45 protein-coding genes, 2 pseudogenes and 1 riboswitch (1 of these 48 running past the window's edge) are annotated in these 57,671 nt (G+C 71.0%); of the genes and pseudogenes, 8 read left to right on the top strand and 39 right to left on the bottom strand.

Annotation, left to right across the window (positions count from 1 at the left end):
• From ADX84_RS09490 to ADX84_RS09460, 7 genes and pseudogenes are all read right to left on the bottom strand, one after another.
• On the bottom strand, positions 1-957 hold the 5' portion of the coding sequence (locus ADX84_RS09490; protein WP_234003894.1) for a protein kinase. 1,461 nt of this gene lie to the left of the window's left edge; 957 of the gene's 2,418 nt are visible here — the first part of the coding sequence; it begins with the start codon at positions 955-957; its stop codon lies beyond the left edge, outside the window.
• 439 nt (positions 958-1,396) lie between these two features.
• Positions 1,397-2,197 carry an enoyl-CoA hydratase-related protein gene (locus ADX84_RS09485; protein ID WP_199776535.1) on the bottom strand — a complete coding sequence of 267 codons (801 nt, stop codon included), beginning with the start codon at positions 2,195-2,197 and terminating at the stop codon, positions 1,397-1,399.
• Positions 2,198-2,244: 47 nt separating this feature from the next.
• Entirely contained in the window at positions 2,245-3,009 is a 765-nt protein-coding gene (locus ADX84_RS09480; RefSeq protein ID WP_049570794.1) for an energy-coupling factor transporter transmembrane protein EcfT, read from the bottom strand.
• A gap of 23 nt (positions 3,010-3,032) precedes the next feature.
• On the bottom strand, positions 3,033-4,577 hold the full coding sequence (locus ADX84_RS09475; protein ID WP_049570757.1) for an ABC transporter ATP-binding protein: 1,545 nt from the start codon (positions 4,575-4,577) through the stop codon (positions 3,033-3,035).
• A gap of 3 nt (positions 4,578-4,580) precedes the next feature.
• Positions 4,581-5,222, bottom strand: a complete 642-nt coding sequence (locus ADX84_RS09470; protein WP_049570754.1) for an ECF transporter S component — start codon at positions 5,220-5,222, stop codon at positions 4,581-4,583.
• An 83-nt stretch (positions 5,223-5,305) separates the two neighbouring features.
• Positions 5,306-5,413, bottom strand: a riboswitch (TPP riboswitch).
• A 193-nt stretch (positions 5,414-5,606) separates the two neighbouring features.
• Positions 5,607-6,443: pseudogene (locus ADX84_RS09465) on the bottom strand (glycoside hydrolase family 19 protein).
• A gap of 263 nt (positions 6,444-6,706) precedes the next feature.
• Complete coding sequence (locus ADX84_RS09460; protein ID WP_049570751.1) at positions 6,707-8,890, bottom strand: transglycosylase domain-containing protein; 2,184 nt, start codon at positions 8,888-8,890, stop codon at positions 6,707-6,709.
• Between the two features lie 742 nt (positions 8,891-9,632).
• On the opposite strand from ADX84_RS09460, the gene ADX84_RS09455 reads away from it, so the two are divergent.
• The 5 genes from ADX84_RS09455 (at position 9,633) to ADX84_RS09435 (ending at position 19,293) form a co-directional block, all read left to right on the top strand.
• Entirely contained in the window at positions 9,633-11,600 is a 1,968-nt protein-coding gene (locus tag ADX84_RS09455) for an alpha-1,4-glucan--maltose-1-phosphate maltosyltransferase (protein WP_049570748.1), read from the top strand.
• 104 nt (positions 11,601-11,704) lie between these two features.
• Positions 11,705-13,618, top strand: coding sequence for a maltose alpha-D-glucosyltransferase (gene treS, locus ADX84_RS09450; RefSeq protein ID WP_049570745.1), 1,914 nt, complete (start codon positions 11,705-11,707; stop codon positions 13,616-13,618).
• A 1-nt stretch (position 13,619) separates the two neighbouring features.
• On the top strand, positions 13,620-14,999 hold the full coding sequence (locus tag ADX84_RS09445; protein WP_049570742.1) for a phosphotransferase: 1,380 nt from the start codon (positions 13,620-13,622) through the stop codon (positions 14,997-14,999).
• 178 nt (positions 15,000-15,177) lie between these two features.
• On the top strand, positions 15,178-17,598 hold the full coding sequence (gene glgB, locus ADX84_RS09440; RefSeq protein WP_234003893.1) for a 1,4-alpha-glucan branching protein GlgB: 2,421 nt from the start codon (positions 15,178-15,180) through the stop codon (positions 17,596-17,598).
• Positions 17,599-17,859: 261 nt separating this feature from the next.
• Positions 17,860-19,293, top strand: coding sequence for an APC family permease (locus tag ADX84_RS09435; RefSeq protein WP_049570739.1), 1,434 nt, complete (start codon positions 17,860-17,862; stop codon positions 19,291-19,293).
• A gap of 332 nt (positions 19,294-19,625) precedes the next feature.
• Here ADX84_RS09435 and ADX84_RS09430 read toward each other — a convergent pair whose 3' ends face one another.
• The 6 genes from ADX84_RS09430 to rpsB form a co-directional block, all read right to left on the bottom strand.
• A complete protein-coding gene (locus tag ADX84_RS09430; RefSeq protein WP_049570734.1) occupies positions 19,626-20,807 on the bottom strand; it encodes a pyridoxal phosphate-dependent aminotransferase in 1,182 nt (393 codons plus the stop codon).
• Positions 20,808-20,923: 116 nt separating this feature from the next.
• Positions 20,924-21,877, bottom strand: a complete 954-nt coding sequence (locus ADX84_RS09425) for a phosphatidate cytidylyltransferase (protein ID WP_049570731.1) — start codon at positions 21,875-21,877, stop codon at positions 20,924-20,926.
• 3 nt (positions 21,878-21,880) lie between these two features.
• Complete coding sequence (frr, locus tag ADX84_RS09420) at positions 21,881-22,438, bottom strand: ribosome recycling factor (protein ID WP_049570728.1); 558 nt, start codon at positions 22,436-22,438, stop codon at positions 21,881-21,883.
• A 65-nt stretch (positions 22,439-22,503) separates the two neighbouring features.
• A complete protein-coding gene (gene pyrH, locus ADX84_RS09415) occupies positions 22,504-23,247 on the bottom strand; it encodes a UMP kinase (RefSeq protein WP_040694415.1) in 744 nt (247 codons plus the stop codon).
• Between the two features lie 224 nt (positions 23,248-23,471).
• A complete protein-coding gene (tsf, locus tag ADX84_RS09410) occupies positions 23,472-24,308 on the bottom strand; it encodes a translation elongation factor Ts (protein WP_049570726.1) in 837 nt (278 codons plus the stop codon).
• Between the two features lie 133 nt (positions 24,309-24,441).
• A complete protein-coding gene (gene rpsB / locus ADX84_RS09405; protein ID WP_049570723.1) occupies positions 24,442-25,404 on the bottom strand; it encodes a 30S ribosomal protein S2 in 963 nt (320 codons plus the stop codon).
• Between the two features lie 351 nt (positions 25,405-25,755).
• Between rpsB and ADX84_RS25365 the strand changes: the two are divergent.
• A pseudogene (locus ADX84_RS25365) lies at positions 25,756-26,199 on the top strand (peptidoglycan DD-metalloendopeptidase family protein); the annotation flags it as partial.
• A gap of 457 nt (positions 26,200-26,656) precedes the next feature.
• Here ADX84_RS25365 and ADX84_RS09400 read toward each other — a convergent pair.
• The 3 genes from ADX84_RS09400 to ADX84_RS09390 form a co-directional block, all read right to left on the bottom strand.
• The gene (locus ADX84_RS09400; RefSeq protein ID WP_049570719.1) at positions 26,657-27,553 is read right to left on the bottom strand and encodes a tyrosine recombinase XerC; all 897 of its coding nucleotides are present in this window, start codon (positions 27,551-27,553) and stop codon (positions 26,657-26,659) included.
• The gene (locus tag ADX84_RS09395) at positions 27,550-27,909 is read right to left on the bottom strand and encodes a RidA family protein (protein WP_049570716.1); all 360 of its coding nucleotides are present in this window, start codon (positions 27,907-27,909) and stop codon (positions 27,550-27,552) included. Before ADX84_RS09395 ends, ADX84_RS09400 begins: the two co-directional genes overlap by 4 nt.
• A gap of 204 nt (positions 27,910-28,113) precedes the next feature.
• Complete coding sequence (locus ADX84_RS09390) at positions 28,114-28,836, bottom strand: AfsR/SARP family transcriptional regulator (RefSeq protein WP_049570788.1); 723 nt, start codon at positions 28,834-28,836, stop codon at positions 28,114-28,116.
• A gap of 368 nt (positions 28,837-29,204) precedes the next feature.
• Here ADX84_RS09390 and ADX84_RS09385 point away from each other — a divergent pair, with 368 nt between their 5' ends.
• A complete protein-coding gene (locus ADX84_RS09385) occupies positions 29,205-30,470 on the top strand; it encodes an aspartate aminotransferase family protein (protein ID WP_234003892.1) in 1,266 nt (421 codons plus the stop codon).
• Positions 30,467-31,666, top strand: a complete 1,200-nt coding sequence (locus ADX84_RS09380; protein ID WP_049570709.1) for an iron-containing alcohol dehydrogenase — start codon at positions 30,467-30,469, stop codon at positions 31,664-31,666. Before ADX84_RS09385 ends, ADX84_RS09380 begins: the two co-directional genes overlap by 4 nt.
• Before the next feature lie 160 nt (positions 31,667-31,826).
• Here the strand turns inward: ADX84_RS09380 and ADX84_RS09375 are convergent, their stop codons facing one another.
• The 23 genes from ADX84_RS09375 to ftsY all read right to left on the bottom strand — a co-directional run.
• Entirely contained in the window at positions 31,827-33,185 is a 1,359-nt protein-coding gene (locus tag ADX84_RS09375) for a SagB/ThcOx family dehydrogenase (RefSeq protein WP_049570706.1), read from the bottom strand.
• Positions 33,182-34,282 (bottom strand): thiopeptide maturation pyridine synthase, encoded by a 1,101-nt coding sequence (locus ADX84_RS09370; protein WP_049570703.1) that lies wholly within the window; start codon positions 34,280-34,282, stop codon positions 33,182-33,184. Before ADX84_RS09370 ends, ADX84_RS09375 begins: the two co-directional genes overlap by 4 nt.
• Positions 34,279-35,202 carry a thiopeptide-type bacteriocin biosynthesis protein gene (locus tag ADX84_RS09365; RefSeq protein ID WP_049570699.1) on the bottom strand — a complete coding sequence of 308 codons (924 nt, stop codon included), beginning with the start codon at positions 35,200-35,202 and terminating at the stop codon, positions 34,279-34,281. The genes ADX84_RS09370 and ADX84_RS09365 overlap by 4 nt, the downstream gene beginning before the upstream one ends.
• On the bottom strand, positions 35,199-37,706 hold the full coding sequence (locus ADX84_RS09360; RefSeq protein ID WP_049570696.1) for a lantibiotic dehydratase: 2,508 nt from the start codon (positions 37,704-37,706) through the stop codon (positions 35,199-35,201). The genes ADX84_RS09365 and ADX84_RS09360 overlap by 4 nt, the downstream gene beginning before the upstream one ends.
• Entirely contained in the window at positions 37,703-39,325 is a 1,623-nt protein-coding gene (locus tag ADX84_RS09355) for a SagB family peptide dehydrogenase (RefSeq protein ID WP_234003891.1), read from the bottom strand. Before ADX84_RS09355 ends, ADX84_RS09360 begins: the two co-directional genes overlap by 4 nt.
• Positions 39,326-39,357: 32 nt before the next feature.
• Positions 39,358-41,235 carry a TOMM precursor leader peptide-binding protein gene (locus ADX84_RS09350; protein WP_049570689.1) on the bottom strand — a complete coding sequence of 626 codons (1,878 nt, stop codon included), beginning with the start codon at positions 41,233-41,235 and terminating at the stop codon, positions 39,358-39,360.
• A complete protein-coding gene (locus ADX84_RS09345) occupies positions 41,232-43,040 on the bottom strand; it encodes an NAD(P)-dependent oxidoreductase (protein ID WP_049570685.1) in 1,809 nt (602 codons plus the stop codon). Before ADX84_RS09345 ends, ADX84_RS09350 begins: the two co-directional genes overlap by 4 nt.
• Positions 43,041-43,121: 81 nt before the next feature.
• Entirely contained in the window at positions 43,122-43,340 is a 219-nt protein-coding gene (locus ADX84_RS09340) for a hypothetical protein (protein WP_017545978.1), read from the bottom strand.
• 184 nt (positions 43,341-43,524) lie between these two features.
• Positions 43,525-43,740, bottom strand: a complete 216-nt coding sequence (locus ADX84_RS27075) for a hypothetical protein (protein WP_017545977.1) — start codon at positions 43,738-43,740, stop codon at positions 43,525-43,527.
• A gap of 219 nt (positions 43,741-43,959) precedes the next feature.
• The gene (gene dprA, locus ADX84_RS09330; RefSeq protein ID WP_049570677.1) at positions 43,960-45,099 is read right to left on the bottom strand and encodes a DNA-processing protein DprA; all 1,140 of its coding nucleotides are present in this window, start codon (positions 45,097-45,099) and stop codon (positions 43,960-43,962) included.
• The gene (locus tag ADX84_RS09325) at positions 45,093-46,613 is read right to left on the bottom strand and encodes a YifB family Mg chelatase-like AAA ATPase (RefSeq protein ID WP_049570673.1); all 1,521 of its coding nucleotides are present in this window, start codon (positions 46,611-46,613) and stop codon (positions 45,093-45,095) included. The genes dprA and ADX84_RS09325 overlap by 7 nt, the downstream gene beginning before the upstream one ends.
• On the bottom strand, positions 46,613-46,984 hold the full coding sequence (locus ADX84_RS09320) for a YraN family protein (RefSeq protein ID WP_049570670.1): 372 nt from the start codon (positions 46,982-46,984) through the stop codon (positions 46,613-46,615). The genes ADX84_RS09325 and ADX84_RS09320 overlap by 1 nt, the downstream gene beginning before the upstream one ends.
• A gap of 114 nt (positions 46,985-47,098) precedes the next feature.
• Complete coding sequence (locus tag ADX84_RS09315) at positions 47,099-47,431, bottom strand: DUF2469 domain-containing protein (RefSeq protein WP_049570667.1); 333 nt, start codon at positions 47,429-47,431, stop codon at positions 47,099-47,101.
• Positions 47,432-47,701: 270 nt separating this feature from the next.
• On the bottom strand, positions 47,702-48,577 hold the full coding sequence (lepB, locus tag ADX84_RS09310; RefSeq protein ID WP_049570664.1) for a signal peptidase I: 876 nt from the start codon (positions 48,575-48,577) through the stop codon (positions 47,702-47,704).
• 62 nt (positions 48,578-48,639) lie between these two features.
• Positions 48,640-48,999, bottom strand: a complete 360-nt coding sequence (gene rplS, locus ADX84_RS09305; RefSeq protein WP_049570662.1) for a 50S ribosomal protein L19 — start codon at positions 48,997-48,999, stop codon at positions 48,640-48,642.
• A gap of 225 nt (positions 49,000-49,224) precedes the next feature.
• Positions 49,225-49,989: a tRNA (guanosine(37)-N1)-methyltransferase TrmD gene (gene trmD / locus ADX84_RS09300; RefSeq protein WP_049570660.1), complete on the bottom strand. Its 765-nt coding sequence runs from the start codon at positions 49,987-49,989 to the stop codon at positions 49,225-49,227.
• An 11-nt stretch (positions 49,990-50,000) separates the two neighbouring features.
• Positions 50,001-50,522, bottom strand: coding sequence for a ribosome maturation factor RimM (gene rimM, locus ADX84_RS09295; protein ID WP_049570655.1), 522 nt, complete (start codon positions 50,520-50,522; stop codon positions 50,001-50,003).
• Positions 50,523-50,711: 189 nt separating this feature from the next.
• The gene (locus ADX84_RS09290; protein ID WP_026129499.1) at positions 50,712-50,954 is read right to left on the bottom strand and encodes an RNA-binding protein; all 243 of its coding nucleotides are present in this window, start codon (positions 50,952-50,954) and stop codon (positions 50,712-50,714) included.
• A 2-nt stretch (positions 50,955-50,956) separates the two neighbouring features.
• Complete coding sequence (gene rpsP / locus ADX84_RS09285) at positions 50,957-51,412, bottom strand: 30S ribosomal protein S16 (RefSeq protein ID WP_049570653.1); 456 nt, start codon at positions 51,410-51,412, stop codon at positions 50,957-50,959.
• Between the two features lie 267 nt (positions 51,413-51,679).
• Positions 51,680-53,281: a signal recognition particle protein gene (gene ffh, locus ADX84_RS09280; RefSeq protein WP_049570648.1), complete on the bottom strand. Its 1,602-nt coding sequence runs from the start codon at positions 53,279-53,281 to the stop codon at positions 51,680-51,682.
• Between the two features lie 206 nt (positions 53,282-53,487).
• Positions 53,488-54,708, bottom strand: coding sequence for a hypothetical protein (locus tag ADX84_RS09275; RefSeq protein WP_049570645.1), 1,221 nt, complete (start codon positions 54,706-54,708; stop codon positions 53,488-53,490).
• Positions 54,709-55,120: 412 nt separating this feature from the next.
• A complete protein-coding gene (locus tag ADX84_RS09270) occupies positions 55,121-56,464 on the bottom strand; it encodes an ammonium transporter (protein WP_049570642.1) in 1,344 nt (447 codons plus the stop codon).
• Positions 56,465-56,727: 263 nt separating this feature from the next.
• Positions 56,728-57,671: signal recognition particle-docking protein FtsY (gene ftsY, locus ADX84_RS09265; protein ID WP_049570638.1), on the bottom strand; the 944-nt coding region annotated here is incomplete at its 5' end.

Here is a 57,671-nt window from a genome sequence, read left to right as displayed (position 1 = left end):
ACCGCCGAAGCCCGAACCGCCTCCGTGGCCGCCCGAGGCGGCCGGGTTCTGCGTCGGGGTGGGGGCGTGCATGGTGTGGCTGCCGGTCTGCCCGGTGGGCGGCATGCCTCCGCCCGGCTCGGTCCAGGGCAGGTCGAGGTTGAGGCGACCCGTCTCGACCATCAGCTCGGCGGCGGTGGGGCGGGCCGACATGTCGCGCGAGACCGCGCGGTTGACGAGCGGGCGCAGCGCCTCGTGCATCCCGTCCATGTCGATCTCGCCGTTGAGGATGCGGAAGAAGATGACCTCGAACGAACCGGCACCGTAGGGCGGGCGGCCGGTCGAGGCGAAGGCGACGGTGCCGCCCCAGGCGTGCACGTCGGTGGCGGGCCCCAGGTCCGTACCCTCGATGACCTCGGGTGACAGGTAGCTGGGCGTACCGACGAACGTGCCGGTCTGGGTCAGCTTGGCGCCGTCCACGGCGTGCGCGATGCCGAAGTCGATGACGATCGGCTCGCCGTTGGAGATGATCACGTTGCCGGGCTTGAGGTCACGGTGGATCACGTCCACCGCGTGGATGTCCTTGATCGCCCGGGCCATGCCGGTGATGAAACGGGTCAGAGCGCGGCCGCGCAAGGGGCCGTGGTCGGTGACGGTGGCGTCCAGGGTGGGCCCGGGGATGTACTCGGTGACCACCCAGGGCAGCTCGGCCTGCGTGTCCGCGTCGATGACCTCGGCCACGTTGGGGCTCTGCACGCGGCGCATCGTCTCGACCTCGCGGGCGAGCCGGGCGCGTGCGATGTGGTCACCGGCGACCTCGGGCTTGAGGACCTTCACCGCGACGAACTGGTCGGTCCGGGGATCCTCGGCCTGGTACACCACACCCATTCCGCCAGCGCCGATGCGGCGGCGGATGACGTAGTGGCCGATGCGCTCCGGCAGCTCTTCACCCGTGGGGAAACCTGCCGACATTGCCATCGAGAACTCATCCCCTCAAAAGACCACATACCACCACGTCCAGCTTATCGGCCGGGGGGATGGGTCAACATTGGCTTGTGTGGCCCCTCCGAGGGGCCTGCGGTCTCATCGGTCCCGCCGGAGGGTGTGGGCGCCACACGCGCCACCGGGGACTCCGAGCGAACCGTCCGTCCTCGGACGACCATTGACGAGTATGACGGAAAAACCACGCGAGCGGTTCCCCGTCCCCCGTCCCGGCTGGCCGGTTCCGGACGTCTTCCCTGGGTCCCGTGTCGCCACTCGACGCGAACAAGGAGTCGGAGCGGCGGCGGAGTCCTACAGAACCTCGCACAGGTCCGAGGCGGGACACCGAGGTGGACGTCCCGACACTACCCGCCTCGGACCACGCGAACGCCCCAGCGACCGCCACGGCGGCCGGGGCCCGGTCACGACCGGGGGTTCAGCGGCCGACGAAGGTGGCCTTGCCCGGCCCCTGCTCGACGAAGCTCTTCATCCCGGCCTTCTGGTCCTCGGTGGAGAACAGGCCGGAGAAGTGCAGGCGCTCGATCTCCAGGCCGGTGTCCAGGTCGGTCTCCAGTCCCCGGTCGATCGACTCCTTGGCGGCGGCCAGGGCCACGGCGGGCCCGTCCACGTATTTGGCAACCAGGGCCACGGCGGCCGAGTAGACCTCCTCGTCGGGAACGACCTCGTCCACGAGACCGATCTCCCTGGCCTCGTCGGCTCGCACGTGGCGGCCGCTGAACACCAGGTCCTTCGCCCGGGACGGGCCGATCAGGCGCGGCAGGCGCTGGGTGCCGCCCGCGCCCGGGATGACGCCCAGCTGGATCTCGGGCTGGCCGAGCCTGGCCTTGGTGCCCGCGACCCGGAAGTCGGCGCACAGCGCCAGCTCACAGCCGCCGCCCAGCGCGTAGCCGCTGATCGCCGCGACCACGGGCTTGGGGATGCGGGCCACCGCCGTCAGGGCGTTCTGGAGGGCCCGCGAGTACTCCAGCATGCGGGCGTGGGTGAGGTCGGCCATCTCCTTGATGTCGGCCCCGGCCACGAACGCCCGCTCACCGCCGTAGAGCACCACCGCGCGCACGGAGGGGTCGGCGGACACGGCGGCGGCCGCCTCCGCGATCTCCCGGGTGACCGTGCCGTTCAGCGCGTTCAGCGCCTTGGGACGGTCGATCCGGATGACGGCCACTCCGGGGTTCTCCGGGTCGGCCTCGACGCGCACGAACTCGCTCACGTTCTCCACCTGCTTCGCTTCGACGTCAGTGTCCGCTGCTTACCTAACCACCCGGTTCAGCGGAAGAGCAGCACCAGGGTCCCCAGGCGGGCCGACAGGGTGTAGGCGGCGACCAGCAGCAGGGCGGTGCCCACCAGGAGGAGGGTGTCGGCCGCCCGCCAGTGGCTGTACCGCGCGTGCGTGCGGGATCCCGTGCCGAAGGCGCGCGCGTCCATCGCGGTGGCCAGCAGCGTCCCGGTCCGGATGGATCGCACCAGTAGCGCGAAGAGCCGCCCGAAGAACAACGAGACGACCCGCAGCGGGTTGCGCCCGGCTTCCAGGCCCCGTGCCCGGCGGGCCAGTGTGATGGTCCGCCACTGGTCGGCGAGCAGCGGGATGAGCCGCAGCGCCGCGAGCACACCCATGGCGGGGCGTTCCGGCACCCGGAGGCGCTGCACGAGGCCGTCGGACATCTCCGTGGGGTCGCTGCTGATCGCGGCGAGCAGGCCAGGCAGGGCGATGGCCAGCAGGCGCACCGCAGCGCCCACGGCTCCCTCCAGGCCGTGCTCGCCGTACAGGTAGTTGACCGCGCCGCTGCTGAGCCCCATGAGCAGGAACGGTCCGCCCAGGATCAGCAGTGTGCGCCGGTCCACTCCGCTGAACGGCACCGTGAGCAGCACCGCGAGCAGCACGACTCCGCCGGTGACGGCGTCCACCGCCGGGATCAGTCCGATCCCGATCGCCAGTGCGGCCAGGAGCTTGGCGGCCGGGTTCAGGCTGGTGAGCCAGTAGCGCGCGCCGCCGCCCTCGGGCACGTCCAGGGTGAGGGTGTCCCCTCCCATGGAGCGATGCGAGACCTGGGAACTCACACGTCCCCCTCTCGTGCCGTGGCAGCCGTCTCGACGGGCGCCGCGCGCCCGTCGGCCACCCGCACCTCCACGTCCGTCAGACGGCGCAGGAGGAGCTCGTCGTGGGTGGCCATGACCACGGCCCGCCCGTCGGCGCGCAGGACGCCGAGCAGCTCCACCAGCTCCGTCCAGGTCCGGGTGTCCTGGCCGAAGGTGGGTTCGTCCAGCACCAGCAGGTCCGGGGCGTGTGAGGGACCGGAGCTGAGCGCGGTCGCCACCGAGAGGCGCCGCTTCTCGCCGCCGGAGAGCGTGTAGGGGTGCACCTCGGCCAACCTGGTGAGCCGCAGCCGCTCCATCAGTTCGCCCACCCAGGCGTCGGTCTCGGCCTCTCCCATCCCGGCCCGCAGCGGCGCGAAGCGGAGTTCGTCGCGGACCGTGGCGGTGACGAACTGGTCCTCGGCGTGCTGGAACACCGTGCCCACGTGGCGGGCCAGACGGCGTGCAGGCCAGCGAACCAGCGGACGCCGGTCCGACTCGGCCAGCGGACCGCGCGGCAGCACCTGTCCCCGGTGTGGGCGGGACAGCCCGGCCAGCATGGTCAGGAGCGTGGACTTGCCAGCCCCGTTGGGCCCGGTCAGCGCGGTCGCGGTCCCCGCGCGCACGGTGACGTTCACATTGTCGAGCACCGTGCGCCGGGGCGCGGCGCGCACGCCCACCTGGAAGGGGGTGCGGGCGGTAACGTCCACGGTCTCCACCAGCGGTCCGCCGCCAGGTCCGGGCGTGAGTTCGGGGGCGGGCTCGTTGCCGGGGATCCACACGCCCTGCTCGGCCAGGGAACGACCGTGTTCGGCGAACACCCGTGCCGGGGTGCCGTCCGCGATCACTCCCCCGCCGGGTGCGACCACCACCACCCGGTCCACGAGGTCCACGACGTCGGCCACCCGGTGTTCGACCAGCACGAGGGTGGCCCGGGTCTCGCCGAGCAGGCGGGAGAGCAGGTCGCGGACCAGCGAGGCACCGGCCGGGTCGAGGTTGGCGGTGGGTTCGTCCAGGAGCAGCAGGCGCGGCCGCATGGCCAGCGCTCCGGCGATCACCAGGCGCTGCTTCTCGCCGCCGGAGAGCGCGCCCGTGGAGTGCCGGAGGCCGTAGGGGAAGCCGACCTCCGCCAGGGAGCGCTCGACCCTCGGCCAGATGAGCCCGGGGTCCACCCCCAGGTTCTCCAGCCCGAAGGCGACGTCGTCCCCGGCGCGGGCCATCACGAGCTGGGTCTCGGGGTCCTGGCTCACCAGCCCCACGCCGCCCCGGCCACGGTCGGCGGGGACACCGTCCACCAGCAACGACCCCTCCTGCTCGCCGCTGATGGCGCCGTCCTCACCGGTGAGCCCGGCCAGGGAGTGCAGCAGGGTGGACTTGCCCGCGCCCGAGGCGCCGAGCAGCAGGAGCCGCTCCCCCGGTTCGACGGTCAGGTCCACCCCGCGCAGGGCGTGGTCGTCGCGGCCCGCGTGCTTCCATCCCCAGCCGGAGAGTTCGACGCGCGCACCGCCTGTGTCGGGTCGGGTCACGGGTCAGCCCCTGGCCGAGGGGAAGGGGGCCAGCGCACCGGCCCGGGCCAGCGCCGTGGTGAGCAGTCGGGCGCCCACACCCGCGATGACCGCCGCGCTGAGGACCACGATCACCCCGTAGGTGAGCTGGTACTCGATCGGCCAGGTGACGTTGTAGGCGATGTTGTCCCGGATGGCCGGGGAGAGCCCGGCGACGGCGGCGGCGAGCACGGCCACGCCCATGTTCCAGCGCCGGTAGGCGAAGGCGAGGAAGACCAGTTCGGGCAGCAGCCCCTGGAGGGCGCCGTCGAGGACGACCATGATCCCCCACTGGGTGCCCAGCACGGCCGAGACGGAGGCGGCCGCGATCGAGGTGAGCAGGGCCGCGCCGGGCTTGCGGATGATGAGGCCGCCGAGCACACCGGAGATCAGCCACATGCCGTAGACGACGGCCTGCCCGGGCGGGAAGGCGACGAACAGCGGTGTGGTGACCGACCAGACGATGTTCCACAGCCAGAAGACGACGCCGACCGCGACGCCGATCACGGCGGCCACGACGATGTCGACGGTGCGCCAGCTCCGGAACTTCGCCAGGACCTCCTGGACGGTGCCCGTGGGCCGGGCGGCGGTTCCGGGACCGGTCTCACGGTCGCTTTCGGTACTCATGGTGGTTGATGTCCCTTCGTCGGGGTGACGAGGGCCCATGTGGCCAAGAGCGCCAGCCGGGCGCGCGCACGCGCACGCCGCGATGGCGGTTTCCTATGACTTCCTTCGCTGGCATGACCCAGATCAGGTGTGTAAGGGTCTGCGGCCTGGTGCCGCACTCTCAGCGCTCACGCGCTCCCCTGTCGGATTGCCTCCATTATGGTGCAAACGTGACGAGTGGTGAAAACCTTCCCACCTGTGGGACGCGAACGCACCGGCCCCGGAGGGGTCTCGGAGGGGCTCGGACCGGTCTCGGGAACGCCGGAGCGGGGGCGCGCCCGACGGTGGTCGCCGGTCGCACCCCCGCTCGGGGTGCCGTCACGGGTGCCTGGACGCACCCGGGGGTCAGCAGCTCAGGTTCGACCCCGTCGTGGTGCCGAGGATCTGGGTGAAGTGCGTGAACGTGTTGATGCGGCTCTGCACCTGTCCCGGGTTGCCGCCGTTGCACTCGATCGAGCCGTTGATGGAGCGGATCGACTCACCGAAGCCGTGACCGCCGACGATGGCGGTGTGCCCCGACATCGTTCCGGCGCCGGGCTGGGTGTTCCAGAACCAGAGTCCGGTCCGCCAGGCGATCGCGGCGTCCTACTCGACCAGGTAGGGGTTGTTCAGCAGGTCGATGCCGAGGGCGTCACCGGCGGCCTTGTAGTTGTAGTTCCAGCTCAGCTGGATCGGGCCCTTGCCGTAGTAGGCGGACTGTCCGGCCGGGCAGCCGAAGGGCTGGCCCCAGTCGCAGTAGTGCGGGTAGTTCGCCTCGTTGGTCTCCTTGATGTGCACCAGTCCGCCGGTCTCGTGGCTGACGTTGGCGAGGAACGCGGCCGCCTCCCGTCGCTGCACCTCGACACTGCCCGTGTTGGTGAAGCCCGGGTACGAGCTCAGGGCGGCGGTGAGGCCGGCGTAGGTGTAGAAGGAGTTCCGGTTCGGGAACATCTGGTTGAACTGGGCCTCGCTGACCACGAAGTCACTGGGGCCCGGCTGCTCCCCGCCTCCGTCGGTGCCGCACGCGCCCTGGTCGGACCAGACGTCCGAGGTGCCGGGACGTTCGTTCTGCGTCCACCACTTGGCGGTGTAGTTGCGGCCTTCGAAGGAGACCTGGCCGCCGCCGGTGTAGACGGCGGAGGAGCTCCAGGCGGTCGCGCAGGTGGCGGCCTGCGCGACCGTGGCGGGGAGGGTAACGAGCACAGCCGCGATCGCGCCCAGCGCGGCGAGCTGACTCAGGAGACGTCGGATCACGTGATCACACTCCTAGGGTGCGGCGCTGCGTCCGACCGCGCGCCGCAGGGGGTGACGTCACCTAAGCAAGGCTGGTCTAGACCTGTCAAGATCCCCAACCACGGATTGTGAGAACACGATGACGGCGAGGCCCGCCACACGGGTCCGCGCCCCGGTCGCGTGATCGCCGTTCCCGCACGACCACCGGACCGGGGCGCGGCCCCCCGAACGCCCTAGGCCTCCTCGTCGCCGTCGTCGCCGCCCCCGTCGTCGTCGCCGTCGTCGCCCCTCTGCTCCGCCGGTTCGGTCTTCGGGTCGCCGAAGCCTCCGGGCGACCCCGCGAAACTGTCCGAGGGCAGGTGATCGGTGGCGCCGCGCATGCTCTCCTGCCAGATCGGACCGGGCAGGGTGCCGCCGTAGACGATCCCGTAGTAGCGGCCGCCGATCGTCACGCTCTGGAGCGGGTTCTGCTCGCCGCCGCGCACGTCGCCCACGACCACGGCGGAGGCGAGGTTCGGGGTGTACCCGGCGAACCAGGCGTAGGCGGCCCCGTCCGTGGTACCGGTCTTGCCCGCGGCCGGCCGACCGATGTCCAGTCCCTTGGCGGTGCCCCCGTCGAAGGTCTGCTGGAGCAGGTGGTTCACCCCGTCGGCGGCGTCCTGCTTGACCGTCCGCTCGCACTCGGAGGTGGTCTTGAGCTGCTCGCCGGTGCCCTCCTCGGTCACCGAGCGCACCGGGCGGGGCTCGCAGTACTCACCGCGTGCGGCGAAGGTCGCGTAGGAGGCGGCCACGTTCAGCGGGGACACCTCCTGGTCGCCCAGGGTGAAGGAGCTCCACACCCCGAGGTCTGCGCCGTCCGCGCGGTGCACTCCGGCCTTCTCCGCCATCTCCGAGGTCTCGCACAGGCCCACGCGCTTCTGGAGCTGGGCGAAGTAGGTGTTCACCGACCCCTTGGTCGCGCTGATCATGTTGTGGCTGCCGTCGTCGCTCTCACCGGCGTTGCGCACGTTCCACGCGGACATCCTGGTGCCGTCGCAGCCGGACATCCCGCTGACGGACATGCTCTTGGGTGAGGAGAAGCTGGTCCCGTAGCCCAGGCCCTTCTCCAGCGCCGCGGCCAGCGTGTACGTCTTGAAGGTGGACCCGGCCTGGTAACCGGAGGAGCCGCCGTCGGCCTGGTCCACGGCGAGGTTGAGGGAGGTCGTGCCCACCGCCTCGTCGTCGAACCCGTACTTCAGGTTCTGGGCCAGGGCGCGCACCCGGCCGGAGCCGGGTTCGATCATCGCCTGGGCCGCGAACTTGGTGGAGTCCTCGTGCGGGACGCGCTTTTCGATGGCCTTCTCCGCGGCGTCCTGCGCGGCCGCGTCGAGTGTGGTCCGCACGGTCAGCCCGCCCTGGACGATGCGCTGTTCGCGCTCCTCGGCGGTGCCGCCGATCAGGTCCGAGTTCCGCAGCCAGCGCATGGTGTAGTCGCAGAAGAACGGGTAGTCGCTCTCCGCGCAACTGCCTCCGCGCGGCGTGGAGTCGATGCCCAGCCCCCGCTCCTTGTGGGCCTCGGCCTCCTTGGCGTCGAGCACGTCGGTGGCCACCATGCGGTCCAGTACGACGTTGCGGCGTTCGAGCGCGCCCTCGGGGTTGTTCAGCGGGTCGTAGAACGAGGGGGCGCGCACCAGACCGGCCAGCATGGCCGCCTGGCCGGCGTCGAGGTCGGCGGCGGGGATGGAGAAGTACCGCTGCGCGGCGATCTCGACACCGTGCGCGCCTCCGCCGAAGTAGGACAGGTTCAGGTACCCCTCCAGGATCTCGTCCTTGGTGAGGCGGTCCTCGACGTCGATCGCGTAGCGCAGTTCGGTGAGCTTGCGGCCCAGGTTCTGCGCGCTGGCGCCCTCGACGTCCTCCTCCGTGTCCGCGGTCTCGATGAGGAGGTTCTTCACGTACTGCTGAGTGATGGTCGAACCGCCCTGCGTGTCGCCCTGGGCGGTGCGCGCGGCGGCACGGATCACGCCGCGCAGGTCCAGGCCCTTGTGTTCGTAGAAACGGTCGTCCTCGATGGCCATGAGGGCCGTGCCCACCCACGGGCTGATGTCGTCGAGGCCCACCACGCGGCGTTCGCGTTCGGAGACCTCGGCGAAGGGCGTCCCGTCGTCGGCGGTGAGCAGGACACGGGAGGACAGGCTGGGTACGTCCAGGTCACCGGGCAGGGACATGAACCCGGCCGCCGCGTCACGGGCGACCAGTCCGACACCTCCCACCCAGGGCATGACCAGGGCCGCCGACAACAGCCCGGCGACGACCCCGAGCCCGGACAGCCTGAGCAGCGCCTCACGCCGGTCCTGCGGCTGGTCGTGCTTCAGGAACCCCCGGAACGCCTCCAGGAACGGATCCAGGAACGGACCACCCCGGTTCGACTCCGTCACGTCGCCCCCCTACGGCCGTGTGCTGTCCGCGCGCCACGCGACACGAACACTGCGACGCCCACACTCGCAGCCGGTACGCAAAGGGAAGTCCGTCAAATCAGGCGTGTTAGCGAAAACCTTCCTCAATCCACGGCAAAGCCGTGCAGATCGTGCACGCTTCGCGAGTCAGGATGGATCGCCTGTAAACCCCCGGACCTTTCCTTGACCTGAGGGCGGTTCGGCGACCGGTACCGGATCCGCGAGTGACAGGACGCCCGAATATGGGGCGAATGTTTCCCAGGGGACTGATCGGACTCGCGAAGATGCCCGGAATCCAGCCCTCCCGCTCGTTGGCGCATTTGACAGCCCTACCCATCCCAACCTCCTCACCAACATGCGACCTGATTTTTCCGAATTTTCATAAAGCGGAATACGAAAACAACCACAGAGGCGCCTGAATCGCTTGGTGACCTATGCCCGCATTGCGAGGTTCGCCAAGGTGAAACGCGGCAAATACCAGGTCTTGGCGCCTCCGCCTAGTGTGGCGAGGATCACATTAATACTGCGGCCTCGCCACTCTGCCAAACCCCACTAGAGGGCCGACGATAGACAGCGGAGGGCACCGAAGCCGCAATCCGGACAGTTCCCGATCCGAGCTTTCGTTAACTCCGTATTTCCATGGATGAACTCCCGGTTATTTACGCACGAACCCTTGCCCGTGCCATCCCATAACGCCCGAACCACGACAATTACGGTGTAGCCAGTGATCGGACGACTGCCCATCCTCGACATCTCTCCACACAACGGACTCGGCCCCGTGAAAGCCGTTCCCGGTGAACGTTTCACCGTGTCCGCCACCGTCATCCGTGAGGGCCACGACTCCCTCGCCGCGGGCGTGGTCCTCCACTCCCCCAAGGGCCGCCGGGAGGCGCTGGTCCCCATGCGGGAACGGGACCGCGGGACCGACCGGTACGAGGCCGAGATCAGCCTTCCCAGCGAGGGGAACTGGTCGTTCTCGGTCGAGTCGTGGACCGACCCGTTCACCACCTGGCTGCACGTGGCCCGCGTGAAGCTCCCCCTGGACACCGACACCGAACTGGTTCTGGAAGAGGGCGCGCGCCTCCTGGCACGGGCCGCTCGGCGCACCCCCCGAACTCCCGCCCTGACCGCCGCCGCCAAGGTGCTGCGCGACACCTCCCGTTCCCCGCTGGAGCGCTTCGGGGCCGCTGTCACCGGCGAGGTCCTCGCGAAGATGGAGCGCGACCCCCTGCGCGAACTCGTCACCCGTTCCAGGCGTACCAAGGTGGCCGTCCACCGCGAACGCGCCCTCTTCGGCTCCTGGTACGAGTTCTTCCCCCGTTCGGAGGGGGCACAGGTCGACGCCGCGCCCGGCAGGGAGGTCTCCGGCACCTTCGCGACCGCCGCCAAGCGCCTGCCCGCCATCGCCGGCATGGGGTTCGACGTCGTCTACCTGCCGCCGATCCACCCCGTCGGCGAGGCCCACCGCAAGGGCCGCAACAACACCCTCCGGCCCGGACCGGGCGACCCCGGCTCGGTGTGGGCGATCGGCTCCGCTGACGGCGGCCACGACGCCGTCCACCCCGACCTCGGCACCCTCGCCGACTTCGACGCCTTCGTGGCCGAGGCCCGCGAGCACGACCTGGAGATCGCCCTTGACCTGGCCCTGCAGTGCTCGCCCGACCACCCCTGGGTGAGCGAGCACCCCGAGTGGTTCAGCAAACGCGCGGACGGGTCCATCGCCTACGCCGAGAACCCGCCGAAGAAGTACCAGGACATCTACCCGCTCTGCTTCGATCACGACTTCGAGGGCCTCTACAAGGAGTGCCTGCGTGTGGTCCGGCACTGGATCGATCACGGCGTTCGGATCTTCCGCGTCGACAACCCCCACACCAAGCCCGTCGCCTTCTGGGAGCGGCTGCTCGCCGACGTCGCCAGGCGCGACCCGGACGTGCTCTTCCTCGCCGAGGCCTTCACCCGCCCCGCCATGATGCGCACCCTGGCCAAGGTGGGCTTCCACCAGTCCTACACCTACTTCACGTGGCGCAACGGCAAGGACGAGCTCACCGACTACCTCACCGAGCTCAGCGGGGAGACCGCGCACTACCTGCGCCCGAACCTGTTCACCAACACCCCGGACATCCTCAACGCCTACCTCCAGGAGGGCGGGCGCCCCGCCTTCGAGGTCCGCGCGGTGCTCGCCGCGCTGCTCTCCCCCACCTGGGGCGTCTACTCGGGCTTCGAGCTGTGCGAGAACACCCCCGCGGCCCCGGGCAGCGAGGAGTACCTGGACTCGGAGAAGTTCCAGTACCGGCCCCGGGACTGGGCCGCCGCCGATGCCTCCGGGGACACCATCGCCCCGCTGATCACCCGGCTGAACGCGCTGCGCCGGACCCACCCCGCCCTGCGCGAGCTGCGCAACCTGCGCTTCCACCATGTGGACCGGCCCGAACTGGTGTGTTTCTCCAAGCACCGGCCCGGCGCCCCCGGTGAGCCCGACGACGTCGTGATCGCCGTCGTCAACCTCGACCCGCACCACGCCCGCGAGGCCACGGTGCACCTGGACCTGCCGTCGATCGGCCGCACGTGGGAGGAGGACCTCAGGGTGACCGACGAGCTGACCGGACGCGCGTACACCTGGCGGGCGGACAACTACGTCCGCCTCGACCCCGCGACCGGACCCGCGCACGTGCTCACCGTCCACGGCAGATGACGGGCCCTGACGAGGCGGGCGGCCACCCCGACCGGGTGCCGCCCCCTCCATCGTGCGAAAAGCCTGTTGATCAGACGTCGAACATTCTTGGTGGGGAGCAGTAGATGAGCAACGACGAGCCCGGACCCGTCGCCCACGAGCACGCCGAACACGGTCCGCTCGCCCCGGCCACCGGGGCCGCCACCGGCCCGCTCATGTCCACCGGCGGCACCAGTGATCCCCACTGGTTCAAGCACGCCGTCTTCTACGAGGTACTCGCTCGCGGGTTCTTCGACTCCAACGGCGACGGCACCGGTGACCTCACCGGGCTCGTGCGGAAGCTGGACTACCTCCAGTGGCTGGGCATCGACTGCGTCTGGCTGCTGCCGATGTACGAGTCGCCGCTGCGCGACGGCGGGTACGACATCTCGGACTACTTCAAGATCCTCCCCGAGTTCGGCAACACCGCCGACTTCGTGGAGCTCCTGGACGAGGCGCACCGCCGTGGCATCAGGGTCATCACCGACCTGGTCATGAACCACACCAGCGACCAGCACCCGTGGTTCAGGGCCTCCCGGGAGGACCCGGACGGCCCCTACGGCGACTTCTACGTGTGGTCGGACACCGACGACCTCTACGACGAGGCGCGGATCATCTTCGTCGACACCGAGACCTCCAACTGGACCTACGACGAGGTGCGCGGCCAGTACTACTGGCACCGCTTCTTCTCCCACCAGCCGGACCTCAACTTCGAGAACCCGGCGGTGCAGGAGGCGATCCTGGAGGTCCTGCGCTACTGGCTCGACCTGGGCATCGACGGGTTCCGCCTGGACGCCGTGCCGTACCTGTACGAGCGCGAGGGCACCAACTGCGAGAACCTCAAGGAGACCCACGAGTTCCTCAAGCGGGTGCGCGCCGAGGTGGACCGCCTGTACCCGGACCGGGTGCTGCTGAGCGAGGCCAACCAGTGGCCGTCGGAGGTCGTCGACTACTTCGGCGACTTCGAGTCCGGCGGCGACGAGTGCCACATGAACTTCCACTTCCCGCTGATGCCGCGCATGTTCATGGCGGTGCGGCAGGAGCAGCGGTTCCCGATCTCGGAGATCCTCGCCCAGACCCCGGAGATCCCCCGCAACTGCCAGTGGGCGATCTTCCTGCGCAACCACGACGAGCTGACCCTGGAGATGGTCACCGACGAGGAGCGCGACTACATGTACTCCGAGTACGCCAAGGAACCCCGCATGCGCGCGAACGTGGGGATCCGTCGGCGGCTCGCGCCCCTGTTGGACAACGACCGCAACCAGATCGAGCTGTTCACGGCGCTGCTGCTGTCCCTGCCCGGCTCGCCGGTCCTGTACTACGGCGACGAGATCGGGATGGGCGACAACATCTGGTTGGGCGACCGCGACGCCGTCCGCACGCCCATGCAGTGGAACTCCGACCGCAACGCCGGTTTCTCCCGGGGCGACCCCGCCCGCCTGTACCTCCCGCTGATCATGGACCCGGTCTACGGCTACCAGGCGATCAACGTGGAGTCCCAGCGCGAGAACCCGGGATCGCTGCTGAACTGGACGCGGCGGATGATCCAGATCCGCAAGCGCCACCCCGTGTTCGGTACCGGGGAGTTCACCGAGCTCAACGCCACCAACCCCAGCGTGCTGGCGTTCATCAGGGAGCACGGCGACGACCGCATGCTGTGCGTGAACAACCTGTCACGGCACCCGCAGCCCGTGGAGCTCGACCTGTCCCGCTACGCGGGGGTCAGGCCAGTGGAGTGCGTGGGCGGGGTGAGCTTCCCGGAGATCGGTGAGCTGCCGTACCTGCTCACGCTCCCCGGCCACGGCTTCTACTGGTTCCAGCTCCCGGCCGAGCGCACCGCCGAGCCGGGCTCCCAGACCCGCGAGGGCGCCCCCACCTACGGCCTGCCCTCAGCCGGGGTCAGCGCCCGGGACGCCCTCGACACCGGCCACCGCACGTCCACCACAGTGTCCGGCTCCCGGCCCGGGGACGGTGGCGGGAAGGGACACGGTCCTTACTGAGATGTCGCAGCTAGAAGAACTCCTGGCGGTCTGGCTTCCCCGGCAACGATGGTTCTCCGGCAAGGGGATACCGATCCAGCGGGTCCGGATCGAGAGCAGGTACACCCTGGTCTCGGCCGGTCCCGGCGGACCTGATCTGAACGTCCTCGTCGTGCAGGCGGGGCAGCGCGGCCTCAGCTCCCGCTACCAGGTGCTGCTCGGCTCCCGCCCACCCCGGTCGCTGCCGCCCGACCTGGCCCGCGCCGCCATCGGCGTGTGCCAGGTCTCCGGCAGCCGTCCCCGCGTGGTGTACGACGCCGCGCACGACCCGCAGCTCACGGCTCTGCTGCTGGAACGGTTCACCGGTGCCGGGGACGGGGACCGACGCGGCCGGGTGCGCTTCCGTACCCTGCCCGGCACGACCGTTGAGGCCCTTGGTCCGGGGCGTCTGCTCACCGGTGAGCAGTCCAACACCTCCCTGGTGTACGGGCGGGACTACGTCCTCAAGACCTTCCGCAGACTCTGGCCGGGACGCAACCCGGACCTGGAGCTGAACGTGGCGCTGTCGGGCTCGCCGTACGTGGCGCGCCCGTGCGGGTGGATCGAGGCGGACCTGTCCGGTCACTCGTCACCGACCACGCTCGCCCTGCTCCAGACCTTCGTCCCGGACGCCCAGGATGGATGGGTGATGGCCACGGCCAACGTCCGCACACTGCTCGACGGTGCGGACGCCGACTTCAGCGAGGAGTCCGCACGACTGGGGCGCACCACCGCCGTGGTGCACAGTTCCCTCGCCACGGCGCTGCCCACCGACGTGCTGTCGCCCAGCGCGGCGAGCGAACTGGCAGACGCCATGGTGGAACGCCTGGCCATGGCCAGCGCGGAGGTCCCCGAGCTGGCCGAGCACGCTCCCCGGGTGATGGAGGCCTACGCCGACCTCGCCCGGTTGGACCAGCCGCTGCCGATCCAGCGCGTCCACGGCGACTACCACCTGGGGCAGGTCATCCGGCCCGAGTCCGGGTGGGTGCTGCTGGACTTCGAGGGCGAGCCGACCGTGCCGGTGCGCGAACGCCAACGGTTGTCCAGTCCGTTGCGCGACGTGGCCGGGATGCTGCGCTCCTTCGACTACGCCGCCGGGTACCTGCTGGTCGAACAGGACGACGACCCCGACCTCGCGTGGGCCGCGCGGGACTGGGCGCGGCGCAACCGGGAGGCGTTCTGCCGGGGCTACGCCGAGGGGGGCGGCGCCGATCCGGACAAGCACCTCACCGTGCTGCGGGCCTTCGAGTTCGACAAGGCGGTCTACGAGGTGTTGTACGAGGCCCGCAACCGGCCCAACTGGCTCCGGGTCCCACTGGAGTCCATCGCCACCGCCGCCGGGGCGCCACGCGTGCCCGGCTGATCCCCAGGGGCGGCCGCCGTCGAGCACGGCGGCCGCCCCCTCTGTCGTCCCTCGTCCGAGCCATCGCTTCACCGCCTCCCGCCATCCGACCATCACGAGTCACCACGGAGTCGAATTGTCACCGCGCACGACCAGGAAGTCCGCGACAGCCGACGAGAAGCCAAAGGAGGCGCCGAAGATGGCCGCCGCCGGGAGCACGGCGGCGAAGGGTACGGGGTCCAAGGGCACGAAGGCGAAGGCGCCGGCCGCGAAGAAGGAGTCCGCCCCCAGCGGGGCCGTGGCCGGGAAGACCGCCGCGAAGACCGCCGCGAAGAAGCCCGCAGCCAGGAAGACCACCGCGAAGGGCACCGCGGGGAAGCCCGCCACCGGGACCACCGCGAAGCCCGCGGCAGCTACCACCTCGAAGAAGCCCGCGGCCAAGCGGCCCCGGACACCCGCCGGGATCTCCGCCGAGCTGGTCACCGAGCTGGACCGGGTCGTCGACGGCTGGCACCACGACCCGCACTCGGTTCTCGGCCTGCACGGCCGCGACCTGCGCGTCCTGCGCCCCGGAGCGGTCGAGGTGGACGCCGTCCTGCCGGACGGCTCCCGGGTCGGGCTCACCCACCGCCACCGGGGTGTCTTCTCCGCCCGGCTCCCCGCCCGCACCGCCGACTACCGCGTCGCCGTGCGCTACGAGGAGGGCGGGCCCGAGCTCGTGGAGGCCGACGCCCACCGGGTGGGACCCACCCTGGGCGAGCTGGACCTGCACCTGATCGGTGAGGGTCGGCACGAGGAGCTGTGGCGGGCGCTCGGAGCGCACACGACCACCGTCGAGAGCCCCATGGGGGAGATCCGCGGCACGCGCTTCGCCGTCTGGGCGCCCGACGCGCGCGGGGTGCGGGTGATCGGCGACTTCAACTACTGGAGCGGGATCGCGCACCCCATGCGCAGCCTGGGCGCCAACGGAGTGTGGGAGCTGTTCGTGCCCGGCATGGGCGACGGTGACCTGTACAAGTTCCAGGTCCTGGGGGCCGACGGGCACTGGCGGGACAAGGCCGACCCCATGGCGCGGCGCACCCAGATGCCCCCGGCCACGGCATCGGTGGTCACCACCTCCGAACACGTGTGGACCGACGAGCAGTGGATGGCCGAGCGCAAGGGCGCGGAGCCGCACCGCTCGCCGATGAGCGTCTACGAGGTGCATCTCGGTTCCTGGCGGCCCGGCTTGAGCTACCGGGAGCTGGCGGAGCAGCTGGTGGAGTACGTCGTCGACCTCGGCTTCACCCACGTGGAGTTCCTGCCGGTGGCGGGGCACCCCTTCGACGGTTCATGGGGCTACCAGGTCACGTCGTACTACGCGCCGACGCCGCGATTCGGCAGCCCGGACGAGTTCCGGCACCTGGTGGACTCCCTGCACCGGGCCGGGGTCGGGGTGTTCCTGGACTGGGTGCCCGCGCACTTCCCCAAGGACGAGTGGGCGCTGGCCCGGTTCGACGGGACGGCGCTGTACGAGCACCCGGACCCCCGGCGCGGTGAGCACCCCGACTGGGGAACGCTCATCTTCAACTACGGACGCACCGAGGTGCGCAACTTCCTCGTCGCCAACGCCCTGTACTGGCTGGAGGAGTTCCACGTCGACGGCCTCAGGGTGGACGCCGTGGCCTCGATGATCTACCTCGACTACTCGCGGGACTCCGGACAGTGGGAGCCCAACACCTTCGGCGGCCGGGAGAACCTGGAGGCGATCGACTTCCTCAAGGAGCTCAACACCACGGTCTACCGGCGCAACCCGAACGTGGCGATGATCGCGGAGGAGTCCACCGCGTACACGGGGGTGACCCAGCCGGTGGACATGGGCGGTCTCGGGTTCGGGCTGAAGTGGAACATGGGCTGGATGCACGACTCCCTGGAGTACGTGAAGAAGGAGCCGATCCACCGCGAGTACCACCACAACGACATCACGTTCTCGATGGTCTACGCGTACAGCGAGAACTACGTGCTGCCGTTGTCCCACGACGAGGTCGTGCACGGCAAGCAGGCGCTGTTCAACAAGCCGCCCGGTGACGAGTGGCAGCGCGCCGCGACGCTGCGGGCACTGCTGTCGTTCATGTGGTCCCACCCCGGCAAGCAGCTGCTGTTCATGGGCGGCGAGATCGCCCAGGGGCACGAGTGGTCGCACGAGGAGGGCGTGCCGTGGTGGCTGCTCCAGTTCGAGCACCACGCGGGGGCCCAGAGGCTGGTCAGGGCGCTCAACAACGCCTACCGGCCGCGTCCGGCGCTGTGGTCGCTGGACACCGACCCGGCCGGGTTCCGCTGGCTCGACGGTGGTGACCACCAGGGCAACACGCTCAGCTACCTGCGCCACGGGGAGGACGGCTCGGTGCTCGCGTGCGCGGTGAACTTCTCGCCGGTGCCCCGTCCGAACTGGCGGGTGGGCCTGCCCTCCGAGGGCCGCTGGACGTCGGTGCTCAACTCCGACGACCCGCGCTTCGGGGGTTCCGGCCACGAGGCGCCGGCGTCCGTCGACGCGCAGGCACAGGAGTGGCACGGTCAGCCGTTCTCCGCCGAGATCACCCTGCCGCCGCTGGCCGCCGTCTGGTTCGAACCCGAGCGCTGACCCGACCACGGCCCCGGGGAGTTGTCCACAGGCGACGCCCCGGGGCTTTCGCGCGCCCCGGATTCCGGTTCTACTGGGAACCCGACGCCTCCCCCACACCCACGGGCACCAAAGATCCCGTCAACCCATCACCAACCACTCTGTACAACCCCGGCAGCGCACCTGGCCAGCCCGGCACTTCTCCTCAGGACTCACACGTGTTCTCTTGTCCCCCACACGTGTGTCCCCCGACACAGGCACGACCCGTTGGGAGCCCCCTCCATGTCCAACACAAGTCCGGGTTTCGTCAAGGTCCTGGGTAGGACGGACGTCCTGGCCCTGGCCTTCGGAGCGATGATCGGCTTCGGCTGGATCGTCCTCACCGGCGACTTCGTCGACGCGGCTGGCAGCGGTGGCGCCGCCCTGGCCTTCGTCATCGGCGGCGTCGTGATGGCCTTCGTCGGCCTCACCTACGCCGAGCTGGTCTCCGCCATGCCGCACGCGGGCGGAGAACACCACTACGCCATGCGCGCCATCGGCCCCAAGGGCGCCTTCGTCGCCTCCTGGGCCATGGTGCTGGGCTACGTCTCGGTGGTCGCCTTCGAGGCGGTCGCCGTCCCGCAGACCCTCGTCTACCTGTTCCCGAACATCGAGGTCGGCCACCTGTGGACGGTCGCCGGGTACGACGTCCACGCCAGTCTGGTGGCCATCGGCGTCCTGAGCGCCGTGGCCATGACGGCGCTCAACTACGTTGGGATCCGCCCCGCCAGCGTGTTCCAGGGCGTCACCGTCCTCTTCCTGCTGGCGGCGGGCGCGGCCATGCTCACCGGCGCCTTCGTGGGCGGGTCCACCGCGAACATGGAACCCCTCTTCACCGGCGGGGTGTCCGGGATGTTCGTGGTGCTGGTCGCGGTCCCGTTCCTGTTCGTGGGCTTCGACGTCATCCCGCAGTCGGCCTCGGAGATCAGGCTGCCCTACCGTCTGGTCGGGTCACTCCTGGTGGTCTCGGTCTTCTGCGCCACCGCCTGGTACGTGATGGTGATGCTGACCGCCGGCGCCGGGTTGCCCTCCTCGGACCTCCTGGGCTCCGAGCTCGCCTCGGCAGACTCCATGGCCGCCATGTGGGACAGCGCCGCCATGGGCAACCTCCTGGTCCTGGGCGGAGTTGCCGGTCTGCTCACCAGCTGGAACGCCTTCCTCATCGGTGGCAGCCGCCTCATCTACGCGATGGCGCGTTCGAGGATGCTCCCCTCCTGGTTCGGTGAGCTCCACCCGCGTTTCCGCACCCCCGCCAACGCGGTGCTGTTCATCGGAGCGCTCTCGGTCCTGGCCCCGCTCTTCGGCCGCCCGATGCTGGTGTGGCTGGTCAACGCGGGCGGCCTCAACATCGTGATCGCCTACCTGATGGTGGTCGTGTGCTTCCTGGTGCTGCGTCGCCGTGAACCGGAGATGGAGCGCCCGTTCAGGGTCCGCGCGGGCACCCCGGTGGGCGTCACCGCCTTCGTCCTGGCGTTCGGCCTGTTCCTGCTCTACCTGCCCGGCATGCCCGCGGCGCTGAGCTGGCCCAACGAGTGGGGCATGGTCCTGGCCTGGTGGCTCGGCGGAGCCGCGCTCATGTGGCGCCTGCCCCGGGTCAGCCCGGGCCCCGACGCCGAGGAACGCCTCATCGACCTCATGGACTCCCAGGACGCGAGACGGAGAACCCCCACACCCTGAGCCGACCGGGCGGGCTACGGCTCCTGCGGCCGCCACCCGTCCTTGCGGCCGGTGCGCCCACGACCCGCAGGCGGCCTCGGGCGCCGTCGTCGCGCTGGCGGACGCGGGCAACCGGCACGCGGGCCGACCACGAGCCCTAGGCCCTCGACCGCGCCGAGCGGTCCGGGGCCGTCCCCACCTGGGCGAACTCGTGGAGACCTGCCGGGAACTCGCCCGGGTGCTGGGCCCCTGGCCTGCCCGACGCCGACGAACGCCTCAGCGCGCGGCTGGCCGGGGGCCGCGACCGCCTGCCCCCGGCCAGCCCGGTCTCACGCGGGCCCGACCGACCGGACTCAGTTCACCCACCCGTGCCAGGAGGCCAGGCGGCGGACCGCCTCGTCCAGCACCTCGTCCTTCTTGCAGAAGGCGAAACGCAGCAAGTGCCGCCCCTCGTCCTCGCGGTCGTAGAACACCTTGGCGGGGACCGCCGCCACCCCCGCCTGACGGGGTAGGGCCCGGGCGACGTCCACGCCGTCCAGGAACCCGAGCGGACGGATGTCCGTCATCAGGAAGTAGGTGCCCTCGCAGACGTTGACGTCGAACCCGGCCCGGGTCAGACCCTCCGCGAGTCGGTCCCGCTTGCTTTGGAGCGCGATCCGCTGCCGCTCGATCCACTCCCCCTCGTTGTCCAGGGCGTCGGCGATGGCCAGCTGGAGCGCGCCGTTGGCGGAGAAGGTGAGGAACTGGTTGACCGTGCGCACCGCGCGCACCAGGGGTTCCGGGCCCGTGACCCAGCCGGTCTTCCACGCGGTGACGGCGAACGTCTTGCCCACCGAGGAAATCGACAGGGTCCGCTCGCGCATGCCCGGAAGCGTGGCCAGCGGCACGTGCTCGCGGTCGTCGAAGGTGAGGAACTCGTACACCTCGTCGGTGACCGCGATCAGGTCGTGCTCGCGGCACACCCCGGCGATCACCTCCAGTTCGGCGGGCGTGAAGACCGTCCCGGTGGGGTTGTGCGGGGAGTTGACCATGATCAGCCGGGTCCGCGGGGTCACCGCCGCTCGGAGCTCGGCCGGGTCGAACGTGAAGCGTCCGCTCTCCGGGTCGCAGCGCAGCGTCACCGGGCGGCGCACCCCCGCGGCGAGTGAGATCGTCGCCGCGTAGGAGTCGTACATCGGCTCGAAGACGATCACCTCGTCCCCGGGCTCCACCAGCGCCAGCATGGAGGCGGCGATCCCCGCGGTCGCACCGACGGTCACGTACACCTCGGTGTCCGGGTCGAACTCCAGGCCGTAGTGGCGGGAACGGTAGCGGCTCACCGCCTGGCGCAGCTCCGGGCGGCCCGGCCCCGGCGGGTACTGGTTCACCCCCGCCATGATGTTGCGGGAGGCCCCCTCCAGGAGGGAGCGTGGCCCGTCGGTGTCGGGGAAACCCTGCCCGAGGTTCACGGACTCGGTCTCCACGGCCAGGCGAGTCATCTCGGCGAAGATCGTCTCACCGTACTGGCGCATGCGTTCGATCAGAGGTTCATCCACCCTTCGAGCGTATCCACCCCGGCCCGCTCCGGCGTCCCCGGGCACGACGAAGGCCCCCGGTCTCGTCGCGCCCAGTCATCACCGGGTGCCACGAGGCCGGGGGCCCGGCCCGTCGTCTACGGCAGGAGCAGGCTCAGCACGATCCAGACCACGGGACCCGCGATGAGCAGCGAGTCGATGCGGTCCATCAGGCCGCCGTGGCCCGGCATGAACCGGCCCATGTCCTTGACACCGAGGTCGCGCTTGAAGAGCGACTCGATGAGGTCGCCGACCGTGGCTGCCGCCACCACGGCCAGGCCGAGGACCACGCCGACCCACCAGGGGCCGCCCAGCAGCAGGGTCACGCACAGCGCGCCCGCCACCGCACAGCCCACCACGGAGCCGCCGAACCCCTCCCAGGTCTTGTTCGGGCTGATCACCGGGGCCATCTTGTGCCGACCAAGCAGGATCCCGGCGAAGTACCCGCCGATGTCGCTGGAGATCGTCACCAGGATGAACACCACGAGCCGGTACTGCCCGTCCTCGGGATGCGCGATGAGCAGCATCCACGTGGCCAGCAGGAACGGCAGGTACACCAGAACGAACAGGTTCGCCGACGCGTCGGCGACGAACCCCTCCGCTCCTCCTCTCAGCCGCCAGGCCAGGCAGGAGATCGCCGTGAGGGCGGCGATACCCACCAACCAGTCCGCGCCGCCGAAGTAGGCCCCGGCCTGCATGGCCACGCCGCCCACGGCCAACGGGACCACGGCCAGGGTCATGCCCTTGCCACCGAAGGCCCGGTTGAGCTCGCGTAGGCCGATCAGCACCCCGAGCGAGGTGATGATCGTGAACAGCTGCGGCCAGGGGAAGACCGAGAAGAAGACGAGCGCGCCCAGGGCGCACCCGCTGGCGATGGCCACCGGGAGGTTGCGACCGGTCCTGACCGGTCCGCCCCCCGGTTTGTGCAGCACGAAGCGCTGCCCGGCGGCCGTGTCCGAGGCGGGGTCGCCCACCCCGGACGGGGGAATGTCGTCGGGTCTGTGCTCCGGTGAGTGGTCATCGCCGCCGGAACCCTTGGAAGGTGTGCTCACCGGCTAAACCTCGAGAAGATCAGTTTCCTTGTGCTTCAACAGCTCGTCGATGGCGGCGACGTACTTCTGGGAAAGCTCGTCCAGCTCCGCCTGGGCGCGGTGCGCCTCGTCCTCACCGAGGTCACCGGCCTTGACAGCCTTCTCGAAGCTGTCCTTGGCGCGACGGCGCACGTTGCGGATCGAGATCTTGCTGTCCTCGGCCTTGGTGCGCGCGACCTTCACGTACTCCTTGCGGCGCTCCTCGGACAGGTCCGGGAACACCACGCGGATGACCTGGCCGTCGTCGGAGGGGTTGACGCCGAGGTCGCTGTTGCGGATCGCGTTGATGATGTCGGTGCGCGAGTTCACGTCGAACGGGGAGATGACGACCATCCGCGGCTCGGGAACCGAGAAGGACGCCAGCTGGTTGATCGGCGTGCGGGCACCGTAGTAGTCGACGGTGATCTTGTTGAAGGTGGCCGGGGTGGGGCGGCCGGTCCGGATCGTGGCGAAGTCCTCCTTCGCGACGACCACGGCCTTCTCCATCTTCTCCTCGGCCTCAAGGAGGGTTTCTTCGGTCATTGTGGCGCTCCCGGGTTCTCGGCTGGGTGTTCGTGGCTTGGGGTCGCGGCCGGACCGTCCGCTCTCTAGGCGGAGACAGGGCCGACGATGGTGCCGATCTTCTCACCGCGGACGGCGCGCAGGATGTTGCCCTGGCTCATGAGGTCGAACACGACGATGGGCAGCCCGTTGTCCATGCAGAGGCTGACGGCCGTGGCGTCCATGACCTTGAGGCCGCGGGTGAGGACCTCGTTGTAGTTGAGCTTGTCGAACTTGACCGCGTCCGGGTTGCGCTGCGGGTCGGAGTCGTAGACCCCGTCGACCTGGGTGCCCTTGAGGACCGCCTGGGCACCGATCTCCAGCGCGCGCTGAGCGGCGGTGGTGTCGGTGGAGAAGAACGGCGCTCCGAGACCGGCACCGAAGATGACCACGCGGCCCTTCTCCAGGTGGCGGATGGCGCGACGCGGAATGTAGGCCTCCGCGACCTGGCTCATGTGGATCGCGGTCTGTACGCGGGTGTCCACGCCCAGGCGCTCCAGGAAGTCCTGGAGGGCGAGGCAGTTGATGACGGTGCCGAGCATCCCCATGTAGTCGGCACGGCCGCGCTCGATCCCGCCCTCGGTGAGCTGCGCGCCGCGGAACATGTTGCCGCCACCGACGACGACGGCGACCTGGATGCCCTCGGAGACGGCTTCGGCGATGGACTCCGCCACGTACTGGACGACCTCGGGCTCGATGCCGAGACCGCCACCGCCCGCGAAAGCCTCCCCCGACAGCTTGAGCATCACACGTTTCCAACCGGAATCGTGCATGGCGGGTTCGGTGGTCATCGCTTCGTTCTCCGACACGGCCTGCGGCCTCCCTTGTTCTCCCCGAGTGGCACAGGGTCCCCCGAGTGCTCCTGCTGCGGGCGGTGGGTGCGCATGACGCCCCAAATCCGCCCATATCCACCAAAAGGTGCCGGGGAGAGAAGTCTCCCCGGCACCTCCATCATGTCAAAACCCCAGGGTGTGTGCGGTGGACGCCTTCTCGGAACGATCCACCGAACAACTCCCTAGGCCTGGCCGACCTTGAAGCGCACGAAACGCTTGACGGTGACACCGGCCTCGTCGACGACCTTCTGGACCGTCTTCTTGTTCTCCTTGACGAACGGCTGGCCGAGCAGCGTCACGTCCTTGAAGTAACCGTTGAGGCGGCCCTCCACGATCTTCGGGATCGCCTGCTCGGGCTTGCCCTCCTCGCGGGTGGTCTCCTCGGCGATGCGGCGCTCGTTGGCGACGACATCGGCGGGGACCTCGTCCTTGCTGACGTACTGCGGCGCCAGCGCGGCGATCTGCTGGGCGAGGTCCTTGCCGACCTCTTCGTCCTGCTTGTCCAGCTCGACCAGGACGCCCATGCTCGGGGGCAGGTCCGGGTCGGACTTGTGCAGGTAGCTCGCGACGTAGGCGCCGTCGAACTTGGCGATGCGGCGGAACTCGAGCTTCTCGCCGATGATCGCGCTCTTGCCCTCGATGTAGGCCTGGAGGCTCTTGCCCGGCTCGATCTCGGCGGCGGCGATGGCGGCGATGTCGTCGCCGTCCTGGGCGGCGACGAAGTCGGCGACCTCGTTGGCGAGCTCGATGAAGCCGGCGTTCTTGGCGACGAAGTCGGTCTCGCAGTTGAGCTCGATGAGGGTGGCCTTACCCTCGCTCTCCTGCTTGAGGACGACCATGCCCTGGGCGGCGGTGCGGTCCGCGCGCTTGTCGACGGACTTGGCACCCTTGATGCGCAGGGCCTCGACGGCCTTGTCGTAGTCGCCGTCGGCCTCGGTCAGGGCCTTCTTGCAGTCCATCATGCCGGCGCCGGTCGCGTCGCGCAGCTTCTTGACGTCCGCGGCGGTGAAGTTCGCCATGACTGTTCTCGGATTCCCTTGAGTGAAGTCTGATCTGGAAGTGGAGCGACCCGGGTGAGCACCGCGCGGGCCGCCCCGCCCGAAAAGGGCGAGGCGGCGCGCGGGAAACGGTGTCCCCGGAAGGGGCCGCTGACTACTCGGCGGTCTTGTCCTCGGCGGGGGTCTCGACCGGAGCCTCGGCGGGGGCCTGCTCGGGGGCGTCCACCGGGGAGTCCTCGGAGGTGACCTCGGCCGGAGCCTCGGCGGCGACCTCGTCGGCCGGAGCGACGGTCGGGGTCTCGTCGGGGGCCTGCTCGGCGGCGGCCTCGGCGGCAGCCGTCTCGCTCTTGCCCTCGAGGAGCTCGCGCTCCCACTCGGCCAAGGGCTCCTCGGCGGCCTTCTCCTCGGTCGCGCCGGAGGCACCGGAGCGGACCAGGAGACCGTCGGCGACGGCGTCGGCGACGACGCGGGTGAGGAGGCTGACGCTGCGGATGGCGTCGTCGTTACCCGGGATCGGGTAGTCGACCTCGTCCGGGTCGCAGTTGGTGTCGAGGATGGCGACGACCGGGATGTTCAGCTTGCGAGCCTCGCTGATCGCGATGTGCTCCTTCTTGGTGTCCACGATCCACACGGCGCTGGGCACGCGGGACATGTCGCGGATACCACCGAGGGTGCGCTCCAGCTTGTCCTTCTCACGGCGAAGGTTGAGCAGCTCCTTCTTGGTGAGGGCGGAGCCGGCGACGTCGTCGAAGTCGATCTCCTCCAGCTCCTTGAGGCGCTGGAGCCGCTTGTGCACGGTGGAGAAGTTGGTGAGCATGCCGCCCAGCCAGCGCTGGTTGACGAACGGCATGCCGACGCGGCGAGCCTGCTCGTCGATGGCCTCCTGCGCCTGCTTCTTCGTGCCGACAAACAGGATGGTGCCACCGTGGGCGACCGTCTGCTTGACGAACTCGTAGGCGCGGTCGATGTACGCCAGCGACTTCTGGAGGTCGATGATGTAGATGCCGTTGCGCTCAGTGAAGATGAAGCGCTTCATCTTGGGGTTCCAGCGACGGGTCTGGTGCCCGAAGTGGACGCCGCTCTCCAGGAGCTGGCGAATCGTCACGACTGTGGCCATGACCTGGTCCTCCTTGCGGTGGCGGAGGAGTGCTCCGCCGTCGGTTGATCCTGACGCCCCGGCCGTACCGCCACCCCGCCGAAGCGGTGTGGACCGTGGGTGCGGCCCCTCCCTGAGGAGGCGTGTGGGCGTGCGTATTGTTGGTTGGTCCAGCGGACCACGGATGATTCTATCCTCCGCGGGACACACCCCGGAACAGCTCCGTGCCCAGGCAGATCACTGGGTGAGTGCAGCTCCGCCACGGGCGGTTCCGGGGAGGCCGGTGGGGAGTGCCGACGGGACGCGGAACGGGTTGTCCACAGATACGGATCGGCGGTGGCGGAGTCCGGCCCCGGGGCGCACGCTGGAGGCATGAGCCCTCGCCGTGTCTGGCACCTGCTGTTGTCGCTCTCTCTCCTGCTCCTGCCGGTCCTGCCCCACCGCACCACGTCTCCAGCCGCCTTCGCCGTGTCCTCGTGGCGTTGGCCGGTGGAGCCCCCGGCCGAGGTCCTGCGTGGGTTCGACCCACCCGAACAACCCTGGTTGCCCGGCCACCGGGGTGTGGACCTGGCCGCCGAACCGGGGCAGTCGATCCACCCCGCGGGCCCGGGTCGCGTCCACTTCGCCGGTCGGGTCGCGGGCGTGGGAGTGGTGAGCGTCTCCCATGGGGACCTGCGCACCACCTACCAGCCCGTGGACGCCTCCGTCTCCCGGGGCGACCCGGTGGGCGACCAGCCCCTGGGCACCCTGTCCGCCGAGCCCCGGCACTGCCAGGACCGCCACTGCCTCCACTGGGGCCTGCTCCGCGGGTCCGCCTACCTGGACCCGCTGAGTCTCCTGGGCCGCGGGAAGGTGCGCCTCCTGCCCCTGCACCACACGGCGCCGGTCGGGTGGGGCACGACGAGCGCCCGGGCCGCCGCCCCGGTCAGGCGGGCGAGGGACCGCCGGTCCCCGTCGTCACGGACCGGCCACCGGCGCCGCGTGCCCGGAGACCGTCACGAGGCTCGGGCCCGGACCCCGTCCGGGCCGCAGCGGGCAGGGGCTGCGGCGGGCAGAGGTGGGTCCCCGTCCGCTCGGCCGCTGGGGGTGGCTGCTGTGGGAGGGGTCCGTGCGCCTGTGCCCGGATCGGTGCCGGCCGGCATCAGGCGCGGGGATGGGCCTGCTGGTAGGCGGAGCGCAGGCGCTCCACGGAGACAGGCCCGTGCCCCTGCGCCGGATCGGTGCCCGACGGCATCAGGCCCGTGCCCCTGCGCCGGATCGGTGCCCGACGGCATCAGGCGCGGGGATGGGCCTGCTGGTAGGCGGAGCGCAGGCGCTCCACGGAGACGTGGGTGTAGATCTGCGTGCTGCGCGGGCTGGAGTGGCCGAGGAACTCCTGGACACTGCGCAGGTCGGCCCCGCCGTTGAGGAGGTGGGTCGCGGCGCTGTGCCGCAGTCCGTGCGGGCCGGAGTCCACTCCGGCAGCGCGCAGGTGAGCGTGGACGTCCTCGCGTGCTTGGCGGACGCCCAGGCGCCCGCCCCTGGCACCGAGGAAGAGGGCCCCGACGGGCGTCGCGGAGACGAACTCCGGTCGGCCCCGAGCGGTCCAGGCGTCCAAGGCGTCCAGGGCCGGGGCACCCACCGGGACCGTGCGCTCCTTGTCGCCCTTGCCCAGGACCCGGACGGTGTCGCGGGAGCGGTCGATGTCGGCGGTGTCCAGGGCGCAGAGTTCGGCGACCCGGATGCCCGTGGCGTACAGCAGTTCCACCACCGCGTGGCGGCGCAGTTCCACCGGGGTCGTCGGGGTGGGGCCCTCCAACGCGGTCGCGGCCTGCTCCTCGTCCAGCACCGAGGGAAGGCCGCGCTGTTGGCGGGGGGTGGACAGGCGCGGGCCCGGGTCGGTGGCCAGGACCCCCTCGCGGTGCAGGTAGCGGGTCAGGGCGCGGACCGCCGCCACCCGTCTGGCGATCGTGGACCGGCTGGCCCCGGCCGCGCGGGCGCTGGAGAGCCAGGCGCGGATCAGGGGGACGTCGAGGTCTGCCGGTGTGCGGCCGCGCGCGTCGAGGGCCTCGACGAGGGAGGTGAGGTCGGCGAGGTAGCCGCGCACGGTGTGCGGGGAGCGGCCCAGTTCGCCGGACAGGTGCGCCGCGAAGCGCTCCAGGAGCACGGCGGCGGGCTCGGGGGCGCTCAAGCGCGTTCCCGAGGCAGGCAGGCGACGGCGTCGATCTCCACGTGGAAGCGCGGGTCCACCAGTCCGCTCACCTCGACCAGCGTGGCCGCGGGCCGGTGGTCTCCGGGCAGGGAGTCCAGGAGGGCGGAGCGGAACTCGTCGAGGTCGGTGATGTGGCGGAGGTAGTAGGTCAGCTTCACCACGTGCGTCAGGTCGGCTCCGTGCCGGGCCAGGACGGCCTCCATGTTGCGGAAGATCTGCCGGGTCTGCCCGCCCGCGTCTCCCGCGACGTCACCGTCGGGAGCAACCGGGGTCTGCCCGGAGACGAAGAGGAGCGGGCCGTCGGCCACCAGGGCGTCACTGTACGTTCTGGCCATGGTCGAACCGTACCCAGGCCCGGACGGCGGTACCCCTCGGGGCCTCGGACCCCGGGGGTGCGCGTTCCCGGGCCGGACCGCGTCCGCGACCGGGACACGGGGTCCTTCGCGGAGTCGGACCCGTGCCCCGTCGCGTCGTCGTGTGTGTGGCCGGTCAGGTGCGTAATCGGAGGTGGTCCGGGACGCCCCTCCGACGGGACCCGCCTACGCGGCGCTCGGTTCCCACTGCGTGTCCAGCTCGTCGGCGGTGATGTGCAGGAGCTGGCCGTCGGCCCGCAGGATCGCCTCGTGGAGTCGCCGCAGGGGCATGGTGGGCTCCACACCGAGCTCCTGGGCGAGCCGGAGGCGGGTTCCCCGATAGATCCCCAGCGCCTCGGCCTGTCGGCCCGATCTGTACAGCGCGAGCATCAACAGGGCGAGCAGCCTCTCCCGGTACGGGTGGGAGGTGGTCAGCTCCGTCAGCTCGGGGACCAGACGGGCGTGGTGTCCTCGGTCCAGATCGATCTCGATCCGTTCCTGGTTCGTCAGCAGCCTGAGTTCCTCCAGCCGCCGAATCTCGTTCGCCACCACACCGCCGTTGGGAATATCCGAATAGGGTCTTCCCCTCCACAGCGCCATCGCGTGGCAGTACATTTCGGAGGCCTGCTGGAGATCACTCCGACCGCGCGCCCTACGGGCGAGGGCGACGGTCGTCTCGAACCTCTTCGCATCGACCTCCGCGCTACACAACTCCATGCGATAACCCGGGCCGTCCCGAACCAGACGGCCACTGTCGTCCAGTACCTTCCGCAGTCGGTGAACGTACACCTGCAGGGTGCTGCGGGCTCCGTCCGGTGGCGTCCCTTCCCAGAGGGCTTCCGCCAGCTCGTCCAGCGAGAGCCGGTGCCCTCCCTGACTCAGCAGTACGGCCAACAGACGGCGCAACATGGGGGCCCTGAGCACAATCGGAACGCCGTCCCGATAAATGACCAGTGGACCCAGAATCCCGAACTCAATCACGTCGCCTCCTGTTCGGGAAGTGCTCTACCCATCTCCGCGCATCCGGAACGGGCCAGCTTTATCACTACTTTACGTGGCAGATCATTGCCGGCGGTTACCTTCAGCACGTCATGAAAGTAGGTCGAAAGACCTGTTCGGCGCAACCGGACAGTAATCGAGCTGTAAGCGACTTACCGCATGCTGGGTGCAGCGTCGACTGAAGCCTGCCAAGAAAGAGCGAGATGAACTCTGACGGGCGACCCCCCGCTCCACCGGGATCTTCGGGAGCCTCGCCCCTGTGGCTGCCGATGACTTCGATGTCCATGTTCGAGCGAGGCGGGACCACCCTCGTGGAGGGTGAGGGCGTCCGGGTCCGGGACGAGGCCGGGAACAGCTACCTGTCCGCCACGTCCGGCCTGTGGAACGTGACCTGCGGTTGGAACCACCCCAGGATCGTCGACGCCGTCACCGAGCAGCTGCGCCGGTTCTCCTACGGGACGCTGTTCCGCTACGGCCACGACACGGCCCGGGACCTCGCCGCCCGGCTGCTGGAGATCGCGCCGGGCGACTTCGAGCGCGTCTACTTCTCCTCCTCGGGTTCCTCCGCGAACGAGACGGCCGTCAAGGTGCTGCGCCGCTACCGGAGCCTCGTGGGACAGCCAGAGCGCCGCCTGGTGGTCTCCTTCGACGCCCACTCCTGGCACGGCACCGGAATCGGCGCCATGGCCCTGACCGGCGAGGACCTGGACCAGGAGGAGTACGGGGTGGACCGCCGGTGGAACCGGCTGCTCCCCTACCCCGACCCCTTCGCCGCCGAACGCGGGCTGGGCCCCGACGAGCGGACCTGCCGTGAGGCCCTGGCCGAACTGGAGCGCACCGAGGGCGACCAGGTGGCGGCCGTCATCGTCGAGCCCATCCTGTGCTCGGGCGGCGTGCTCATGCCGCCGGACGGCTTCCTTGAGGAGGTCGCCGCCGCCACCAGGCGCATGGGTGCCCACCTGATCGTCGACGAGGTGGCCACGGGGTTCGGACGCACCGGGAGGATGTTCGCGAGCGAGCACACCGGCGTCCGCCCCGACGTGGTCACCCTGTCCAAGGGCATCAACAGCGGCTACCTCCCGCTGGCCGCCACGCTCTTCCCCGCCGAGGTGTACGAGGCCTACGAGGCCTCGGGGACCTACCTCACCCATGGGGAGACCCAGTCCGGCAACCCCGCCGCCTGTGCCGCCGCCCTCGCCACGCTCGACGTCATGGAGGACGAGAACCTGGTGGAGCGCTCCGCGAAGGCCGGAGCCCGGTTGCGGCAGCACCTGGACACACTCCTCGAACTGGACATCGTCGGTGAGGTGCGCGGCGAGGGCCTGGCCCTGGCCGTCGAACTGGTCCAGGACCCGGTGAGCCGTGAGCCCCTGTCCCCCATGGACATGGCGATGATCAGTCACCTGTGCCAGCGCAACGGGCTCCTGGTCCACCTGAGCCGCCGTTGCCTGCTCCTGTTCCCCCCGCTCGTCGTCACCGACGCCGAAGTGGACGAGATCGCGGCCCGGCTGACCGGCGCGTTGAAGGCGGTGAGGTCACGATGACCGAAGCGGGTTCCACCATCAACCCCCACTGGTGGGTGCCCACCAGGGTCGACTTCGGCGCCGGCCGTCTGGGTGACGTGCCGCTGGAGATCGAACGGACCGGCCGACCGGTCGCGGTCGTGGTCGACGAACACGCGGCGACGGCCGTCCCCGGCGTCGCCCAGCTGCTGGAACGGCTCGCCCCCGAGGTGGTCGTTCGCCGCGCCGCCTCCACGCCCACCCGGCAGGAGGCCGAGGACCTGGCCAACCGCCTGCGCGCTGAGGGTGTGCGATCCGTCTGCGCGATCGGCGGCGGAACGGTGATGGACCTGGCCAAGGCGGCCGCCGCGGCGGTGGCGCTGCCCGGTCTGCTCACCGGTTGGAAGCCCGGCGGCGGGTTCGTCATGCCGGAGCCCGTCACGCGGGGCGGCCTGCCCGTGGTGGCGGTGCCGACCACGGCGGCGACCGGCAGCGAGGTGAACGCCAAGGCGAGCCTGGCCGACGGCACGGACCGCCGCTTCCTGGTCCACTGGTCCCTGTTCCCCAGGGTCGCGGTGATCGACCCGATGCTGCACACGTCCCTGCCGCCCGCGCTGACCGCCGAGGGCGCGCTCGAAACGGTCGCCCGCCTCCTGGTCCCCATGGTGTCGGACCCGCCGACCACGGCCCTGCCCGACGAGGTCGCGATCGGTCAGATCAGGGCGGTCATCCCGGCCGCCGAACGGGCTCTGGCCGACGGCGACGACCTGGAGGCGCGCGGCACCATCGCGCTGGCCGCCAGCGTCAGCACGTTCACGCTGCACCAGATCGGCCGCCACCTGCACTCGTTCTGGATCTGGTACCCGACCAACACGCTCACCGCGCAGGGACTGCGCAAGGGCCCGGCCCTGGGAGTCCTGCTGACCCGGTGGGCGCGCATGGTGGTCGACGGCGACAAGCTGGCCGGGCACGCGGACCGGCTCGCCGATCTCGGTGGCCGCGCGCTGGGCCTCACGGGGACGTCCGTGACCCCGGTCGAGGTCGCGGACGCGCTGGCCGACCTCCTGCGCCGTTGGGGTTTCCCCACGGAGTTCGAGGAGCTGGGCCTGGACACCACCGCCGAGGAGCTGACCGAGCAGACGTGGCGGGCCTGGTCCGAGCCGCTGCGGCCGAGGACACGGGAGCAGGTGCGTTCCCTCTTCGAGGGCGCCCAGGGCGGGGCGGCCCCGCGTCAGTGACGGTCGCGGCCGGTGGGCGTCCACGAGGACGACCCCCGGCGGTGGGCCGACGATCAAGGGGCCGGGCCGTTCGGGGAGTGTTCCCGACCGGCCCGGCCCCACGTGCGCCCGGTCCCGTCGGCATCCCCCACCACCGGGACCGGGCCGTTCGCGGCACCGCCTACAGCGGCACCTCCAGCGAGGCACCGACGTGGGCGGCCACACCGATCGGCGCCACGCACATCGTGGAGGCCTCGGGCAGTTCGAGGTTGGCCTCGATGCCCGGGCCGTCGTAGGCGCACAGCGGGAAGGTCCCGAAGCCGCGGTCGGCCGCGACCAGGGCCGCCGCCTGGAGTGAGACGCCGATCGCCACCGCCCCCACCCGGAGGGCACCGGGGCCGTGTTCGCGCACCAGTTCGGGCAGTTGCAGGACCGGGACCACCACGCCCGCCAGTGACAGGTTGAGCCGGTGCCCCGGCGCCCCGATCCGGGTGGCCACTCTCGGGTCCTTGGGCGGGACCAGCCTGCCGTGCCCGCCCAGCGGGCCCAGCACGGAGTCGACCGCTTCAGCCACGGGCGCCAGGTCCTCGGCTGAGGGCGGGGGCGCCACGAACCCACCGACGGGGCTGCGACGGCGCTGCATGGCCCGGTCCGGGTCGCGGGGCATGGTGATCTCGCCGAACTCAAGCTCCGGCCCGGGCTCGGAGCGGCGGGCCGCCCGCAGGACGTCCTGCGGGTAGCGGTCCGGGACCGGCGGGATCCGGACGGGCGCCGGGTCGCTGGCGGGCGTCACCGTGCTGGTCGGGCCGACCGTGACCACCGCGAAGGCGATCTCGGTCTCGTCGCCCAGGTCCAGGATGTGCTCGATCTCGTCGTCGACGAACGCCAGCCGGGGCGTGCACTCCCAGTCCAGGCTGCGCCCCGCGATCAGCAACTGCGCCAGCGTGTGGCCGGTGTCCAGCAGGTGCAGCCGGTGCGCGAACTTGCCGTACCGGCCCGTGGTGCGCTCCAGCCGGGTCGTCAGCACGATGGTGAGGTCGGAGACCGCGCCGCCCAGGGCCCGCGCCAGGCGCGGCCGGGGGTCCTCGGTGGTGACCTGGGTCAGCCCGTGGTGGACCGGGTTGTAGCGGTGCGCGCCGACCGGCAGACCGGACTCCCCGCCAGAGAGCAGCCACAGGTCCACCGGGTAGGCCGCGCCGCCGCTGGCGACCAGGCGCAGCAGGGTGGTCATCACGTGCTGCTCGTCGAACCCCCATCCGGGGGCGCCGGTGGGCAGGAACGCCCGCGCTCCCGAGACGGTCAGGAACCGGTGCCGGGCGAGTCCGTTGCCGGTGGCCAGCATGCGTGAGATGCGGTCGACGGGCCCGTCGGGGCCGCGACCGGGGCGGGGCAGGGCGTGCTCGGCCACACCGGGCCGCCCGGCCCTCGTCGGGTACAACTGGTACGCCCCCGACACCTGGGGCAGTTCGCGGTCGGCCAGGTACGCCAGGACGGTGTCCCGGTCGACGTCGGTCGCGGTCGTGCGCTCGGCCGTGCTCATGAGTGCCCTTCTACGAGTTCGGTCGCGCCCGAGGCCACCATCGCCACGGCGTCGACCCCACAGGCCTGCTCCACCGCGTCGGCGACGACGTGGCAGTACAGGAAACGGTCCACCGGGCGGACGCCGATGCGCGCCAGGTGCAGGTACAGGAGATTGAGCGCCACCCGGTAGCGCAGGAACCAGGGTGCCTCGCGCAGGGTCCGCTCGAAGTCGCCGGAGCCGCGCAGGGTCCGGTGGAAGTCGCTGTGGCGGGTCTGTTCCTCCGTGGCGTCGCCCCCCTCGGCTCCCCCGCCGTTCGCGATCGGCCCGTCGAGGTCGAGTCGGCCGTCGGCGAGCAGGGGGCGGGCGTCGTCGGCGGCCCGCACGAGTTCGCGGCCCACGGTGACGGTGAGTTCGTCCAGGTGGGCGGTGGCCCCTTCGGCGTGCGCCCGCACCCTCTGGACGAGGGGCTCGCGCAGCCTGGCGGAACGTTCGTCGAACAGCGCGCGGACGGCTCGGGGGTCGGGGCTGCCCATGATGTGCGCCTCGGCGTGGGAGCGGTAGGAGACGAATCCGCGTTCGAGGTAGCCGCCCACCTCCTGGGCCATGATCAGCATGAGGTCGACGACGTGGGTGCTGAGCGAGGGGCCCTCGCCCACAGCCATGGTGAGCGCCGCGTCACTGGTGCGCTGGTGGAACCCCTCGAACAGCGCGACGGCGTCGTGGGAGCCGAGCACGTGCAGCCGGGGGTCGTGCGGCTCCTCCTCGACCGTGTTGTCGGGCTGCTGCGGCTCCAGCGGCCCGTACTCCCGTTCGCGTTCGGCGAGCAGCCGGTAGGTCTCACGGAGGGTTGCCGGGTCGATCACCGTGGTCGAGGGATGGGCGGCCAGGGCCGTCTCCAGGTGGCGTCGTGCCGCGGGGCGTACGATCCCCTCCCATGCGGCCTCGTCGGCGTCCACGACGATCCGCAGGTGCGGGCCCCGGCGCCAGTGCCGCGCCCAGTACGCGGGCAGGCCCTCGGCCGCCAGTTCGGCGAGCAGGGGGCGTACCCCGGCCCTCAGCAGGGGCGCGGGGTCGGCGTCGTGGTAGGCGACCCGGAGTCGCCGGGCGGCGGTCACGACCGCACCGTCACGGTGTCGGCCAGGGCCAGCCTGAGCAGTTCCATCACCAGTGCTTCCCGTTCCATGTGGACCCCGAGGCGGTTGTTGTGCATGTGCAGCGCGGACAGGGTCGCCATCCCCCGGTCCAGGTGGGCGAGTCCGTCGGGCGCGGCCCCCTCGGCCGGTTCCAGCAGGCCCCGCGCCTCCACGTCGGCCAACCCCTCCTGGAGCCGCTGGCAGGCCCCGAGCCACTCCCCCTCGCCGCCACTGGGCGAGGCGGTCAGGGCGTGCCGGACGAGATGGCGGACGCGGTCCCCGGACCGCTGCCAGGACTGGTCGACGACCCGCTGCCACTGGGCGCCGATCTGCTCACCGATCCAGCGGCCGACCATGTGGTCCACGAACCGGTTGACCCAGTCCGCGTCGCCGACCGTCGCCAGCCCGCTTGCCATGCACCACACTGCGCGGGCCACCGGGTCGGTGGGGGTGCCGACGTACGCCAGGGCGTCGCGGCTGGACGCGGTGAAGAACTCCTCAACGTGTTCCATGGCCGCGGGGCCGCCGTACAGCTCCGTCTCGGGCCGGTACGACTCCCAGGTGAGGGTGTTGTCCGGGAGGATGTCGGCCCCGGCCTCGTCGCCGGGGTTGCCGATCAGGTCGGCGAGCCGCTGGAAGTCGGCCGGGTCCGCCTCGACGCGTGAGGGCCGCTGTGCGACCAGGTCCCCGAACCGGCTCCGGACCTCCTCGCGCGCGGTCTCGCGGTCGTCGGGGTCGGGCACCCACAGGCGGAACCTGACGTGCGGTCCACCGGTCCAGTAGCGGACGTAGAACCAGTGCGGCGCCCTGTCCCCCAGCGCCCGCACGGTCGGCGCCACGACGGAGGTGATCACCACCGCCGGGTCCTGGTGGTAGTAGCAGTGGGCCGTGATCCAGCTCATCGGCGCTCCCCCGGTAGTTCGACGGCGTACTCCACGACCCGGCCTGAGCCGAACACGTCCGGCGCGGCCTCCTGGAACAGCAGCAGGTCCCGTCCCTTGGACAGCCGGGCCAGCTCCTCGACCCCCCACCAGGAGCACAGGTCCAGCGGGCGCGGCTTGCGGTCCTTGGCCTTCTCCATGACCCGCTCGGTGGTGTCGACGACGTCGGCGGCCCGCGCGAAGACGACGTCGGGCAGCCCCAGGTCACGGACCCGGCGGCGCACGCGGGTGAAGCGGTCGAAGTCGTCCCCCTCGCCCAGGTCCAGCTCCGCTCGGGGCACGATCCAGCTCCGGCGTTCCATGAGGACCCCGCCGACCCGCAGGCGCGGCAGGACCGACACCTCGGACGGTTTCGGGTTGACGTACAGCGCGCGGGCCCGCCCCACCAGCGCCCACGCCTCGGACATGGGGGTGGTCAGGTCGAGGAGGAAGCGCAACACGGGTGGGAACCAGAACCGGCCCATGGTCCCCCGGTGGACGAGCTCCACCGGGCGGTCGCCCGGTCGCCACCACAGCGTCGGGACACCGGCCGGGTCCAGCCGGATCTCCAGGTCCGCCGGGCGGACCCGCCGCTCCGGGGGCAGGGAGGGGACGCACCCGGGCCAGACCAGTTCGTGGGAGGCGTGAGGCGCCACCCGATTGAGGGAGCTGCGGAACAGGCCCGCCACCTCGACCAGGAGCGGCCCGTCCCCGCCCCGGTCCTCGCACGGGACGGGCGGCTCCGACCAGCGGCGCACCCGGGAGCCCGCGGTCTCGTGCCCCGGAGCGGACGCGTTGAACGCGAGGGACCCGTCAGCCAGGGGCTGGAGGAACAGGGTGGTGGGGTGGTCCTGGGGCAGCCAGTCGGGACCGGCGTCCAACAGCTGGTCCAGGGCTCCGGTGTCCGCGTCGAAGGCGGGATCGCCGCCGTCCGGCGGGGAGAGAAGTCCGAGCAGTCCGGTCTGGAACCGGCGCAGCTCCTCGACACGGGGCACCCCGGTGTCGGCCAGGTGGAAGGGGTTGTCACGCAGCGCGTGGAGGACCGTGTCGGGGGCGCCCTCCGAGGCGTTCGCCGGAGCGGCCTCGTTCCAGGCCAGCCAGGCCTCCATCAGGCCCACACGGGCGGTGGTCCCGAAGCGGCGTCCGAGCAGCTCCGCGATGGCCAGTCGGCCGGGCAGGGCCCCGTCGAACACCGACACCAGGCGCCGGACCCGGTGCAGGTCGCGGTCGAACGCCGACCAGTCCGGGGTTCGGGGCGCGGTGGTCCAGCCGGGCAGCACGTCCTCGTAACAGAGGTACTTGCCCGGGATCAGGGAGGGGTCGCCCCCGGCCTCGGTCAGCGCCTCGCCGACCGTCGAGCGCAGACGTCCCAGGGAGAGCCACCGGTCAGCGGGTGTATCGGCGGACTCGACCTCGCCCGCGGCCCCGCCGACCCGTCTCACCGGGGAGGCCTCCGGCAGGCCGAGGCGGTCGGCCACGTCGGTCAGACGGTCCCGGGCCTGGTCGGGCACGCCGAGGTCGCTCTGGAGGAGACCGGCCCTGACCAGTTGGCCGAGCATCGACTCGGCCTCGGCTGCGGCCGCGCCGAACTCGGAGGTGAGGAACCCGGCGAGGTCGGCCGGGGAGGCGCCGTCCCCGGCCCGCCGGGCGAGCGCGAGCAACCACGGGCGGGCGGGCACGCCCACGCAGCGCCCGTCAGCGTGCACGACCATGGCGCGCTCGCCCATGACGGTCAGGGTCGGGTTGGTCCGCAGGAACAGCGGCCCGCGCCCGGTGACCAGCAGGCGCTCCAGCTGGAACTCGACCTCGGCGTTGAGTTCCAGGTGCCGGGAGAGCCGGTCCGGCGCCGGGACCTGGACGGCCTCCGTGGCCCCGCCCTCCAGCCCGGCACCGTCGCCGTCGGGCAGCGGTCCGGCGGTGGTCAGGGTGGAGAAGGGGCTGGTCTTCAGCGCGGTCCGCAGGACGTAGTTGACCACCCGTCGGCGGGTGTTGAGGTGTTCGGGGGCACTCGCGGGGCCGGAGAGCCAGGCCTCGACGTCGGGGTACAGGGCGTCGCTGGCCATCGCCAGGGCGCGGCGGAAGTCCTCGTCCCGGACGAGGTCGGCCAGCCGTTGTTCGGCCGCCGACGTCTCGGTGCGGTAGGCCTCGCGGGCGTCCTCCCAGCCCCGGTCCAGCGCCTCGTGGTCGGAGACCAACCGCGCGTGGAGTCCGCGCGCCGGTCCGGACAACCGGGCCATCGCCGCCTCCGACAAAGCCTTGGGTGCCCGACCGTTGTGGACGGCCCGGCGGCAGGCCAGCAGCGCGCGGCGGACGGCGCGGTCCTCGCAGCCGCCCACCGCCGCGTGGATCAGGTCCGCCAGTTCCTCGCCCCTGCGGGTCAGGTCGCCCCGGAGGGCGTCGAGTTCGCCGAGGCGGCGGGCGGTGTCGGGCAGTTCGCCGACCCGCGCGCTGCCACTGGGCAGCCCCGCTACGCGTGCAACGATCAAGGCCGCACCCTCGTCCCCAGGTGCCAGGGCGCGTTGGGCTCGCCCAGTACCAGAAGAAACACCGGAATCTCCCGTTCGCCGTCGAGCCCCAGCAGGCGGGCGCACTCGTCGGCGTCGTAGCTGTTGGTCACCCGGGCGGACAGACCGTGCGCGGCCGCGGCCAGGGAGACCCGCTGCGCCACCACTCCGGTGAGCAGCTGGGTCGCGCGGAAGGCACGCCTCGGGTGGTGTTCGAGCAGGCGCTCGGTGTCGGCGGTGACGGCCACCATCAGCGGCGCGGTCCGCGCGTTGATCTCCGTCCGCCACACGTCCATGGCCTGGAAGGGGGGACGCAGGTCGCCGTGGCTCACGGTGCGCAGGGCGCCGTCCACGAGCCGGTAGTGGCCCTGCGGCAGGTCGGTGACCGCACCGGCGATCACGTGCACCCCCACCTCGGGCGGGGCCGTCTCGTGCCAGAGGTCGTCGGCGGTCGGTCGGACCGCGTCGAGGAGGAGGTCGGCCACGACCCCCAACGGCACCGGCTTCGCGGCGGGCAGGAACACGTCGGGCCCGGAGTCGCGGCGGACCACCGCCGCCCCGGTGTCCGTACCGCTCTCCCGCCGCAGCGGTGCCAGCGGCAGGTCGGGGTCCGAACCCGGCGCCGCGGCTTCGGCTCCGACCAGCGGGGTGCTGACGGGCGCCTTCACCGGCTCCAGTTCCGCCGGGTCGTTCAGTCGCGAGGCCCGTTCCACGGCGAGGGTCCGGTAGCTGAGCGCCGGTTCGATCCCGTTGCCGCCCGCGACCGGGACCACGGTCCGTTTCGGCGGCACCGGAGCGGCCGTGCGGTGACCGGGTTCGGTCGGAGCCTGCGCGCCGTCCCACAGGGGCAGGACCGCCAGGACCGACTCGGAGTCGTCGTCCGGCAGCGCGAGCAGCCGGGCGACGGCCTCGTCGAGGAACCGGAGCCGTGCGTGACCGCCCAGGCCGAGAGCCGAGGCCACCACCTGGAGGTTGCCGAGGACGAGCCCCGCCTCCTGGGTGACCAGCCGGTAGGCGTAGTTCCGGTACCGGAAGGCGGTCTTGCCCAGCCTGGCCGTGACGATCAGCACGGTCCGGGCGCCATCGAGCTCCGCCGCTGCGGCTGCGGCCAGGTCGGACAGGCCGACGTCGTCGCGCAGCTCGGAGAGTTCGTGGTGGGCCGGGTCGTAACGGTGGACGCCGCCCGGCGCGGCGTCCGACCACACCGACAGCTCGACCGGGTAGAAGCAGCGCGCCGAGGCCACCGTACGGTGCCACGGCCACTCCACCTGCGGGCCGATGTCCATGCGGGAGAAACCGTAGCCGTAGAACAGCAGCTCGCCCAGTCGTTCCAGGTCCGAACCGTGGTCGGGGCCGGACCCGCCGGGGCCGGCTCCGGGACGCGTGTGCTCGTCCCGGAGCGCGGCCCCGAGCGGACCGATCCGGTGCCGCGGCCCGGTGGGAAGCGGGAACCTGCGCCGTGGCTCGGCGGGGAGGGTGAACAGCGGGGGGCGTGCGGGGTCGTCGAGCCCGCCCTGCCCCTCCGCGTGGATCGCCTGCCACCGGTAGTGCACGTCGTACAGGTACTCCCGCACCAGGGTCGCGTCATCGTCGTCGGTCACGGGTACCGCCGTCGGGTTCGGGTGCGTGTCCGTCATGGGAACGGGTGCGGGTCGGGGTTCACGTCGTCGAAGCCCTCCTTCGCCGCCGCCGCGAACACCCGGTCGAGTCCGCGCACACGGCGGAACCTGTTGCCGAAGGTCATCGGCAGCATCCCCGGAACGATCACCTTCACGCAGAACAGACCGCCCGCCCGGTGCTCGGGAGTGGTCTGGTCCACCACCAGAACCTCCAGGCCGTGCTGCCGCAGACGCTCGACGGTGTCGTTGAGCAGCGCCTCCAGGTCGGTGGGCCCGTCGGTGTGCAGCCTCGGGTCGGGCTCGGCCATCTCCCGCTTGGGCCCGTCGAACAGGAACGCCAACCGGTCCTGCGCCTCCGGCCTGCCGTTGAGCTGGCTGTGGTGCAGCATCGAGGTGCACAGGTCGGGGTCGTCGACCATGCGCCGGGCGAGGTCCTGCACGTCGTCGGGCTCGTCCTGGTGCTGGGCGATGATCGGGGCCAGCTCCAGGAGCCCGGCCGCCACCGCGTCCTCCATGTCGAAGTGCGAGGCCGCCGCGCACAGGAAGCGGGCGTGACCGTCGCGCTCCTGCTCGTCGACGACGCCCACCCACACGCTGGGGATGCCGTGCTCGGTGGTGGTGTCCCAGGCGTGCGCCGTGTACCCGGTCAGCCGCTCGATGCGCTCAAGCAGGAGCGGGACGGTGGTCCCCTTGGCCGTGCTGAGGTCGATCTCGGCCGGGGTGCGGCGCGAGTACCAGGTCATCAGGAACGCGTCGCGCTCGATGACCTCCATCAGCCCGTGCAGGATCGTCTCCGGCATGGAACCGCCGACGGCGCAGCCGTTGGACACCTCGTACAGGAACCGGGGACGGTCCGGGCGCACCAGCCGGGTGCGGTAGTAGGCGTAGGTCTCGGGCACGAGGACGGGCCTGTCATGGGTGAGGGACCTGCCCCAGACCCAGTCCAGCTCAGACTCCTCGGTCCACCGTTGGCACGGGAAGCCCTCCTCGTCGTAGCGGTGCTCGTCGTGCAGGCCGAGCCGTCGCAGGTCGAGGGCCTCGGGGAGGTCCTTGTAGGCACCCGTGACCACACTGCGGTGACCCGACGGGCTCATCCCGCCCCAGCGCTCGACCGCCTCGGCCACGGCGGCGGTGCCCGACTCCCGGTAGGAGGGGGTACGGCCGATGCCCTGCTCGATGTCGGTCGAGTTCCGCAGGCCCAGCGGCGCGGTCATGTTCGGGAACACCCCGCCGCCGTACTTGAAGAGGGTGCGTACGAGGCCGACGTCCCGGTCCACGTAGGTGGGGAGGAAGGACGCGTCGTCCACGAGGGACTTGGTCCGCATGGAACCCGGTTTGTGGGACAGCGAGGGGCTCGGAACGAGTGTCCCGGTGTCCTCGGGGCTGTCCTCGGGCAGCGCACCGCACACGGCGCACAGCGGGTCCGGCAGGAGCACCGCACGACGCACGCCGAGGCCGATCAGCCGGACCACCATGACCGACCGCCGCTCGGAGGTGTCCTGGTCCCGGTCCAGCTCGACCAGCCTGCCAGCGACCTCGGCAGCGAACTCCGCGTGCAGGTGGGTCAGCGCGGGCGGCGCCCACCTTCGGAGCCGCTCCGGGTCCCGGCGGTCGATCTCGGCCATCGGCTCCGGGAACTCCCGGGCCAACAGCAGACGCGACTCCAGGCACTCGGGGCACCCGGGGCGGTCCTCACGCACCACCGGCCCGACGTAGAGCCGGTCCCGACGCGCGAGCACCGGCAGCACCGGCCCGCTCCCGGCGGGGATCTCCGGCAGGACACCGTCCTCACCGACCACCACCGTGTACTCCGGCGGGACCACGGCCCTGAGCGCCTCGGCCAGGACACCGGTTCCCACCACGGTGGGGGCGGCCGTCAACGACTCGGTCACAGCTCCACCACCCTCACCAGGTGCGGCGTCGCCGTCCGCAGAGCGGGCTCGCCGTCCAGTTCCACGACCCCGAGCCGGTGCCCGCGCGCGGCCAACAGCTTGACCGCGCCCTCGGACGTCAGCAGGTGGCCGGTCAGCGGGGCAGCCGAACCCTCGGGTTCGGGCACGCGTTCCGGTCGTGGAGGCGTCGTGACGGGGTTCTCACCGCACTGCACGGAGGTCGTGGCGCGGATGACGGCCAGCGAGGCGGCGGACGCCAGGTCCGGGCCTGAGGCGCGCGTCAGCGGCCCGGCGTCGGAGGCGGCGAGGACCGTCGGCAGCTCGGCGTCCAGCTGGAAGAGGCGGACGCTCGACTGCGCGAGCAGTTCCAGTCGGCGCAGCTGTTCACCGACGAGTTCGGGGAGGTCGTCCCGGCCGATCAGCGGAGCCCGCTCGGGGACGGGCACGACCCGCTCCGCCGCGTAGTCGAGCACCGCCTGGGAGAGCGCGGACTCACGGTCGAGCGCCGCTCCGATACCGGGGACGTGGGCGTCGGTGATTTCCACCGGCTTGATCACGGGGCCGGTCTCACCGCTGACGAGGTCCCGGGCCGGTCCGCTCGCCGGATGGGCGGCGGCCAGGCGGCCGAGGGCGGCCAGGGTGGCGCCGTGCCGGGCCTCCACGAAGGCGTCGGCCACGCCGAGGACGTCGGTGGTCTGACCGCCCTTCACCAGGCGGGCCACGGCGACGCGCAGCGGCAGCTGCTCCGGGTGCTCCTCGATCTCGAGGAGGGGTCCGGTGAGCGGGTCGAACAGTTCGGCGGCGGCGTGGGAGAACACCTCGCTGTCGATCGTCGCCCGCGGGTCCTCGCTGACGGGGGCCGTCGCCGCGCCCACCGGCAGCACGCGCCCGGTCTGGGACTCCAGGGTCTCCAGGTCGATGCGCTCCACCTCACCGGAGACCGGCGCGGGGTAGGCGCCCGTCACGGCGCGGAAGGCAGCGAACAGCGCGGTGTTGGCGGGCACGCCCACGGCGGGTCCGCGCAACCAGGTCGAGGGTCCGGCTGGAAGGGTGCCGGTGTCGGTCAGGCGCGCCTTGGCGTCGGCCCAACCGGCCGCACCGCCCGGGATCGGGCCCACCCACGCCGAGTCGCGGGTCACCAGGACCGGCAGGAGCGGAGCCGTGCAGGCCTCCGCCACGGTGTCGATGAGCGCCGGGTCCTCGGTCAGCACGACCACGAAGTCCGCGGCGGACACGCTCGCGGCGAGGTCGGACGCCGGGGTCTCGACGAGTTCGAGGGTGGGGTCCTCCTCCCGCAGCGCGGCGAGGTCGGCGGCGCGCGCGGCCCGGGCGTCGGCGTCGTCCGAGGGGTCGACGACCTCAACACGACTACAGCCCAGGTGCCAGGCGGCGCGGGCGGCGGAGTCGGCGAGCGGGGCGTTGCCCACGACGACCATGCGGGTGCCACGCCAGGTCTGGAACCGCGCCGGGCCGGAGTCGCACCGGAAGTCGACGTAGGCGATCTCCGCCTGGTAGCGCTTGAGCTCCGTCTCGGTCAGCGTGTGCGGCAGGTCATCGCTGACGTCGCGGACGAATCCGTTGCGTTCGAGCAGCCCCACCAGGTCGAGGGCCATCTTCTGGTGGGCGGGCGACAACCCAGAGGTCAGGTCCTCGAGCGGAACGGAACCGTCCAGGCTCGGCGCGAGCAGTTCCACCCACTGATAGATCGCCCCACCACGCAGTGTCACTGACCGTGCGCTGTCGATGATGAAGGCCCCGTCCGCGGTCGGGACGTAGTAGACATCTGGCCGGAGTTTCGGTCGCATCCGCGCCCTTCTCTTCTCTCTCACTGTTGCGAGGGGACGACCCCGGCACGGAAAAGCCCGCACCGGGACCGCCCCGCCGGATCAGCTGCAGCAGCAGCAGGGGCAGCAGCTACAGCAGCTGCAGCAGCCGCCGCCACTGCCAGACGCGCCGATCTCCATCATGGCCAGCGTGGAACCGAGCGACTCGATACCACCGGGCTGGTCCGAACCGAAGCCGAGAACACCCTCACTGCTGGTGCTGAATTCCTCGACCGGAAGGTCTCCGAGACCAGCGGAGATCTGGTCAGCCTTCATCGACATGGAACCTCCTCCCTTTCTACGTAGGAACACCGAGGCCCTTCTGCCCCGGTGCTGCACCATCATCCCCGCCGCTGCTTACAGCGCACCTACAGCGGGTTTGCACCTGAATGCATTCATGACCAAGGTCCCCGACGACCCGGCCGACCGCCAGCCGCAGCACGGGGCGGCCGACCAGGTCACTGGGTCAGCTGCAGCAGCAGCAGGGGCAGCAGCTGCAGCAGCTGCAGCACTCGCCGCCGCCGGAGGCGCCGATCTCCATCATGGCCAGCGTGGAACCGAGCGACTCGATACCACCGGGCTGGTTGGAGCCGAAGCCGACGACACCCTCGCCACTCGAACTGAATTCCTCGACCGGAAGGTCTCCGAGGCTTGCCGAGAGGTGACCGGACTCGATAGACATACGATCTCACTCCTTTCTTCGTCCAAGGTTTGACAACGCGTCGAGTAATCGACGCCTACCACTCTGACCAATCGCAGTTACAGACTGACTACTGCGGGCTTTACTCGAATGGGTATACCGAACGCCGCCGGGCTCCGGACCGCCGTGTCCGCGCGCCTCGCCTCGGACCGACGGGTCCCGGCCGCACCCGAGACCTCCGACCGGCCCTCTTCGGTCCTGTCACCGAGGCCGGGAGCGACGGCGCTCCGGGAGACGCCAGCCCGCCTCGCAGCGTTCCACCAGGCCCGCCGCCGCCAGCATGCCCAGTGCCCGGATCGTCTGCTCCAGGTTCCCGGTGCTGTTCGAGGCGACCACGGCGGTGCCCACGCCACGACGGGTCACGGCCGAGAGCACCCGTGCGGTCTCCCGGTCCAGTTCTGCGGCGGGCACCAGGGGACCCGCTCCCTCGGGGACGGCCTCGCCCAGGGGAACGACCAGCTCCACCACGTCGTCCGCGCGGGTCACGCAGCTGGCCCGGCCCTCGCGGAGCAGACGGTGACAGCCCACCGACATCGGCGAGGTCACCGGCCCCGGGACGGCCATCAGCACCCGGTGGAGGTCGGTCGCGTGGGAGGCGGTGTTCAGCGCCCCGCTCCGGGCCCCTGCCTCCACCACCACCGTGCCGGGGGTGAGCGCGGCGATCAGCCGGTTGCGCACGAGGAAGTCCGGGGTTCGCGGGGTCCGGCCCACCGGCCACTCGCTGACCAGCACCCCCGTGCGAGCCACGTCCGCGAACAGCCCCGCGTGACCGCGCGGGTAGTCCGTGTCCAGACCACAGGCCAGGACCACCACGGTGCTCCCCGTGGTGAGCGCCGCCCGGTGCGCGGCGCCGTCCACTCCGTAGGCTCCTCCGGAGACCACCGAGAAGGAGCGGTCGGCCAGTTCACAGGAGAGCTCGGCGGCCACGTGCAGCCCGTAGGAGGTCGCGGAGCGCGCGCCCACGACCGACACCGACCACAGGCAGAGGTTGCGCAGGTCGCCCATGCCCCGCACCCAGAGCCCGTAGCAGACGGGCAGCTCGTCGAGCCGCCCCGGCCACTCGGGGTCTCCCGGGGCGACGAACCGGACCCCGGCCTCCGCCGAGGCGTCCAGCAGCAGGTCCGGGTCCACCCGCCGCGCCCGCTCCGACCAGCCCCGCCAACTCCGCATCGCCTGCTCCGACGGCGGTGGGCGCCCCGGGGGCGGCTCCCCCGAGAGCAGGGCGGCCCAGACTGTGGCGGCCCCGTGCTCGTTCACCAGCGGCCCCAGCCAGCGGTGGCTGGGTGGCGCCACCGCCGTCAGACCGACGCGTGCGCGTGCCTCGTCGGTCACCGTCACCACGCCCTTCCCGCCCAGAGGGCGTAGGCGTAGGAGGTCTCCTCCTCGGTGGGGCGCTCGCGGCCCGCGAGGTCGGCCAGGGTCCAGGCCACCCTCAGGGCGCGGTCGACCCCTCGGGCACTGATCTGTCCGGCGTCCATCGCCCGTCCGAGGACCCGCAGGGCCGCTGGCTCCACCGGGAAGTCCCGCCGCAGCCTGGCTCCGGGGATGGCCGCGTTGGTGCTCCAGGGGGTGTCCGCCAGCCGCTCCCTGGCCCGGGAACGGGCCTGCGCCACCCGGGCGGCCACGGTCGCGGAGGACTCGGCGAAGGCCCGGTCCGCCAGGAGTTCGGCCCGCGAAACCGGTTGGAGTTCCACCTTGAGGTCGATCCGGTCCAGCAGCGGGCCGGACAGCCGGGAGAAGTACCGCCGCCGCTCACCGGACGGACACGTGCAGAGGCTGCCGGGCTTGGCGCAGGGACACGGGTTGGCTGCCAGCACCAACTGGAAACGGGCGGGGAAGGCCACCGTGGATGCGGAGCGGGCGATCACCACCTCACCGCGTTCCAGGGGTTCGCGGAGCGAATCCAGGACACCCCGGCCGAACTGCGGGGCCTCGTCCACGAACAGGATGCCGTGGTGCGCCTTGGACACCCAGCCGGGCTGGGGGTTGCCGTGACCTCCCCCGATGATCGAGGCGCGGCTGGAGGTGTGGTGCGGCGCGGCGAAGGGGGGCACGGTGACCAGTGGCGCGCCGGGCGGTAGCAGCCCGGCCACCGAGTGGATCGCCGTGGCCTCCAGGGCCTCGGTGGAGGAGAGCGTGGGCAGCACCGTGGGCAGACGTTCCGCGAGGAGGCTCTTACCCGTCCCGGGTGGGCCCAACATCATCAGGTTGTGCCCTCCGGCGGCGGCGATCTCCACGGCCCGCCGGGCCACCGGTTGCCCCAGCACGTCGGCGAGGTCGGGGCTCCCCTGGTCCGGGACGACGGCCGGCGCGGGCCCCTCCGTGGGCGGTTCCGGTTCCTCCTCCCCGCGCAGCCAGCCGCACAGTTCGGCGAGGTCGGTCACGGGCACGACCGTCACGTCCGGTACCAGACGGGCCTCCGCCAGGTTGCCCGCGGCCACCACGAACCGGGTGAAGCCCTGTTCGGCGGCGGACACCATGGCGGGCAGCACCCCGCGTACCGGGCGCGCACGACCGTCCAGGCCCAGTTCGGCGATGAGCACGGTCCCGGCCAGGCGGTCCGGCGGCACCTCACCGGCGGCGGCCAGCACCGCACCGGCGATGGCGAGGTCGAAGAGGCTGCCGGACTTGGGCAGGCTGGCGGGGGACAGACTGATGGTGATCTGTCCGCTGGGCCAGGCCTCGGAGCTGTTGGCCACCGCGGCGCGGATCCGGTCCCGGGCCTCCCGCAGGGCGGCGTCCGGCAGCCCCACCAGGGTGACCCCGGGCTCTCCGCCGCCCAGGTGCACCTCCACCTCGACGATGTGGCCCTGGACGCCCAGCAGCGTCACGCAGTGTGTGAGGGCGAGCGACATCAGCCCATCCCCCGTTCGTGGGAGACGAACACGCGTCCGCCCGCGACCAGCAGGCAGACCCCGTCGATCCGCAGCGGCCGGGGCGGGCAGCGGTGCAGAAGGGCCCAGGACCGGCCCAGCCCCCGCAGTCGGCGCCGTTTGCTCTCGGTGATGGCCTCCACCGGATGGCCGTGCCGCAGCGAACCACGGGTCTTGACCTCGGCGACCACCAGGAAGGGCCCGTCCCGGGCCACGATGTCGATCTCCCCGGCGCCGCCCGGGGCCCGCCAGTTGCGGGCGAGCACCCGCATCCCGGCCCGTTCGAGGTAGGCCGCGGCGAGCTCCTCACCGCGGCGTCCCAGTTTCCTTCGGTACTCGGCCCACCGATCCACCGGCGACCACCTCCCGTAACCACGGTCGGTGATCGGGGCCGGGCGCGCCAGGGGTCAGTTTCTCCTGTGGATAACCCGCTCCACGAAGAAGGAGGGAGGGGCGCCGCCGGACCGCTACTCCGCGGGTCCGCCGCCGTCCGCCGGGGGCATCTCCAGGTCGGACTTGGTGATCTCCTCGACGTTCACGTCCTTGAACGTCACCACGCGCACGTTGCGCACGAACCGGGCCGGGCGGTACATGTCCCAGACCCAGGCGTCCTCCATCACGACCTCGAAGTACATCTCCCCGTTCTCCGTCGAGCGGGGCTGGAGGTCCACGTGGTTGGTGAGGTAGAAACGCCGTTCGGTCTCCACCACGTAGCCGAACAGTCCGACGACGTCGCGGTACTCGCGATAGAGCTGAAGCTCCATCTCGGCCTCGTACTTCTCCAGGTCCTCAGAACTCATGTGCGCGCTCGCTTTCGTCAGCACTCTCCGGTCATGATGTGCCGGTCCCCCTGGCGTGGCAACACCTCCGCCACCCGGCTGGTACCCACCGGAGACGGCTCCACGCGTTCGGGGAACGCCGATACGATCCGAGTTCCATCATGCGTCACGCAACGGGCTTTTGTGCCCCGTCGAGCGGAATTCCTTCGACGGATCGGTCACTTGACCCGAAAGTAAGGCCATGACCTGCGACGATACCCGGAAATCGTTCGGCCCGGTTCGGCCACCGGCTCAGTCCTCGGACCCGCTCAGCTCGTCGAAGGTCTGCGGGACGCCGAGCCCGCCGGCCTGGCTGAACGGCCAGATGATGACGAAGGCCCGTCCGACGACGTGGTCGATCGGTACGGCCCCGCCCCCGGGGTTGTTCTGGTTCATGCGGGAGTCGTAGGAGATGGCCCGGTGGTCACCCATCAGCCACAGGTACCCCTCCTGCACCTCGATGGGACCGAACTCGGTGTGGCTCCCCACGCTGCCCGGATACAGGTAGTCGTCCTCCTCCAGGGGAACGCCGTTGACCAGGATCCGGTTCTGCTCGTCGCAGCACTCCACGGTGTCACCGGGCAGACCGATGACCCGCTTGATGTACTCCTTGCCCGTGGGCGCCGCGCCGAGCTGCTGCTGCACCCAGGTGAAGCCGCGGCTGACCGGGTTGGTCGACTCCGGCGGCTGCACGACGGTCGGATCGTCCCACGACCCGTCGCCGTTGAACACGATCACCTCTCCGCGCTCGATGTCGCGGATCTGGTACACAACCTTGTTCACCAGGACCCGGTCACCCACGAGCAGGGTGTTCTCCATGGACGAAGAGGGGATGTAGAACGCCTGCATCACCCAGGTCCTGATCACGAACGCCAGCACGAGGGCGATCACGATCAGGATGGGGAGTTCCTTCCAGAACGACCCCTTCTTCGCACTGCTCTGGGACTGGCTCATGTCGGCGTCAGCTCTCTCCTCCGGCCCCTGACCAGCGGCGTCGGATACACCACTGGCTCCCAGGCGCTCATGCGTCTGGGAGCCAGTGGCGGAGCTGTGCTCCTCCGGGCCGGGCCGGGCGGAATCCTCGTCCGGGACCGCGTCCGAGCCGAGGTCCCTCTCGTCTTTGCTCATCGGCCGAAAGCCTATCCTGCCGCCCGGCGGGGCGGCATGGTTCCGGCCGGATCAGCCAGAGCCTACTTGTTGACGGGCTCGCGGCGCTCGCGGATGCGGGCGGCCTTGCCGCGCAGGTCGCGCAGGTAGTACAGCTTGGCGCGACGCACGCGACCGCGGGCGACGACCTCGTACTTCTCGACGGCCGGCGTGTGGATGGGGAACGTACGCTCCACGCCCACGCCGTAGCTCACCTTGCGGATGGTGAAGGTCTCGCGGTTGCCCGCGCCCTGACGGCGGATGACGACGCCCTTGAAGACCTGGACACGGGTACGGGTGCCCTCGGTCACGCGGACGTGGACGTTGAGGGTGTCACCGGGACGGAAGTCCGGAATGTCGGTGCGAAGCTGAGCCTTCTCAAGCTCCTGAATGGCGGTGTGCATCTCGCGAATCCTCATCAATAGCGCGCCGCGTCCTGCCCCCCGGCTGCTCCGGGGAGGGGGTGCGCGGGCGAGGCCCTGTTGGGTCTGAACTGTGGAACCACCCGGTGACCGACACAGAGGCCGACGTCGTACCGCCGGCATGCGGATGCCTTGGGGTCACCAGAGGGGAACTCACCCAGTTTGCCACATGATCCCGGCCGTCCCGAACCGGCCGTTCACCACACTCTACGAGGTCGGTGCGGTCCGTTCCTCGGCGAGGACCTCACGGTCCCGCTTGTCAAGGGCCTCGGCCGGGGTGGCCGCCACCAGGTCGGGCCGGTTGCGGGCGGTCTTGCGCAGCGCCTGGTCACGGCGCCAGCGGTCCACCGCACCGTGGTTCCCGGAGAGCAGCACCGGCGGCACCTCCTGGCCCCGCCACGTGCCGGGCTTGGTGTACACCGGCCCCTCCACCAGGTGCTCCATGCCACCGGAGGCGAAGGAGTCCTGGACGTGCGACTCCCGGTTGCCGAGCACGCCGGGCAGCAGCCGGGTGATGGCCTCCACCATCACCAGGGTGGCCGACTCACCCCCGTTGAGGACGTAGTCACCGATGCTGATCTCCTCGACGGGCATCCGCTCGGCGGCGTCCGCCGCGACCCTGGAGTCGATGCCCTCGTACCGGCCGCAGCCGAACACCAGGTTCTCCTCCCCCGCGAGCCGCTCGGCGTCGGCCTGGGTGAAGGGTCGTCCGCTCGGGGTCGGCAGGACCAGCCGCGTCGGCCGACCCGCCACGACCTCGTCGAGGGCCTCGCCCCACGGCTCGGGCTTCATGACCATGCCGGGACCGCCGCCGTAGGGGGTGTCGTCGACGGTGTTGTGCCGGTCGTGGGTCCAGTCGCGCAGGTCGTGGACGCGCACGTCGAGCAGGCCCGCCTCGCGTGCCTTGCCGATCAGCGAGAGGTCGAGGGGAGCGAAGTAGTCGGGGAAGATGCTGATGATGTCGATGCGCACTGCGTACTCGTTCAGTCGGTGTTCTGGAGGTCGAGCAGGCCGGGCGGCGGGTCGAGCACGATCCGACCGCCAGCGACGTCGACCTCGGGGACCAGGGCGGCGACGAACGGCACCAGGATCTCGTGACCGCCGGTCTCGGCGGCGATGACCAGCACGTCCTGCGCGTGGTGGAGGACGTCCTCGACCTCACCCACGGTCTCGCCCTCGGTGGTGACGGCGGTCAGGCCGATCAGTTCGTGGTCGTGGAACTCGTCGGGGTCGTCCAGGGGGGCGATGTCCTCGGAGTCCACGGTGAGGAGGGTGCCGCGCAGCGTCTCGGCGGCGTCGCGGTCGGCCATGCCCTCGAAGCGGATGAGCAGCCTGCCACTGTGGCGGCGCGTCGAGGCCACCTTGAGCGGACCGGTCGAGACCGGATCCGTCTGGAGGACGGCGCCGACGGTGAACCGGGCGTCGGGGTCGTCGGTGCGCACGTCGACGGCGACGTCGCCGCGGATACCGTGCGCGCGGCCGATCCGGCCCACCACGAGTCGCATGAGCAGTGCTTTCCTTTGGTCGATCCTCGATCCCCGGACGTCACACGAGGTGTCCCGGCGCCCGGGTCCCCCTCGGTGTCCCCGGGCGGGGAGCCGCCCCGGGGAAAAGCGTGCCCGGGGCCGTTCACACGGTCCCCGGGCACGAGTGCGGGGCGCCGACCGTCAGCGGTCGGCGCCCCCAGAGGCGCGTCAGCGCACTTCGTTCAGGTCCAACAGGTCCACGCGGACGTACCGGCCGCCAGCGAGGGAGCCGACGACGGTCCGCAGTGCCTTGGCGGTCCGGCCGTTGCGGCCGATGACCTTGCCGAGGTCGTCCGGGTGGACCCGGACCTCCAGAACCTTGCCCTTGCGGAGCCGCTTGGCTCTCACCTGGACGTCGTCGGAGTTCGTGACGATCCCCTTCACGAGGTGCTCAAGCGCCTCTTCCAGCACGATTAGGCCTCGCCCTCGGACTTCTTCTCAGCCTCGGCGGCCTCGGCGGGCTTGTCGGCCGCCTTGTCCGTCTTCTTCTCGGCCTTCTTGGTCTTCTTCTCCTGACCGGGAAGGACGAGCTCCTTCAGCGCGGCCTGGAAGGCGGCGTCCTTGGCCTCGGGGTCCTTGGCCTCGGCGACCTGGAGCGGCGCCGGAGCGGCCAGGCCCTTGAACTTCTGCCAGTCACCGGTCTTGCGCAGGAGGACCTTCACCGCGTCGGTCGGCTGGGCGCCGACGGACAGCCAGTACTGGGCCCGCTCGGAGTCGACCTCGATGAGGCTCGGGTGCTCCTTGGGGTGGTACTTGCCGATCTCCTCGATCGCCTTGCCGTCACGCTTGTTGCGGGCGTCGGCGACGATGACACGGTACTGGGGCGTACGGATCTTGCCCATACGCTTGAGCTTCAGTTTGACAGCCACTGGAGTGGTCTTCTCCCGTATAACGGTGTTAGCGCCTGATGGGCGACCCACGTGGGGTTGTGGAACCCGTCGAGGCAGGACGTGGGCGGCGGGTTAGTTAGAGGGCTGACCCGGCCACCGTTAGTCGACTACTCATTGTGCCAGACGCGGACGTGTTCCTTGGACAGGACACCACCGTGCGCGCGGCCCGGTTCGAGAACGACCGCGGCCCGCCCGGGATGTCCCGGGCGGGCCGTGGTGGGTGTCACTGTCGCCGTGCCCTGCCTGCTACTTCTTCGGCAGCTTGAAGTTGGACAGGTCCGGCATGTTCGGGCCGCCGAAACCGGGCGGGAGGGTGGGCTGGTCGGCGCCGCCTCCGCCGAGGCCCGGAGGCAGCTGCGGCATCTCCTGGCCGCCCTCCTCCTGGCGCCGCTTGCGCTCGGCCGCGCGGTCGGCCTCCTGCTGGCGGGCCTTCATGGGGTTGCCGCTGCGCTGCTTGCCCTTCTTCGCCTTCTTGGACTGGGCCTTGGCCTTCTTCTTGTTGCCGCCGCCCATCCCGGGCATGCCGGGCATCCCCGGGACGCCGCCGCCGCTCTTCATCTTGCGCATCATCTTCTGCGCCTCGAAGAAGCGGGTGACCAGGCCGTTGACGTCGCTGACCTGCGTGCCGGAGCCGTTGGCGATGCGCAGACGGCGGGAGCCGTTGATCATCTTCGGGTTGGCGCGCTCACCGGGGGTCATCGACTGGATGATCGCCTGGATGCGGTCCAGGTCCTTGTCGTCGATGCCGTCGATCTGCTCGCGCATCTGCCCCATGCCGGGCATCATGCCGAGCAGGTTGCCGATCGGGCCGAGCTTGCGGACCATCGCCATCTGCTGGAGGAAGTCGTCCAGCGTGAAGTCGTCGTCCGAGGCCATGGTCGAGGCCATCTTCTCGACCTCGGCCTCGTCGAACGTGCGCTGGGCCTGTTCGATGAGGGTGAGGACGTCACCCATGTCCAGGATGCGCGAGGCCATCCGGTCCGGGTGGAAGAGGTCGAAGTCCTCGAGCTTCTCGCCGGTGGAGGCGAACATGATCGGGCGGCCGGTGAGGTGCCGGATGGACAGGGCCGCACCGCCGCGGGCGTCACCGTCGAGCTTGGTGAGCGCGACCGCGTCGTAGCCGACGCCGTCCAGGAAGGCCTGGGCGGTGTTGACCGCGTCCTGACCGATCATGGCGTCGACGACGAAGAGGATCTCGTCGGGGTTGACCGCGTCGCGGATGTCCGCGGCCTGCTGCATCATCTCGGTGTCCACACCGAGGCGGCCCGCGGTGTCGATGATGACGACGTTGTGGTTGTTGCGCCGCGCGTGCTCGATGGACTCGCGGGCCACGTCGACGGGGTTCCCCACGCCGTTGCCGGGCTCGGGAGCGAACACGGGGGTGCCCGCGCGCTCACCGACCACCTGGAGCTGGGTGACGGCGTTGGGGCGCTGGAGGTCGGCGGCGACCAGCAGCGGGGTGTTGCGGTCGGCGGCGAGCCACTTGGCGAGCTTGCCCGCGAGGGTGGTCTTACCGGCGCCCTGAAGACCGGCGAGCATGATCACGGTGGGCGGCGTCTTGCCGAAGCGGATCTGCCGGGTCTCGCCACCGAGGATCTCGACCAGTTCCTCGTTGACGATCCTGATGACCTGCTGGGCGGGGTTGAGGGCCTTGGAGACCTCCTCACCGCGGGCGCGTTCCTTGATCCGCGAGATGAACTCGCGGACCACGGGCAGCGCCACGTCCGCCTCGAGCAGCGCGAGACGGATCTCGCGCGCGGTCGCGTTGATGTCCTCCTCGGACAGCCGCCCCTTGCCGCGCAGCGAGGAGAAGACCGATGTCAGCCGGTCGGAAAGCGTCTCGAACACGAGTTTGGCCAGTCCTTCGTCGTCGGGTTTGACTTCCTAGCCTACCGCCCCGCCGTCACCGGGCACGAAGCCCAGGTCCGGCCGGGACGACCCCCGGCACGGAAGGGGCGGGGGGAGCGCCCCGCCCGGTTCCCGCCTCGCGGGCACCCGGACCCGCACGCAAGTGCGGTCCGGGTCCGTGGGGTCCGGGTCTGTGTCGTCCGGGGCTACTCGCCCTCGGTCTCCTGCGCCTCGGCGCCCTCGCTCTCCTCGGCGCCCTCGGACTCCTCGGACTCCTCGGTGTCGCCCGCCAGGGTGGCCTCGCGCTGCTCGGCCAGGGCGGCGAGCATCTCCTCCTGCTGTCCGCCGCCCAGCCCACGGGTGGACAGGCGGGCCTCGCCCTGGATGTCCTCGTAGGTCTTGGGCTCGGAGGTGACGATGTTGTAGTTGGCATCACAGGAGAGGGCGAGCGAGCCACCCGCCTCCAGGGAGCCGCTGTCGGAGCACTCCTCGTCGCCGATCTGGTCCTGGGTGAAGGTGACGTCCATGCGGACCAGGACCGTGCCGCTGCCCGAGGCGCCGGCGTCGCGGACGGTGCCGGACCAGGTGCAGTGCGGACCGTCGACGCACTCCATCTCGGGCTGGCCGTCCCAGCTCACCTCGATGCGCGCGTCACGGGAGCCGGTGAGCTCGTCCTCGGTGACGGTGGTCAGGTTGTCGTAGAGCTCCTCGGCGGCGGCCTCGTCGGCCTGGGCGATGTCCAGGCGGACCTGCGGCCCGTTCTCGCCGCCCTCGGGGACGAGCTCCTCGACCTCGACGCGCAGCACCTGGTTGGTCTCGGCGTCGATCCACAGCTGGTTGCGCTCGCCGTTGAGGTCGACCTTGTAGGCGCGGGTGTCGTCGAGGGTCTCCTCGACGGCCTCGTCGCCCTCCAGACCGATCTCCTCCAGGATCGCCGCGAGCGCGGGCGGGGCCAACGTGTTCTGCGGGTTGATGCCCGCCTGCGCGGTGGAGGAGCGCACCCAGGCGCCGTCGAACTGGTCGCTGTCGGGCCCGAAGACGTTCTTGTCGAGCCAGAACTCCTCACCGGCGCGCAGGAAGATCTTGCTGTCGGCGGCGATCATCTCCGCCTCGACCCCGTTGGCGCGGACGGTGCCGCTGGTCGCGCCGCCGTCGGCGACGGTCACGGTGGTCTCCTGGATGTCCCCGCCCACGGTGTGGGCGACCTGCCCGTCCGCGGTGAGCGCCGGGTAGTCGGCCAGGTCCGCCAGGGCCTGCTCCAGCAGGGGTGCGGCGTCGACCGGCTCGGCAGTCTCCTCGGTGGGAGCGGGCTCGTCGTCGTCGCCGCCGAAGCCGCATCCGGCCAGTCCCAGCGCGGTGATCGTGCCCACTGCGGCGAGGGCGAGCCGTCCGCGTCCGCGACCCCTGTTGTGCGTAACCGGCGCCATCTTGCCTCCTGACCCCGACCTGTGGGGTGCTGATCCGAATGCGCGTGAAGAAAAAGGTCGTGGGAGGGTCCCGGGCGTCTTTCACCGCCCTGCCTCTCCGCGACGTGGTGACGCGGGCGCGGGCCCAGCCGGTCGCGTCCGGTGGGCCCCCGTGGGTCGGCCCATCCCGGCGCCCTTCGCCGTCCCCCGAGACCGGGTTGGCCGCCGCACCGCCCAGAAAGGGTATCGAACGCGAGCACGCGCCACTGCCAACACCACTCCATGAACACGCACAAATCAGTGGAATCCGCGACTGGTGGGCGGCCGGAACAGCCACAACGCGAACGGGGCCGACGGGGAGAAATCCCCCGTCGACCCCTCTGTCCGCCCCACCGTTTCGGTGGTCCGGGACCGGTCGCCTCGACGTTGAGAGCTAGGACCCGACCCGCGGTGAGGCAGCCTCCTCGCCCGGAGGCGTCGGCGAGGAGGCCGTCGTTTCCTCCATCTCGTCGAGCTCGTCGAAGGCGTAGGCCGACTCCGCGTGGAGCTCGTGGTCCAGGCCGTTGGTCTCGACCTCCTCGGCGATACGGAAGCCGATGAGCAGGTCGATGACCTTGGCGATGACCCACGTGACGATGAAGGTGTAGACCATGACGCCGATCACCGAGATCGCCTGGGCGGCGAGGAGGCCGAGGCCGCCGCCGAAGAACAGGCCCGCGTCGCCGCCGCCGGGCACGGCGGCGGAGGCGATGAAACCGAGGGCGAGGCAGCCGACGATGCCGCCGACCATGTGGATGCCCACGACGTCCAGGGCGTCGTCGTACTTGAAGCGGAACTTCCAGCTGATGGCGTAGGCGCAGATCGCGCCGGACAGGGCGCCGACGATGATCGCGCCAACCGGGGTGACGTTGGCGGCCGAGGGCGTGATGGCGACGAGCCCGGCGATGGCGCCGGAGGCGAAGCCCAGGGCGCTGACCTTGCCGTAGCGGAGGCGCTCGACCAGCATCCAGGCGGCGGTCGCGGCGGCGGTGGCGACCTGGGTGTTGACCAGGGCCAGGGCGGCCTGCTCGTTGGCCGCGTAGGCGGAGCCGCCGTTGAAGCCGAACCAGCCGAACCACAGCAGGGCCGCGCCGAGCAGGACGAACGGCAGGTTGTGCGGGCGCATCGACTCGGAGCCGAAGCCCTTGCGGCGGCCGAGGACGAGGACCAGGGCCAGGGCCGCGGCCCCGGCGTTGATGTGCACCGCGGTGCCGCCCGCGAAGTCGATGACCTCGGGCAGGCCGGTGAACTCGTGCATGCTGGCGATCCAGCCGCCGCCCCAGACCCAGTGGGCCACCGGGAAGTACACGAGGAGCGCCCAGATCGGGGCGAACAGGAGCCAGGCGCCGAACTTGGCGCGGTCGGCGATGGCGCCGCTGATCAGGGCCACGGTGATGACCGCGAACATCAGCTGGAAGCCCGCGTCGACGAGCAGCGGGTAGCCGCCGTCGGTGCCGTCCATCGGCTCGACCTCGGTCATGATGCTGCTGAGGCCGACGTAGTCGAAGCCTCCGATGAACATCTCCAGGGCGCCGTGGCCGGGCGCGTAGGTCAGTGAGTGGCCCACCAGGACCCACAGGACGCTGATGATGGCGATGCTGCCGAAGCTCATCAGCATCATGTTGAGGACGCTCTTGGCCCGCGACATGCCTCCGTAGAAGAAGGCCAGGCCCGGGGTCATGAGCATCACCAGCGCGGCGCTCATCAGCAGCCACGCGGTGTTGCCTGAGTCAATCATTTCGTCGCCTCCGTTGCACGGACGGGGGATGGTCGTGAGATGCGGCGGTCAGCGAGCGCGTCTTCGGGCCCGATGCGCTGGCCACGGCGACCACCTTCCGGCCCGGGTGTTTCCCGGCCGGACCCGACGTGTTGCGCAGGCGTAAAAGGGCGGCTCGGAGTGTTAAGCCGTCATGAACAAGCCGTGCTCGGAGGACGAACGACGAACGGCCGGACCCCCGTGTCACGGGTGTCCGGCCGTCTGGTGCTCGTGGTGCCCCCGGGTCAGCCGAGGATGGCGTCCACGAAGACCTCGGGGTCGAAGGGAGCGAGGTCGTCGGGACCCTCGCCGAGTCCGACGAGCTTGACGGGTACGCCCAGCTCCCGCTGGACCTGGACGATGATGCCGCCCTTCGCGGTGCCGTCGAGCTTGGTCAGGGCGATGCCGGTGACGTTGACGACCTCGGCGAACACGCGCGCCTGGCGCAGTCCGTTCTGGCCGGTGGTGGCGTCCAGGACGAGCAGGACCTCGTCGACCTGGGACTTCTTCTCCACCACACGCTTGACCTTGCCCAGCTCGTCCATCAGGCCGGTCTTGGTGTGCAGGCGTCCGGCGGTGTCGATGATCACGGTGTCGACTCCGTCGTCGATGCCGCGGGCGACGGCGTCGAAGGCCACGCTGGCGGGGTCGGCGCCCTCGTCCTTGCGCACGACCGGGGCACCGACCCGGCTGCCCCAGGTCTGGAGCTGTTCGCTGGCGGCGGCGCGGAAGGTGTCGGCGGCGCCGAGCACCACGCTGCGGCCGTCACCGACCAGGACGCGGGCGAGCTTGCCGGTCGTGGTGGTCTTTCCGGTGCCGTTGACGCCCACGATCATGATGACCGCCGGTCGGTCGCCGTGGGGTTCGGTGCGCACGACGCGGTCGGTGTCGGTGCCGATCTGCTTGAGGAGTTCCTCGCGCAGGAGGGCGCGGACCTCGTCGGTCTCCCGGGTGCCGAGCACCCTGACCCGCGTGCGCAGGTTCTCCACGATCTGGCTGGCGGCGGTGACACCGATGTCGGCGGTGATGAGGGTGTCCTCGATCTCCTCCCAGGTGTCCTCGTCCAGGTTCTTGGCGGACAGGAGGCTGAGCAGCCCCTGGCCGAAGGAGCCCTGCGAGCGGGCCAGGCGGGCGCGTAGGCGGACCATCCGCCCTGCGGACGGGGGCGGGGTCTCGATCTCGGGGGCGG

Source organism: Nocardiopsis sp. SBT366, from assembly GCF_001083815.1.
Lineage (GTDB): Bacteria > Actinomycetota > Actinomycetes > Streptosporangiales > Streptosporangiaceae > Nocardiopsis > Nocardiopsis prasina.
The sequence above is the reverse complement of the archived record's forward strand: the minus strand, read 5'-3'. Positions and strand labels throughout refer to the sequence as shown.

Coding starts and splice junctions, on each gene's coding strand:
- ADX84_RS09480 (WP_049570794.1), bottom strand. CDS start 3,009: ATGGGAGGGGACACCCTCACCCTGGACGTGCCCGAGGGCGGCGGCGCG.
- ADX84_RS09470 (WP_049570754.1), bottom strand. CDS start 5,222: ATGAGTACCGAAAGCGACCGTGAGACCGGTCCCGGAACCGCCGCCCGG.
- treS (WP_049570745.1), top strand. CDS start 11,705: ATGAGCAACGACGAGCCCGGACCCGTCGCCCACGAGCACGCCGAACAC.
- ADX84_RS09445 (WP_049570742.1), top strand. CDS start 13,620: ATGTCGCAGCTAGAAGAACTCCTGGCGGTCTGGCTTCCCCGGCAACGA.
- glgB (WP_234003893.1), top strand. CDS start 15,178: ATGGCCGCCGCCGGGAGCACGGCGGCGAAGGGTACGGGGTCCAAGGGC.
- ADX84_RS09435 (WP_049570739.1), top strand. CDS start 17,860: ATGTCCAACACAAGTCCGGGTTTCGTCAAGGTCCTGGGTAGGACGGAC.
- frr (WP_049570728.1), bottom strand. CDS start 22,438: ATGACCGAAGAAACCCTCCTTGAGGCCGAGGAGAAGATGGAGAAGGCC.
- pyrH (WP_040694415.1), bottom strand. CDS start 23,247: ATGACCACCGAACCCGCCATGCACGATTCCGGTTGGAAACGTGTGATG.
- tsf (WP_049570726.1), bottom strand. CDS start 24,308: ATGGCGAACTTCACCGCCGCGGACGTCAAGAAGCTGCGCGACGCGACC.
- rpsB (WP_049570723.1), bottom strand. CDS start 25,404: ATGGCCACAGTCGTGACGATTCGCCAGCTCCTGGAGAGCGGCGTCCAC.
- ADX84_RS09395 (WP_049570716.1), bottom strand. CDS start 27,909: ATGGCCAGAACGTACAGTGACGCCCTGGTGGCCGACGGCCCGCTCCTC.
- ADX84_RS09390 (WP_049570788.1), bottom strand. CDS start 28,836: ATGTTGCGCCGTCTGTTGGCCGTACTGCTGAGTCAGGGAGGGCACCGG.
- ADX84_RS09385 (WP_234003892.1), top strand. CDS start 29,205: ATGTCCATGTTCGAGCGAGGCGGGACCACCCTCGTGGAGGGTGAGGGC.
- ADX84_RS09380 (WP_049570709.1), top strand. CDS start 30,467: ATGACCGAAGCGGGTTCCACCATCAACCCCCACTGGTGGGTGCCCACC.
- ADX84_RS09375 (WP_049570706.1), bottom strand. CDS start 33,185: ATGAGCACGGCCGAGCGCACGACCGCGACCGACGTCGACCGGGACACC.
- ADX84_RS09365 (WP_049570699.1), bottom strand. CDS start 35,202: ATGAGCTGGATCACGGCCCACTGCTACTACCACCAGGACCCGGCGGTG.
- ADX84_RS09345 (WP_049570685.1), bottom strand. CDS start 43,040: ATGCGACCGAAACTCCGGCCAGATGTCTACTACGTCCCGACCGCGGAC.
- ADX84_RS09340 (WP_017545978.1), bottom strand. CDS start 43,340: ATGTCGATGAAGGCTGACCAGATCTCCGCTGGTCTCGGAGACCTTCCG.
- ADX84_RS27075 (WP_017545977.1), bottom strand. CDS start 43,740: ATGTCTATCGAGTCCGGTCACCTCTCGGCAAGCCTCGGAGACCTTCCG.
- ADX84_RS09325 (WP_049570673.1), bottom strand. CDS start 46,613: ATGTCGCTCGCCCTCACACACTGCGTGACGCTGCTGGGCGTCCAGGGC.
- ADX84_RS09315 (WP_049570667.1), bottom strand. CDS start 47,431: ATGAGTTCTGAGGACCTGGAGAAGTACGAGGCCGAGATGGAGCTTCAG.
- lepB (WP_049570664.1), bottom strand. CDS start 48,577: ATGAGCAAAGACGAGAGGGACCTCGGCTCGGACGCGGTCCCGGACGAG.
- rplS (WP_049570662.1), bottom strand. CDS start 48,999: ATGCACACCGCCATTCAGGAGCTTGAGAAGGCTCAGCTTCGCACCGAC.
- rimM (WP_049570655.1), bottom strand. CDS start 50,522: ATGCGACTCGTGGTGGGCCGGATCGGCCGCGCGCACGGTATCCGCGGC.
- ADX84_RS09275 (WP_049570645.1), bottom strand. CDS start 54,708: ATGGCGCCGGTTACGCACAACAGGGGTCGCGGACGCGGACGGCTCGCC.
- ADX84_RS09270 (WP_049570642.1), bottom strand. CDS start 56,464: ATGATTGACTCAGGCAACACCGCGTGGCTGCTGATGAGCGCCGCGCTG.